Genomic DNA, 57,671 nt, shown 5'->3' on the forward strand with positions numbered 1-57,671 from the left:
TTCGTCCGAGATCGTCCGCGCAGTCGCGGCGCGATATGCCCTGAGGAACACCGACGCTCCCGGCGACGACCAGTGGTACAACACGGAAACGACTCCCAGTGACCTGGTCGGCTACTACGCCGGGCTGCTGAACGGCAGCGGCGGCCTGACCACCGCGTCGACCGACATCATCATCGGAATGCTGCGACGCTCGGCCCCCGTAGCTGCCGACGGCTACAAGCAACACTTCGGGATCGTCGACGGCTTACCTGGCGAGACCGTGCATGCAGTCAAGCAGGGCTGGATGTGCTGCGTGTCCGATCGGTGGGTCCATCTGTCGACGGGAACCATCGGCGCGGACAATCGCTACGTACTGGCCCTGTCGTCCCGTGAAGACATCTTCTACGCCGACGACATGGAAAGTTACCCGGACACGGCCGTCGTCGACGTGACCGACGACGCCAGCGCACTGCACGCACGGGACACCCTGACCGGCTTCGTGTCGATGTTGTTCCCCGACGGCAGAATCAGCTGAAAACGTCAGTCCGTCAGTAGATCCGGGCGTCGGTCCGCTGTTCTGCGCAGAGATTGTTCTCGACGCCAGGCGGCGATCTTCGCGTGGTCGCCGGACAACAGAATCTCGGGGACGTCGAGTTCTCGCCATTGGGCCGGCCGGGTGTAACTCGGACCTTCCAGCAGCCCATCGGAGAACGAATCCTCTTGGTGCGACTGCTGATTGCCGAGTACGCCCGGCATCAATCTGACGACGGCCTCGGCCATGACCAGTACTGCCGCCTCGCCGCCGATGAGAACGTAGTCTCCGATGCTGACTTCCTCGACCCGAACGCGGCGTGCGGCGTCGTCGAACACGCGTTGATCGATGCCTTCGTAGCGACCGCACGCGAACACGAGATGCTGTTCGGTGGACCATCTTTCGGCCGTACGTTGTGTGAACGGCACCCCTGCGGGAGTGGGGACGACGAGGAGCGACTCCTCGGTCAGCACGTGGTCGAGTGCGTCACCCCAGACGGTCGGCTTCATGACCATTCCCGGCCCGCCGCCGTACGGGGAATCGTCGACGGCCTTGTGCACGTCGTGGGTCCAGGAGCGCAGGTCGTGAACGTCCACCGATACCAGCCCGCGATCGATCGCCTTACCGAGCAGAGCAGTACGCAGTGGGGTGAGGTATTCCGGGAAGATGGTGACGACGTCGAGGCGCACGAACTACTCCGGATCCAGCAAGCCCTCGGGCGGATCGATCTCGATTGTCTTGTCTGCCAACGACACAGAGGTCACGATGGCCGAGACGAAAGGTACGAGTATCTCGGAACGACCGGATTCCTCGTCAGCACTCGGCGTGATGGACAGCAGTTCGCCTGCTGCCGAGTGCAGGACCTCGCGGACGGTACCGACGACCGAACCGTCGGTGAGTACCACGGTGAGGCCTTCGAGTTCGTGATCGTAGAACTCGTCCGGATCGTCGGACGGCGGGAGATCGGTGGATTCGACGACGAAGAGAATCCCGCGCAATTCGTCCGCTGCGGTCTTGTCGTCGATGCCGTTCAGACGCAGCAGAAGCCGCCCGGAGTGTTCCCGGACGGCGTCCACCGTGTGTGTCACGGGCTGTGCATTCGATCGTGGCTTGCGGCCACGCAGAACAGTGCCGACGGCGAATCTGTCGTCGGGGTCGTCGGTGCGAACCTCGACAACCACTTCACCTTTGATGCCGTGCGACTTGGCGACACGACCGATGACCAGCTCCATGATGGGTTACGTGACCTATTGGTCCGTGTCGACGACGTCGACTCGGATGCCGCGACCACCGATTCCGGAGACGAGAGTGCGCAGCGCCGTAGCGGTGCGACCACCGCGTCCGATGACCTTGCCCAGGTCGTCGGGGTGCACGTGAACTTCCACGGTGCGTCCACGACGGCCGGTGATCATCTCGACGCGAACGTCATCGGGATTGGCGACGATGCCGCGAACGAGATGTTCGACGGCATCGGCGACAACGGCACTCACTTCTCAGCAGCCTCGGCGGCCGGCGCGTCTGCCGTCTCGGTTGCTGCAGCGTCGGTGGTGTCCGCGGCAGCGGAATCGTCCGACTTCGGTGCCTTCTTCTTCTTGGCGGTGGTGGCCTCGCCCTGGGGCTCGGAATCCGCCTGCGCCAGCGCAGCGTTGAAGAGGTCGAGCTTGGACGGCTTGGGCTCGGCGACGCGGAGGGTGCCCTCGGTGCCGGGTAGGCCCTTGAACTTCTGCCAGTCGCCGGTGATCTTCAGCAGTGCCTCGACGGGCTCGGTCGGCTGCGCGCCGACGCCCAGCCAGTACTGCGCACGCTCGGAGTTGATCTCGATGACGCTGGGGTCCTGCTTGGGCTCGTACGTCCCGATGGTCTCGATTGCACGGCCGTTACGGCGGGTGCGGGCGTCGGAAATGACGACGCGGTAATGCGGGGTGCGGATCTTGCCGATACGCATGAGCTTGATCTTGACGGCCATGTTCTGGTGAAGCCTTTCGAGGAGTGGTCACTGCGCAATTCAGCGGTTCGCACGGCATGCGAACCCGGTTTTGCGTTGGAGTTGTCGTGACCGCCGCGCGGTACGTAACCGGAGACGGGCGAACAGCGGTCCATTCTGCCAGACGACCACCCGATACCCTCAATCGCCCGGTCAGGCCAGCAGAATCACCAAAGCCGGAAAGGTGTTGTTGACGGAGTGAGCCGTGGTCGACGCGACGATCGAGCCACTTCTCATTCTCGCGATGCCGATGGCGAGTCCTCCCCACAGCAGGACGACGAAGCGCCACCATTCTCGGTGCCAGATCGCGAACATCACCGCCGTGATCACCAGGACCACCCAGCGGTTGCCCAGCCACGCCATCGGCATGGGTCGAGTGCGCTTTTCGAGAGCTCCCCACAACATGCCGCGGAACATCGTTTCTTCGCAGATCGGTGCGCCGATCCAAATCCACACGGCGAAAACGACTTTCCACCCCACGGCGATGTCTGCCATACCGCCCAGCGGTGCCTGATCCTGAAAATCGATACGCGAGAGCAGCACGAGTGCGAGCAGCACTCCACCGACGAGGGCGACTCCGCCCCAGGCCAGACCCGATCGGATATGACCGACGAGTTCGTGAACGGATCTCGGTAGCCCGAAGTCGACGACGGGGCCGTTGCCCCTCGACATCGTCACCGCCACCGCCAGTCCTGCGGCGAGCAGGCTCGGGATCATGATCCCCACGACGAACAGCGGCGAGGACTCCGAGGACACGACCAGGCCGAGGAGCAGGAACCCGGCAAGATTGAGGCCGAGCACGAGGGCGGCCGCCGGCAGTCCCCACCGTTGGCCGGGTCTGCGCTCCTCGGCCGCTGCTTCGGCACGCCAGTAGGTCTCGGACAGTCCCGAGCCCTGCTGTTGCACGTGATTCATCGGTGCCATTCCCGCCCAGCTGGGCCGGTTCACGTCGAATTCCCCCGCGCCTCCTGGTGTGCGGCCGAACTGGTCGGCATCGAATCGGTCCGGGCCTTGCCGCGGATCAACCATCGACGTATCCCGATCCACTCGCGGCGCGTCCACGACGATCGGTCACGCGGCCGCGCAGAATCACCAGCTCGGGGTTGGACAACACGTCCGCTCCCCCGCGCGGGTCGTCGGAGTACACGACGAGATCGGCGGGCGCACCGTGCTCGAGCCCGCCTCGCCCCAGCCACGACCGGGCGTCCCAGCAAGCAGCACCGAGCGCGTCGGTCGGTGACAATCCGACGCGTCCCAGAGCGTCCACCTCGTCGGCGATGCGGCCGTGCGCGATGGATCCGCCGGCGTCGGTTCCGGCGAAGATCGGGATACCTGCGTCGTGGGCACGGCCGACGGTATCGCCGACTCGCGCATGCAACGCGCGCATGTGCCGGGCGTAGACCGGGTAGCGGGTGGCCGAGTCCGCGATGCCGGGAAAGGTCTCGATGTTGATCAACGTCGGCACCAACGCTGTCCCGTGCTCGACCATCATCTCGATGGTCTCGTCGGTTAGGCCGGTGCCGTGTTCGATGCAGTCGATGCCTGCCGCGATCAGTCCGGGGAGCGCGTCTTCCCCGAAGACGTGCGCGGTGACGCGTGCCCCTTCCGCATGGGCCGCGGCAATGGCGTCGACGAGGATCGCGTCGTTCCAGAGGGGCCGGAGGTCTCCCACCGAGCGGTCGATCCAGTCACCGACGAGCTTGACCCACCCGTCGCCGAATCGCGCTTGTTGCGCCACCGCCTCGGGAAGTTGTGATTCGTCCTCGATGTCGATCGCCAGGCCAGGGATGTATCGCTTCGGGGAGGCGATGTGCCGCCCCGCCCTGATGATGCGTGGCAGATCGTCGTGGTCGTCCAACGCCCGCGTGTCGACCGGAGATCCCGCGTCACGCAGCAGCAGAGCCCCGACGCCTCGTTCGGTCTCGGCCTGCGCGATCGACCCGGCCAGGTCGGTGTGTCCTCCGCCGTACTCGATGCCGACATGACAGTGCGCGTCGACGAGCCCGGGCAGTATCCACCCGCCGTCGTGGATGAAGTCGGCATCGGCGATGGGCTCCGTGGACAGGACGCCGCCGTCGATCCACAGGTCGATCGGGGACTCGTCCGGCAGCCCGCGTCCCCGCACCCGCAATGCCGACACCGCAGGCCCGCTTACTTCTTCGGCAGCTTCAGCTGCGAGAGATCGATTCCCTCGAGTCCCGGCGGCAATTGATCGAGGCCCTTGGGCATCGACGACAGGTCGGGCATTCCGGCAGGCATTCCACCCGGCATTCCGGGGAACCCGCCGCGGATCTTCGGCTGTGTGGGCCCGCGAGCACCCTTCTTGCCTTTCTTGCCCTTCTTGTTGTTGCGCACCTGCTTTCGCGCACCCGGCATGCCCATCCGACCGGCCATCGCCGACATCATCTTGCGTGCCTCGAAGAACCGATCGACCAATTGGTTGACGTCGGAGACCTTCACGCCCGAGCCGTTCGCGATCCGCAGTCGTCGGGAGGCATTGATGATCTTCGGGTCGGTGCGCTCCTGCGGCGTCATGCCGCGAATGATCGCCTGCACCCGGTCGAGCTGCTTCTCGTCGACATTGGCCAGTTCTTTCATCTGGCCCGCGCCGGGCAACATTCCCAACAGATTTCCGATGGGCCCCATCTTGCGGACGGCCATCATCTGCTCGAGGAAGTCGTCGAGCGTGAGCTGGCCGGAGCCGATCTTGTTGGCGGTGGCCTCGGCCTGCTCGGCGTCGAAGTGCTGCTCGGCCTGCTCGATGAGGCTGAGCACGTCGCCCATGCCGAGGATGCGACTGGCCATGCGGTCGGGGTGGAAGACGTCGAAATCTTCGAGCTTCTCGCCGGTCGACGCGAACATGATGGGCTGCCCGGTCACCTCGCGCACGCTCAGTGCTGCGCCGCCGCGGGCATCGCCGTCGAGCTTGGTCAGCACGACACCGGTGAAGCCGACTCCGTCGCGGAACGCCTCGGCGGTGCTGACGGCGTCCTGGCCGACCATGGCGTCGAGAACGAACAAGGTTTCGTCCGGCTCGACCGCGTCGCGAATCCCGGCGGCCTGGCTCATCAGCTCGGTGTCGATACCGAGACGGCCTGCGGTGTCGACGATGACCACGTCGTACTGCTTGCTGCGAGCCTCGGCCACTCCGGCGCGGGCCACCTCGACCGGGTCCGCGGCCGACACGCCGAGCGCGTTCTCGCCACCGCCGATGGACGTGCCCGGGTGCGGGGCGAAGACTGCCGCGCCTGCCCGTTCGCCAACGATCTGGAGCTGGCTGACGGCACCGGGACGTTGCAGGTCACAGGCGACGAGAAGCGGGGTGTGACCCTGCCCCTTCAGCCACTTGGCGAGCTTGCCCGCCAAGGTCGTCTTACCGGAACCCTGCAGGCCGGCCAGCATGATGACGGTGGGCGGGTTCTTGGCGAACACCAGTCTGCGTGTTTCGCCGCCGAGGATGCCGACCAGTTCCTCGTTGACGATCTTGACGACCTGCTGAGCCGGGTTGAGTGCGCCCGATACTTCGGCACCCTTGGCGCGGACCTTGATTCGGTTGATGAACTCCCGCACGACGGGCAACGCCACGTCCGCCTCGAGCAGGGCCAGTCGGATCTCGCGGGCTGTGGCGTCGATATCCGCACCGGACAGTCGACCTTTGCCACGCAGGTCCTTGAGAGTCCCGGTCAACCTGTCGGAAAGGGATTCGAACACCGATTGCACTCCTGAGCTAGCCGATCACCGAAAACGAGCCGAGTCCGGCACTGTCACCAGACCGAGTCCGGCGTTGTCACCAGACTAACGCCAGCCCACCTTATCCTCGCTCAGGGCGTCGGGCAGTGAGTCCGTTCGGTGCGGTGCGACCGGTCAGGCCTTGCTTGCCGAATCACTCCACGTCACAGCGACGCCGCGGGTGGAGAGCCACTGTGCGGGATCGACTTTGACGCCGGCGGGATCGTGCACCTCGAAATGCAGGTGCGGGCCGGTCGACTGACCGCGATTGCCCACAGTTGCGATCTGTTCTCCGGCTGTGACCCGCTGACCGGGCTGCACCGAGAAGTCGTTGACGTGTCCGTAGATGGTCTCGGTGCCGTCGTCGTGCAGAACCTTGACCCAGAGTCCGAACCCGGACGCCGGTCCCGCATCGGACACCGTGCCGTCGGCTGCAGCGTAGATGGGCGTGCCGATCGGGGCGGCGATGTCCAGTCCGCTGTGCTGAGTGCCCCACCGCGAACCGAAGTTCGACGTCAACACTCCGGCGACGGGCTGGACCGTCGCCTTCTTCAACGAACGCAAACTCTCGAGCGGCGACGCCGGCCCGGCACCCGTTCCACCGAGTCCGACGTCGTCGAGCCACTGCTGGGCCGCGGCGTCCACCTCGGGGCCGAGAGCGGCGAGCGGCCCCGGAGTCGGTGCCTGTGTCGCGGCGTCCGACGGGACTGCCGAAAGATCGGTCTGTGGGGCCGGAGCCAAGTCCGGTGCGGCCTGCGGCGGCGCACCGAAAGGCGCCGCGAACTGCGGCAACTCGAACTGCGGTGGCACGAACTGCGGTGGCACGAACTGGGGCGGCTCGAATCCGGCAGGCAGCAAACCCTCCGGGACGGCGAAGGGGAATCCGGCCGCGGGCGGTTCCGGGACGGGTGCCGCGCCTGCGGTGCCCGCGCCCATGGTGGTCGCGCCGACGACGATGGCACCGGTTGCGGCGACGATGGTGGCCGCACGCCTGCCGGTGTCCTGAACTTCCTCCGCGGCGCGATGCTTGCCACCGGGCGTACCCGATGCCGTCTCGGCCGGTACGTAGATGTTCGACCGTCGGTGTGATCCCACAGTGCGCGCCTCTCGAAATGTCAGAATTGGAGCCTGCAGGAACGACGAGACGTTCGAGCAGCGGAGCCGGCAGTTCGGCCCGAAGGGCCTGCTGCGTCAGGTGACGAACATAACAAATCGGTCTCGGGGGTAAACCCATCGGCCGGAAGTTCGTGAAATGTCACCACGGCATGTCGGTTTCCGACGAACTTCCGACCAACGGTCAAGTGCCCTCGGGCTTTTCCGGGGGTTTGGGCGGTTCCGGCGATGGCACGACGGCGAGGAGCGCGCGTTCGAGATCCTCGCGCACAGCCCGACTGTCCGCGCCGGCCAAGTCGATGCAGAAGGAATCGACCACAGAACTACCCAGCGTCGATACCCGCGCCCAGCGAATATCGAATCCCTGCTGCTCGATTGCGCTCGCCAATCGACACAGCAGGCCGAGGCGGTCCTCGGCTCGCAGTTCGAGCACGACCTGACCCGGTTCGTTGTCGTCGAACCACAACACCCGAGGCGGAGCCTGGGCGTACAGGACCGGCACAGCCGAATCCTCGCCGTCCTCGTCCGAGGTCTCGACTCGGGCGTCTCGTTCCTTCGCGTCGAGCACGGCGACGAGGTCGAGCTCGCCCGCCTGCGCACGGATGATCTCCTGCCGGATCAACCCCGCTTGCGGTGGAGCACCGAACAAGGGTGCGACATCGAACGAGTTGATCGCCGAACCGTCGTGACTGCCGAGCGAGGCCGACAGCACCCGCAAGGAATGCAGTGCCAGCACTCCGGCCGCGTCGGACAGCAGTCCCGGAGTATCGGGTGCAACCACGGTCACGACGAAGGTGTGCAGACCGTCGGTGGGCGTGATGTCGACGTGCACTCCCCCGCGCGAGGCCAACTCGATGTGCGCCGGGTCGAGCGGATCCGGCGACGGCAGAGTCTCTCCCGCCATCACCAGCCGACAACGACGAACGAGTTCACGGATCAGCGACGCCTTCCAGTCCCCCCACACCCCGGGTCCGGTCGCGAGAGAGTCCGCCTCGGCGAGTGCATGCAGAAGCTCCAGCAGAACGGTGTCCGCACCGAGCGCATCCACGACGGTCTGCACGGTTGCCGGGTCGTCCAGATCGCGCCGGGTGGCAGTCTCCGGCAGCAGGAGGTGATAGCGGACCATTGCCGTCAGCAGGGCCACGTCGGAGGGCCACAAGCCGAGCCGGTTACCGATCTGAACGGCGAGATCGGCACCGACGACGCTGTGGTCGCCGCCGCGTCCCTTTCCGATGTCGTGGACGAGCGCGCCGAGGACCAGCAGATCGGGACGAGCGACGCGTGTGGTCAATGCACTTGCGTACGCGGCAGTTTCGACCAGGTGTCGATCCACCGTCCAGGTGTGCACCGCATCCCGAGGCGGTAGATCTCGAACCGCACCCCATTCCGGAATCAGCCTGCCCCACAATCCGGTTCGATCGAGCGCCTCGATGGCCGCGATGGCCTTGCGGCCGGATCCCAGCAGCACCAACAGATCGTTGAGTGCTTCTTTGGGCCACGGCTCACGGAGTTCGGGGGCGCTGTCGGACAGACGGTTGAGCGTGGAGGCAGACATCGGCATGCCGGTCTGAGCCGACGCTGCCGCAACCCGCATTATCAAACCCGGATCCTTGTTCGGTCGTGCATCGCGTGCCAGCACCACCTCGCCCGCGTGCTCGACGACTCCCTCGTCCAGCGGACGGCGAACGGGTACGCGACGTAGACGCGAAAGACCGCGTCGTGGAAGCGAATTGCCGGCGGTACGCAAACCCACATCGACCGAGTAGCTGATGGTGCGTGCCGAATCGCTGAGCACACGAGCGAGATCGAACCGATCGCCGATGCGAAGCGCAGCACCGATCTCGTCGGCGTCCTGCGCACGCAGCTGATCTCGGGCACGACCGGCCACCCGGTGCAGTTCGGTTCGCACGTCGAGAAGTCGCCCGTGCGCGAATGCCAAACCGCCGCCGGGTGATTCGGGTCCCAACCCGGGCATGCCATCGGTCAACTGAGCAATCGAGAGGGCGTCGAGCAGTTGCACGTCGCGCAGCCCGCCGCGGCCGCTCTTGAGGTCGGGTTCGGCACGGTGTGCGATCTCGCCGCTTCGTGCCCAGCGCCCCTGAGTCTGGCCGATCAGCTCGTCGAAGCGACCGCGAATTCCGGTGCGCCACTGCCGACGTATGCCACCGATCAACAGGTTGCTCAATTCCACGTCACCGGCGATGTGTCGTGCTTCGAGCATGCCGAGTGCCGCGGTCATGTCCGCCGCGGCAACCTGCAGGGCCTGCGGCACGGTACGCACACTGTGATCGAGCTTGATGTGGGCGTCCCACAACGGATACCAGAGCTTGTCGGCGACGTCGGCCACGATGCGGGGGTCGAGATCGTCGTGCAACAGAATCAAGTCCAGGTCGGAGTACGGCAGCAGTTCGCGACGCGCCAGACCTCCTACTGCGACTATCGCGAAACCGGAATCCGGCTTCACGCCCAGTTCTGCGCCCTTGGTGGTCAGCCAGAACTCGTGAAGATCGACGAGCGCCTGCCTGAGCGAGGGCGCATCGAGTCGGCGGTTGCGGGTGCCGCCGTCGAGCAGTTGCTTTCTGGCCCGAGCGAGATCCGCAGCTGCATCGCTCGTGCCCTTCGATGCGGAGCCCGTAGAGACCGAAGGCCCCGGTTCTGGCGCGCGTGCGCCAGAACCGGGGCCCCCGGACCGAGACCCTGTGGGGTCAGAGCGCATCGGCGCCACGTTCTCCGGTACGGACTCGGATGACCGAATCCACCGGGGAAACCCACACTTTGCCGTCCCCGATCTTGCCGGTGCGGGCTGCTTCGACGATGACCTCGACGACCTTCTCCACGGCGGCGTCGTCGACGACTACCTCGACACGCACCTTCGGAACGAAATCGACCGAGTACTCCGCACCTCGGTAGACCTCGGTGTGGCCCTTCTGGCGGCCGTAGCCCTGAACCTCACTGACGGTCATTCCGAGCACGCCGGCCTGTTCCAGCCCCGTCTTGACGTCCTCCAGGGTGAACGGTTTGACGATTGCCGTGATCAGCTTCATTTTTGCTTCCCTTCACAAGACCTCGAGTGCCCGTTGTCGTACGGTGCAGCGTTCATCTCTATCTCTACCTTGTCAGGCGAAATCATATGCAGTCTCGGCGTGCTCGGCCTCGTCGATGCCGTTCGCCTCTTCCTCGTCCGTCACGCGCCAGCCCAGCGGCTTCAGAGCGAAGGCGATGACCGCGGTCACGATTGCCGTGAAGATCAATGCGAACAACGCGATGACGATCTGCACGACGAGCTGCTTGTAGTCACCACCGTAGAACAGGCCGGTCTCGGATCCGAGGAAGCCGATTCCGATGGTGCCCCACAGGCCTGCGACCAGGTGGACGCCGACGACGTCGAGCGAGTCGTCGTAGCCGAACTTGAACTTCAGTCCGACGGCGAGAGCCGACAGCACGCCGGCGATGACGCCGAGGATCATGGCTCCGACCGGGGTGAGCGCGCCGGCGGCCGGGGTGATGGCGACCAGACCTGCGACGATGCCCGATGCGGCACCGAGGCTGGTTGCGTGTCCGTCGCGGATGCGCTCGGTGATGAGCCAGCCTGCGATGGCCGCTGCGGTGGCCGCGGTGGTGTTGACCCAGGCCACGCCTGCGATGCCGTCGGCGGCGAATGCCGAACCGGCGTTGAATCCGAACCAGCCGAACCACAGCAGCGCTGCGCCGAGCATGACGAACGGAAGGTTGTGCGGACGGTAGGCGACCTTGCCGAATCCGGCTCGCTTGCCGATGATGATCGCCAGGATCAGGCCTGCGATACCGGCGTTGATGTGCACGACGGTTCCACCGGCGAAGTCGATCGGTGCGACGTTGGCGACGGTGTCACCGTCGTCGTTGACCATCGTTCCGAAAATCTTTGCGGCCAAGCCCTTCTCGGAGCCCGACAGCAGCCCACCACCCCAGACCATGTGTGCCAGCGGGAAGTACGCGAGGGTGACCCAGATTCCGGCGAAGGCGAGCCAGGTGCCGTACTTGACTCGACCGGCGATCGAGCCGCTGATCAGGGCGACCGTGATGATGGCGAACGTGACCTGGAACGCTACGTCGATGACGTTGGCGTAACCCCATGCGCCGGCGATGTAGTTGCCGTCCGCGTCGGTGATCGAATCCTTGAGTCCGAAGAACTCGAACGGGTTGGCGAAGATACCGCCGATGTCCTGGGTGCCGTAGGACATCGACCATCCCCACAGGAAGTAGATGATCGAGACGACGGCCATAGCTCCGAACGACATCATCATCATGTTCAACACGGACTTCGACTGCGACATACCGCCGTAGAAGAACGCCAAGCCCGGCGTCATCAGCAGTACCAGCGATGCTGCCATCAGCATCCACGCGGCGTTGCCGGAGTTGGCCAACATATCCTCGGGACTCACGTACACCCTCCATTCTCCTGCACACCGGTTGGCGCGCCGTTACGCAAGAAGAGTGGTTTCACGAAGTTTCATCCGTGACACTCGGGTGTTTCGGGCATGTGAACGCATGACCGAATTCTGTTGCTAAAAGGTTTCGTGCTGGCGTTTGTGCTTTTTACCCGGTTCGCGGAGCCCCGGCGAGGTCGATCAACCGAGCAGTGCGTCGACGAACGCCCCTGGCTCGAACGGAGCCAGATCGTCGGCACCTTCGCCGAGACCGACGAGCTTGACGGGTACCCCGAGTTCCCGCTGTACCTGAAAAACGATGCCGCCCTTCGCGGTTCCGTCGAGCTTGGTCAGCACGACACCGGTGATGTCCACGATCTCGGCGAAGACGCGCGCCTGAGTCAGTCCGTTCTGGCCGACCGTCGCATCCAGAACGAGCAGCACGTCGTCGACGTGGGCCCGCTTCTCGATGACGCGTTTGACCTTGCTCAGCTCGTCCATCAGACCGGACTTCGTGTGCAGGCGACCTGCGGTGTCGACCAGCACCACGTCGACTCCGTTCTCGATTCCCTTGCTCACCGCGTCGAAGGCAACGGCGGCCGGGTCGGCGGCTTCATTACCGCGCACCACTTCGGCACCGACTCGCTCGGCCCAGGTCTGCAGCTGATCCGCGGCAGCAGCGCGGAACGTGTCGGCCGCACCGAGGAGCACTCGCCGGCCGTCCGCGACCAGGACACGGGCGAGCTTGCCGGTGGTCGTGGTCTTGCCGGTGCCGTTGACTCCGACGACCAACAACACCGCAGGCGCGCCGTCGTGCGGAAGCGCGCGAATCGAACGATCGAACTCCGGATGCAGTTGCGCCACCAGAATTTCCCGCAGCAAGGCTCGCGCATCGGCTTCGGTACGAATACTGCGAGCTGCCATCTGCTCGCGCAGCGTGCGCATGATCTCCGTCGTCGTGGCCGAGCCGATGTCGGCGATCAACAGCGTGTCCTCGACCTCTTCCCAGGAGTCCTCGTCCAGGTCTCCGCCGCCGAGCAATCCGAGCAGGGACTTGCCCACCGCGGACTGGGAACGAGCCAGACGTCCACGAAGACGGTCCAACCGACCTTCGGTCGGATCGATGGTGTCCAGTCGACGAGCAGGTGCCTCGGCGTCCGGGGCGGGTTCCGGCACCGCAGGCGCGGTGGGCTCGGCCGGCTCGGCGGGCTCGACAACCGGCACCTGAGGCTCGACGACCGGAACCTCGGGGTCGAGGACCTCCGGCTCGTCCCGAGTGTGGGTGGGTGGCACCGGCGTCGGCTCGACCGGGAAGGTCTCGACAGGCTTCGGGGCAGGCGGGACGGGCTTCGGGGCAGGCGGGACGGGCTCGGCGGTCGCAGTGCCCTGACTGAACGAGAAACCGCTGCCCGCGGTGTAGCCACCGGATCTGTCCTTGGTGGCCGCGTCCTCGATTCGGGCGGCCTCGTCCGACTTGAGGGACACTCTCCGGCGACGGGACAGAACGAACCCGACGACGAGGACGACGAGCAGGACGGCAGCGATCGCCGCGACGATGATCCACGCTTGATTACTCACGTGACCATCCTCTCAGGTGGTCACGACCGAACGCATCGGTGGTGCATCGCCGAAATGGACTGTCCGCCGTCCGGGTCGTGTCGATAGCATCGTCGCCATGACGTGGACCACGGTGCGCGACGCCGACCAACTGACCGCCATGTTCGGCGAACCCAGCTTTCGGGCGGCCAACAAGGATCGCCGGACCCTGCATCCACTCGACGCGCAATGGCTCGCGGCCTCGCCTTTCTGCCTGATGGGAACCTCGGACGCGAGCGGGCGGTGCGACGTCTCCCCCAAGGGTGATCCGCCTGGCAGCCTGGTCCACGTCATCGACGAGGCCACGATCGCACTGGCCGAACGGCCCGGTAATCGTCGAATGGACGGCTACCGCAACATTCTCGAGAATCCGTTCGTCGGCCTGAACTTCTTCGTGCCGGGGCGCGGCGACACCCTGCGCATCAACGGTCGCGCGTCGCTGGTGACCGACGCACCGTTCTTCGACGAACTACAGGTCAAGGGCCACCGACCCATCATGTGCCTCGTCGTCGACATCGAGCAGGTGTTCCACCACTGCGCCAAGGCATTCATGCGGTCCAAGTTGTGGCAGCCGGACACGTGGGATGCGGACTCCATTCCCGATGTCGCGTCCTTGACGAAAGCGTTGATTCCGCAGGCACCCGAAACGGTGGAAGAACTCCGCGAGTACTACGGGCCCTCCTACGCCGAGCAGCTCTACCCCGAGAAGTAGCGCAACCTCACGTTGCGGTATCGGTGTCGCTGGGCACCGACACGTCCGGTTCGGCGGGTTCGACTGCGGTTTCGACTGCATCGACGGCGACACGCTCGCGATTGAGCCGCTGCGAGATGACGGTGGTGATGCCGTCGCCGCGCATACTGACGCCGTAGAGGGCGTCGGCCACTTCCATCGTCGGCTTCTGGTGCGTGATGACGATCAGTTGCGACTTCTCACGGAGTTGCTCGAACAATCCGATGAGTCGCCGCAGGTTGGTGTCGTCCAGCGCTGCTTCGACCTCGTCCATCACGTAGAACGGCGACGGTCGAGCACGGAAGATCGCCACGAGCATCGCAACGGCCGTCAGCGACTTCTCGCCGCCGGACAGCAGCGACAGCCGCTTGACCTTCTTGCCGGGCGGCCGTGCTTCCACTTCGATTCCGGTGGTGAGCATGTCCGACGGGTCGGTCAGAATCAGCCGTCCCTCGCCCCCGGGGAACAGTTTGGCGAAGACACCGGTGAATTCACGCTCGACGTCCAGCCAGGCCTCGGTGAACACCTGCAGGATGCGGTCGTCCACGTCGGCGACGACCCCGAGCAGGTCCTTGCGCGCGGACTTGACGTCCTCGAGCTGGGTGGACAGAAAGTTGTATCGCTCTTCCAGTGCCGCGAACTCTTCCAGAGCCAGCGGGTTCACCTTGCCGAGCGTGGCCAGATCCCGTTCGGCGCGTTTGACACGCGCCTGCTGAGTGGCGCGGTCGAACGGCATCGGGGCGGGTGCCACCACCTGCTCACCGCGTTCCTTGGCCGCCTCGTACTCGGCCATTTCGAGTTCGGTCGGAGGCAGCGGGACGTCGGGGCCGTATTCCGCCACCAGATCGTCGAGCCCGATCCCGTGCTGTTCGAGAATGGTCGTCTCGAGTTGCTCGATGCGCAGGGCGGCCTGGGCACGCGCCACCTCGTCGCGGTGCACCGCGTCGGTGATCGAGGCCAACTGTCCCTGCAGTGCCCGAACCTGCTCCTTGACCGTGTCGAGTTCGGCTGTGCGCGTTGTCCGTTCGGCCGAGAGCTCGTCGCGCCGTCGTGCGGCAGCAGCGACGACCGCCCCGAGACGAGTCGCGAGCTCTTCACCCGACTCCGCCACTGCGGCAGCGACCGCGGCAGCATGACGCCGAGCCGCGCTCTCCCTCTCGGCCCTGGCTCTGGCTTCCCGCTCGGCTCGCGCCGCCCGGCGTAGCGAATCTGCCCGTCCCCGGACCGACTGCGCACGCTCCTCCGCGGTGCGCACGTTCAGCCGAGCTTCGACTTCCACGGCGCGAACCTCGGTGAGTGCGGCCGCCGCCATTTCACGCTCCATCGTGGTAGCCGCGTCGCCGCTCTCACCGTCTCCCACGAACCCGGATTGTTCGTCCTCGGCAGATCGCAGGCTGTCTTCCAGCTCGGCCAGCCGAGCGACCGCTTCCTCGCGACTCGTCTCTGCCGAATCACGCTGCGTCGTCAACCGTGCCGACTCGGCATGAGCAGACCGCGCCAATTGACCGAGCCTGCCCAGCTGCTCGTACACAGCTGCCATTGCGGCATCGGATTCATTGAGGGCAGCCAGAGCCTGCTCCGCCGATTCACGTCGGTCGCGCTGTTCCGCGAGTGCACCGGAGAGCGCTGCATCGAGTTCCTCGGCCCGGCGCACGGCCGCAGCCAGCTCGACGGTCGAGGTGTCGATGGCGGATTGCACTTCGAGCGTGCTGGGCCGTCGGTCCGATCCTCCGGTCACCCACCCGGGTTCGACGACGTCGCCGTCCTTGGTCACCGCGCGCAGTCGGCCGTTGTCGGAGACGAGTCGGTGCGCGGTGTCGAGCGAGTCGACGGCAACCACGCCGTCGAGCAATGCCGTCATGGCACCGGCCAGGCGGTCCGGGTAGTCGATGAGATCGAGCACCCACCGCGCGCCATCAGGAAGTTCGGGACGTGAGAGTGGTTGCACTGCAACGGAACTGCTGTGCACTATGGCTGCGCGACCACCGTCCGCGGCGCGGAGCGCCAGGACTGCATCGCGGGCAGCGGCGAAGGACTCGGCGTGGGCAGCGTCGGCCGCCGGTCCCATCGCGACTGCGACCGCGATCTCGTATCCCGGCTCGACCGTCAGGTGCCCGGCCAGCAGTCCCGACAGTCCGTCCTGTTCGTTCTCCACCAACCAGCCGGCACCGTCTTTTCGTTCGAGGCCCATCGTCAGCGCCTCGATCCTTGCTTCGAAGGACGCCACCCGCTTACCCGCGGTCCGTTCCTCGGCCTGCAATTCCGAGACACGCGCATCGGCATGACGTAGCGCAGCCACTGCGCGCTCGTAGTGGGTGTCCAAGCTCAGTTCGCTGGCGTCGAGGGTACCGATCTGGTCCTGCACGCTCTCGAACTCGCGCTGGGCCGCCTCGCCCCGTTCACGGGCCTCGTCGATGGCCACCGACAGGCGTGCCACCTCGGCGTCGATAGATTCGACCTTGGTCCGGAAGGTATCGACCCGCCCGGACAAGCGTGCAAAGCCCTCCCTGCGATCGGCCACCGCACGCACGGCCGCCAGGTGCGCCCGTTCCGCAGCCGCAGCCGCCGACTCTCGTTCGGCCAACTGTTCGCGGGCCGCCTCGAGGGTTTCCCGCGCCATCTCCACGGCTTCGACGAGTTCCATCTCTTCTTCGGCAACCCGCTCGGCTTGTGCCTCCAGCTCGTCTGGGTCCTGCCCTCGACCGGCGCTCTGCACGGAGTCGAGGTGCCGGGCCCGCTCGTGCGCGATGCGAACAGTCGCGTTGACTCGTTCGGCCAGCGCGGAAAGTCGAAACCACGTCTGCCCGGCTGCTTCGGCGCTGGGCGTCAGGCGAGCGACGGCTTGCTCGTGTTCGGCGAGGGCTACGGTCCCCGCCTCGAGGGCGTCCTGCACCATCGCATACTGCTCGCGAGCCGCTTCCTCGTCCTGCGTCTGGTTGGCGAATTCTTCTCGCCTGGCCACCAAATCGTCTGCCGCCAGCCGGAGGCGAGCGTCGCGCAGGTCTGCCTGCACCGTCTGCGCTCGACGTGCGACCTCGGCCTGCCGACCCAACGGCTTGAGTTGCCGACGCAGTTCGGTCGTCAGATCGGTCAGTCGCGCGAGATTGGCCTGCATCGCGTCGAGTTTGCGGACCGCCTTTTCCTTGCGTTTGCGGTGCTTGAGAACGCCGGCAGCTTCCTCGATGAATGCTCGCCGGTCCTCCGGGCGGGATTCGAGAATCGCCGCCAGCCGGCCCTGCCCGACGATCACGTGCATCTCGCGCCCGATACCGGAGTCGCTCAGCAGCTCCTGGACGTCCATCAAACGGCAGGAGCTTCCGTTGATCTCGTACTCGCCGGCACCATCGCGAAACATGCGGCGGGTGATCGATACCTCGGAGTAGTCGATCTGCAGCGCTCCGTCGGAGTTGTCGATCGTCAGCGTCACCTCGGCCCGACCCAGCGGCGCTCGACCCGAGGTTCCCGCGAAGATGACGTCTTCCATCTTGCCGCCGCGCAGGGCTTTGGCACCCTGCTCGCCCATCACCCAGGTCAGAGCGTCCACGACATTCGATTTACCGGAGCCGTTCGGTCCGACCACGCAGGTGATACCGGGCTCGAATCGGAGAGTCGTCGCCGAAGCGAAGGACTTGAAGCCCTTGAGCGTCAGACTCTTCAGATACATAGCGTCCGTACTTTACCGGCCAGGTGCCCACCCGCGCGCCCAGCCTCCGGTAGTGCAGGTCAGCGCTCGACGAAACCGCTCAGATCACCGCGGGCCGACCCCCAACTCTCGACGACGAGCGTCACCGTGCCGGGGGTTCCACCGCCGCGTAGCAGTTCGAGAAGCGCGTCGAGACGATCGCGCGGTCCCTCGGCGATCACCAGCACCCGTCCGTCGGCGTGGTTGGTCGCATGACCGACGAGACCGAGTTCGAGAGCACGCGATCGAGTCCACCACCGAAACCCGACGCCCTGCACCAGGCCGTGCACCCACGCCGTCAGACGCTCGTCGTTCATGCCGGGCTCAACTCTCGGACGGATCCGTCGAAACTCGTTGCGTACAACGACGTCGGGTCGAATCCCACCCCGCCGAACGCGACCGCAGATGTCAGCGACACACCTGTCGCCACGACACACGACGACCCCGACGTCGGGTCGATGCGAATAACTCGTCCCGCGAGATTCTGTGCGAGATAGATCATTCCGTCGACACCCACGGTCAGGTCGTCCGACATGGTGAGTGGTCCGAATCCGTCGACGCGAACACGCGAGACCGAACCGGACGGATCCTGCTCGTCGAGGACGTAGACGACGGGCTCGACATCGAACGTGTTGCCCACGTAGATCTTTCCGCGCGCAATCGCAATCCCGTTGGCAGACCCCAGATCCGTACGTACCGTCGACACGGTGCGATCGGTCGCGATCCGGCTCAGGCCTGCAGCGACACCCAGATTACGGGTGGTGAAGAGATCACCCGTCTCCGATCTCGCCAGTCCGTTGGGCATCGTCAGACCCGACGCGTACGTCGAGCGACCGCCGGTATCGAGATCGAGCGCGTCGATCGTTCCGGAAGAGGAATCGAAAAGTCCTGCGGCCGCGCTGTTTCCGGTGGTGAAGTACAAGGTGTCTCCGTCCCGTACCAAGCCGCCGGGTGACTCGACGCCCGACACCAGAGTGCCCCGGTCTCCGTTCGGCGCAACGCTACGTAGAGCACCCGGTCCGATCGGCGACGTCTCGGAAACGATCATCGAACCGCGGCCGTCGAACTCGAGATTCTCGAGCATCCCGAATCCCGACGCCACAGTGCGGACAGACCACGGAGTGCACGCACTCGACGCCTGTGCGGCCGGGGCCGCGGCGATCGACGCGCCGCAGAGCAACGCCGCGGTGAGGATCGCCCGAGACTTCATCAGGCGTCCACGTCGATGTCCAGGTTGATCGTCGTTCCGGCCTTCAAGGTCCGCCCGACCGTGCACACCTTGTCGATGGCACGCTCGACGACGGTCAGCAGGCGTTGCTGCGCCTCGGGGTCCATCGCGCTGAGGTCGACTCGAAGGATCTCGTTCAACTCGGGATAGAGCTCGTTCTCGCGGTTGGCGGCCCCGGACACCTCGACGGTGGCGGAGTAGTCGTCACCGAGTCGACGAGAGAGCGGGACGTCGGAGCTCATGCCCGTGCACGCCGCGAGGGCGATCTTGAGCAGCTCCCCCGGAGTGAAAACACCCTCGACAGATTCGGACCCGATGAGCACCTCGGCTCCCCGCGAACTGCGACCGGTGTATCGACGTGTGCCTGTGCGCTCGACCCAGAGGTTGGTCGGCGTGCTCTGTTCTGCCATGACCGAAATACTAGGCGGGCGGTTCAGGAGTGGAGCCTGCGGAATGACCTTGTGCAGTCAGGTCCGGAGGTGTCGCGGCCGCGGCTGGCAGGTGGGGCAGCTGAACGAGGAGCGGTTCATGAATTTTTCGCGCCGGATCGGTGCGCCGCACCTCGAACAGGGCAGTCCTTCCTGCCCGTAGGCATCGAGCGACCTGTCGAAGTAGCCGGACTGCCCGTTGACGTTGACGTACAGCGCATCGAAGGACGTTCCGCCTTGAGCGAGGGCCTCCCCCATCACCGCGTGGACCCCGGTCAGCAGACGCCGCAGCGCGGGACGCGTCAGTGTTTCTGCGATTCGATTGCCGTGAATCTTCGCGCGCCACAACGCTTCGTCTGCGTATATGTTGCCGACACCGGACAGCACGGTCTGGTCGAGCAGTGCCCGCTTGATCTCGGTGTGCTTGCCGCGCAACACGTTCACCACCGATTCGGCATCGAACAGTGGGTCGATAGGATCGCGGGCGATGTGCGCGACCGGTTCGGGTACCTGGGTCCCGTTCACCGTCACGATCGGAGCGAGTGCCCAACCGCCGAAGGTCCGTTGGTCGACGAAGCGGAGGTCGCTACCGTCGTCCAGGCGAGCTCGAATTCTCAGGTGCTTCTCGTCCGGGGCAGTGGGAGGCTGCACGAGCATCTGCCCGCTCATACCCAGGTGGACGACGGTCGCGAAATCGCCGGGTGCCATCACCAGCCACAGATACTTGCCACGCCGCTGGGCCGAAGCGATGCGCTGGCCCCGCAATTGGCCGATCAGATCGAGGCCGCCGAGGTCGTGTCGCCGCACGGCGCGAGGATGTAGCACCTCCACCGAGCGCACCGTCTTGCCGACCACGTGGGATTCCAGGCCGAGCCGGACCACCTCGACCTCAGGCAGTTCGGGCATCAGGAAGAGTCGGATGGGGAGTCGGCAACGACAGGAGTCTCATTGTCCGACAACGAGTTCCACGCCGTGCTGGCAGCCTTCTGCTCGGCTTCCTTCTTCGACCGGCCCACCCCGACGCCGCGCGGGAATCCGCCGACGAGCACAGTGGCCGTGAATTCCTTGTCGTGGTCGGGTCCGGTGGACGAGATCTCGTACGCGGGGACACCCAGTGCACGTTCCGCAGTCAACTCCTGCAGGCTGGTCTTCCAATCCAGACCCGCACCGAGCTTGGGAGCCCGATCGAGCAAGCCGGCGAACAGTGTCAGAACCACGGTGCGGGCAACATCGATTCCGTGTTGCAAGTGGATGGCACCCAGCAAGGACTCCATACCGTCGGCCAAGATGCTGGGCTTGTCGCGCCCGCCGGTCTGCTCTTCGCCCTTACCCAGCAACAGATGACGACCGAGGCCGCCGTCACCGAGATCACGAGCCACCTCGGCGAGCGCATGCATGTTGACCACACTGGCTCTGATCTTGGCCAGCTGACCTTCGGACTTGGTGGGGTGCACCGCGTACAGGTGCTCGGTGACCGCCAAGCCGAGCACGGAGTCGCCCAAGAACTCGAGCCGTTCGTTGGTCGGCAGACCACCGTGCTCGTAGGCGAACGACCGGTGCGTCAGAGCGAGGGTCAACAAGGGTTCGGACAGAGAAACACCGATAGCGGCGAGGAGCGACTCTCGGTCGTCCCCGCCGCTGACGGCAGTGGAGCTATTGTTCTGTGGCCCGCCGTTGTGTCGGTCCACTACTTCGTTTGTCACCTGAGCGGGAATCAGACCGCTGCGACGACCTGGCGGCCCTTGTAGGTACCGCACGAAGGGCACGCGATGTGGGGCAGCGTCTTCTCGCCGCAACCACGGTTGGGGCACGTCACGAGGGTGGGCGCAGTGGTTTTCCACTGTGCACGACGCGACCTCGTGTTGGAACGCGACATTTTGCGCTTCGGGACAGCCACTTACTTCTCCTCGGCTTCGTTGTTCACAAGTTCTGTGCTCGGTTCTGGATCCACGCCAAATTTGGCTGCAAGTCCAGCCCAGCGAGGATCAATTGTATCGTGACTGTGGCCGGATTCAGCAATCGCCAGGCGAACGCCGCATTCTGGGCACAATCCCTCGCACTCGTCACTGCAGACGGGGTGGAGTGGAAGCTCCAGACCGACCGCGTCGACGATGACGGGTTCGAGGTCTATCAGGTCGTCGACGATACGGTGAATCTCGTCCGCATCCGTCGTCTCCTCGGTGATGCTGTTCGGGTAAGCGAACAGCTCGGTGAGGTAGACGTCGACATTGCCAGTGACCGGGTCGAGGCAGCGCGTGCACTCACCGGCCGTGGCAGCTCGCACGGAACCGGTGACGAGAACGCCCTCGGATACCGCCTGCAACTGCAGATCGAGCGAAACCGGTACACCGGCTTCGATGGCGATGGCATCGAGGCCGATTCGAGAAGGAGCCGGAACCGTCCGCTCGATGGTTTTCGTCGACCCGGGTCGACGACCGAGGTTGAGAATGTCCAGAACGAATCCTGCGTCCAGTTCGGGACGCGTCGTTCTCTTGGGCGGGGGCACGGCTGATCTTCCTTACTGTCGGTGTGCCTACTGTCGGTAAGCAACCACACAACGATACGCATCTGCGCATACGTGAGCAAATCGTGACGGGTCAGTGCCGACTACGACGTCCCTGGTCTGCACTTCCGTAGGAGGTGTCACCGTACGGTTCGTTGCCGTAGTCCGGGACGCCCGAGCCGGTGCGCAGCTGCTGCCGACCGCGACCCACCGACCGAATGGTGCCGCTGAGGAACTCCTCGAACTCTGCAAGCTTGGTGTCGACGTAGACGTCGCACTCGCTGCGCATCCGATCGGATTCGGCGTGCGCGCTGTCGATCACCCGAGCCGACTCGGCGTGGGCCGCCTGAACGACCTCCGTCTCCGAGACGAGCCGGTTCTGTTCGGCGGTGCCGTCTGCGACCGACCGCTCGTACGACGCCGTACCGGACTCGATCATCCGATCGGCCTCGGTGCGAGCGCGAACGGTCAGCGCCTCGTACTCACGCTGGCCTTCGAGAACCGTTCGCTCGGCCTCGGCTTCGGCATCGGCCACGAGCTGATCGGCATGCGCCGACGCTTCGGACACCATGCGATCGGCCTGGGCTTTGGCGTCGGCGAGAATGCGGTCCGCCGAGTCGCGTGCGTTCTCCACCGTGTCCTGAGCTTCGGCGTTCGCACTGGTGACGGTCTTCTCCGCCGTCGCCCGCGCGTCACCCACCAGCTTGTCGCGATGATCCAACACGTCCTGCGCATCGTCGAGCTCGCCGGGGATGGCGTCACGGACGTCGTCGAGCAGTTCCAGGACATCGCCGCGAGGGACGACGCACCCGGCAGTCATCGGAACGCCGCGCGCCTCCTCGACAATGGCGACGAGCTCGTCGAGCGCCTCGAATACGCGGTACACCGGTTACCCCAATCGTCGAATCTGCCACCGCGAACGCATCTGCTTCGCAGACGACACCCACAGTTCTTCGCTGTTCAGTCTGCCCGCCGATACGCCGGTCTGCGCTATACCCACCCGGTGTGTCGCCCTTTCGAACTACTGGGCCATCGAACTACTGGGCCATCGAACTACTGGGCCATCGAACTACTGGGCGGCACGCTCGGCGATACGCGACATCAACCGGTCCTGCACGAACGGCGGCAACATACCGGTGACGTCTCCCCCGAACGTGGCCACCTCCTTGACCAACGAGCTCGACAGAAAACTGTGCGCCGGATTCGCAGGGAGGAACACCGTGTCCACTCCGGTCAGCGTCCGGTTCATCTGCGCCATCTGCAACTCGTAATCGAAGTCGACAGCACTCCGAAGACCCTTCACGATCGCCGAAAAGCCCTCTTGCCGTGCGTAATCGACCAGCAGGCCGTACCACGAACCGACCCGAACGTTAGGCAGATGCTCGGTCGCGACCTCGAGCATCTCGATCCGCTCCTCGACGCTGAACATGCCCTTCTTGCTCTTGTTCACCATCACCGTCACCACCACCTCGTCGAAGGCGGCCGCCGCGCGCTCGAAGATATCCAGGTGACCGATGGTCACCGGGTCGAAGGATCCAGGACACAGTGCGCCAGTCATGCCCGCGAACCTATCAGCTCAGACAGCTCATTCCGCAGGCTCCACTCCTGACCCAACCCGGTCATTCCGCAGGCTCCACTCCTGACCACTTCGGTCATTCCGCTGGCTCCACTCCTGACCGGATTGCGATCTCGATTCGGCTCTCGCCGTACTTCTTCGACTTCTCCGGCACGAGCCCAGTCGGCCACACGGTCTCCGGCGAACGCGACGACCGTTCGAGCACGACCACCGCGTCGACCGAAAGCCATCCCCCGCTCACCAGCCGCTCGAGGAGGCCGGCCACGGCGGTGTCCGTGACGGCGTACGGCGGATCTGCCAACACCAGGTCGTAGGCCGCGTCGGCGGTGCCGGCCAGGACCGAGGCCACCGGCGCGCACTTGACCGAAGCTCCGGTCAGGCCGACCGATTCGATGTTCTTGCGCACTACCGCGGCCGCCCGTGCGTCGGATTCGACCAGCACCGCCGACGCGGCCCCACGTGAGAGTGCTTCGAGGCCGAGCGCACCCGACCCTGCGAACAGATCCAACACCGCGGCCCCGTCGAGCTCCATCCGACTGTCGAGCGCACTGAACAGTGCCTCTCTAACCCGCTCCGACGTGGGCCGGGTGCCTTGGCCGGGGACCGCCAATCGGCGACCCCCGGCAACGCCCGCGACGATCCGGGTCATTCGCTCCCGGCCTCTTCGCCCGTCGACCCCCCACCGATGACGACGAGCAGATCGCCGCCCTCCACCTGCTGAACGCCCGAGATCGCCAGACGAGTGACCGAGCCGCCCCGCGGTGCGGTGATCGCTGCCTCCATCTTCATCGCTTCGATCGTGGCAATGGTGTCGCCGGCCGAGATCTTCTGGCCCTCCTCGACCGCCAGGGTGACCACCCCGGCGAACGGAGCCGGAATGTGTCCGGAATTGGAGCGGTCTGCCTTCTCGACGGTGGGTGCTTCGCTCGCGATGGACCGATCGCGCACCGACACCGGACGTAGCTGCCCGTTCAGGATGCACATGACGGTGCGCATACCGCGTTCGTCCGGGTCGGAGATCGCTTCGAGTCCGATGAGCAGTTCGACGCCCTTCTCGAGCGTGACTCGATGCTCCTCGCCCTGACGCAGACCGTAGAAGAACTGGTTGGCCGACAATCGGGTCGTGTCGCCGTACTTCTCTCGATGAGCTTCGAGTTCCGCTGTCGGGCCGGGGAAGAGCAACCGATTGAGAGTGGTACGGCGTTGCGCCGACGTCCCGTCGAGGTTCTTCTCGTCCTCGTCGGTCAGCGGCGTCACCGGCTTGCCCGCACCACGGCCTTCGAGCGCCTTGGTGCGCAGCGGCTCCGGCCAGCCGCCGGCGGGTGTTCCGAGGTCGCCGCGTAGGAACCCGACAACGGAATCGGGGATGTCGTACCGGCTGGGGTCCTCGGCGAATTCCTCGGCGGACGCATTCGCACCCACGAGCGCAAGAGCCAGATCGCCGACGACCTTCGAGCTCGGCGTCACCTTGGTCAATCGACCCAACATGCGGTCGGCCGCAGCGTAATTGGCTTCGACCGTCTCGAAGCGGTCACCGAGACCGAGCGAAATAGCCTGTTGGCGTAGGTTCGACAGCTGGCCGCCCGGAATCTCGTGGGTGTACACGCGACCGGTCGGTGCAGGCAGCCCGGACTCGAAGGGCGCGTACACCTTTCGCACGGCCTCCCAGTACGGCTCGAGATCGCAGACGGCCTGCAGATCGAGGCCGGTGTCGCGCTCGGTGTGCGCGGCCGCGGCGACGATCGCCGACAGCGCGGGCTGACTGGTGGTTCCTGCCATGGCAGCACAGGCACCGTCGACCGCGTCGGCTCCGGCTTCCCAGGCCGCGAGATAGGTAGCGAGCTGTCCGCCGGGAGTGTCGTGGGTGTGCACGTGCACCGGCAGGTCGAAGTTGGACCGCAACGCCGTCACCAGCGTCTTGGCCGCGGGGGCACGCAACAGACCCGCCATGTCCTTGATGGCCAGCACGTGCGCGCCGGCATCGACGATCTGCTCGGCCAACTTCAGGTAGTAGTCGAGCGTGTACAGGTTCTCGTTCGGATTCGACAGGTCGCCGGTGTAACTCAGGGCCACTTCTGCGATGGCCGTACCGGTTTCGCGCACTGCATCGATCGCCGGACGCATCTGATCGACGTTGTTGAGCGCATCGAAGATACGGAAGATGTCGATTCCGGTGTCGGTGGCCTCGGCGACGAAGCTACGGGTGACCTTCTCCGGGTACGGGGTGTATCCGACGGTGTTCCTGCCGCGCAGCAACATCTGAATCGCGATGTTGGGCACGGCTTCTCGCAGGCTCGCCAACCGCTCCCACGGATCCTCGTGCAGGAAGCGCAACGCCACGTCGTACGTCGCCCCTCCCCAGGCCTCGATCGAGAGCAACTGCGGCGTCGTTCGCGCCACGTACGGCGCTACGCCGAGCAGACCACTGGTGCGCACACGCGTTGCCAACAACGACTGATGGGCATCACGGAACGTGGTGTCGGTGACACCGAGCGCCTTCTGATTGCGCAGATCGCGGGCGAACCCCTCCGGCCCGAGGGCCAGCAGCCGTTGCCGGGAGCCGTCGGGAATGGGAGCCGAGAAGTCGACCTCGGGCAGCTTGTCGTGCGGGTACACCGGTGAGGGACGTTCCCCGTGCGGCTTGTTGACCGTCACGTCGGCCAGGTAGGTCAGAATTTTGGTGCCACGGTCACCCGAGGAACGCGACGTCAGCAGTTCCGGACGTTCCTCGATGAAGGAGGTGGTGACGCGTCCTGCGGTGAAATCGGGGTCGACCAGAACCGCCTGCAGGAACGGGATGTTCGTCGCGACACCGCGAATTCTGAACTCCGCCACCGCACGTCGGGCACGCGCCACGGCAGTGTCGAAATCACGGCCGCGACAGGTGAGCTTGACGAGCATCGAGTCGAAGTAGGCACCGACCTCGGCACCCAACGTCGTGCCACCGTCGAGGCGCACGCCGGCACCGCCCGGGGTGCGGTAGGCAGTGATGCGGCCGACGTCGGGCCGGAATCCGTTGGCGGGATCCTCGGTGGTGATGCGGCATTGCAACGCTGCACCGCGCAACACGATGTTCTCCTGCTGCAATCCCAGGTCCGCCAACGTCTCACCGGAGGCGATACGCAACTGCGACTGCACCAGGTCCACATCGGTCACTTCTTCGGTGACTGTGTGCTCCACCTGAATTCGCGGATTCATCTCGATGAAGACGTGATTGCCGCGGGTATCGAGAAGGAACTCGACGGTACCGGCGCAGGAATAGCCGATCTGCTTGGCGAACGCCACGGCGTCGGCGCAGATCTTCTCGCGTAATTCCTGAGGAAGGTTGGGTGCCGGGGCCAGCTCGATCACCTTCTGGTGTCGACGCTGCACACTGCAATCGCGCTCGAAGAGATGGACGACGTTGCCTTGGCCGTCGGCAAGGATCTGTACCTCGATATGACGGGGGTCGATCACTGCCTGCTCGAGGAACACGGTCGCATCGCCGAACGCCGACTCCGCTTCGCGCGCAGCAGCTTCGATGGACTCGCGTAGTTGCTCGGGCTCGGCCACGCGGCGCATTCCGCGACCACCGCCACCTGCCACGGCCTTGACGAACAGCGGGAAAGTCATCGATTCCGATGCCGCGACCAATTCGTCGATATCGGACGACGGTTCCGAGGACGCCAACACCGGTAGTCCCGCGGCCTTCGCAGCGGCGATCGCACGCGCCTTGTTACCGGTCAGCTCGAGGACATCGGCGGAGGGCCCGACGAACGTGATGCCCGCCTCCACACACGCGGCGGCGAGATCCGGGTTCTCGGAAAGGAATCCGTAGCCGGGGTACACAGCATCGGCACCGCTGCGCTTGGCGGCGGCGACGATCTCGTCGACCGAGAGATACGCCCGAACGGGATGGCCCTTCTCCCCGATCTGATAAGCCTCGTCGGCCTTCGTTCGGTGCACCGAGTTTCGATCCTCGAACGGGAACACCGCCACCGTCGAGGCACCGAGTTCGTAGGACGCACGGAAGGCGCGGATAGCGATCTCGCCGCGGTTGGCAACCAAAACTTTGGAGAACATTGGCTCAACTTACCCGGCAGACAGAGCCCCGGAGGCGTACTGATCCCACGATGCGGGAACTTTTGTTCAATTTCGGCTACTGAAACGGTGCAGTGCGGACTGCGATGGGGTCAGGACTTGTCGAGGTAGTCGATTCTGTCGGATCGCCACGCCGAACGCATCATCGACGCGATGCCGGGATTGTCGGCCAGAGACGGGTCCCGCGCGAACAACGACCGGGCACAATCCTGGGCGTCGGAAATGATGTCCTCGTCGTCGATGAACGAGAGCAACCGAAGTCCGGTCACCGTGCCCGACTGTGCGGCTCCCAACACGTCACCTTCTCGGCGGGTCGCCAGGTCCAGTTTGGCGAGCTCGAACCCGTCGTTGGTGGCGGCCACAGCCTCGAGCCGAGCGAACGACCCACCGCCCGGGCTGAGCCAGCTGATCATGATGCACAGCCCCTGATGCCCGCCGCGGCCGATTCGGCCGCGCAACTGGTGGAGCTGGCTGACGCCGAAGCGGTCGGCATCCATGATCACCATGACCGTGGCATTGGGTACATCCACGCCCACCTCGACCACCGTCGTGCAGACGAGCACGTCGATCTCACCCGCGTGGAATTCCGACATGGTGATGTCCTTGTCATCACCGGACAGTCGCCCGTGCAGCAGCCCCACACGAAGATCGGCCATCGGACCGGCGGAGAGCGTCTCGTAGAGATCCACGGCAGCCGTCGTCTCCGGCCCGTCCTCCACTTTCGGCGCAGCCTTCTTCGCCGCTCCGCTCTTCTTGCCCGTGTCCGCATCATCGCCGTCACCGATACGAGAACAGACCACGTAGGCCTGTCGGCCGGCCGCGACCTCCTCGTGAATCCGTTGCCAGGCTCGATCCACCCATCCCGGTTTGGATCTGGCCGGGACGACGTTGCTGACGATCGGCGACCTGCCGCGCGGAAGCTCCGTCAGTACCGACGTCTCCAGGTCCCCCAGTGTCGACATCGCGATCGTGCGCGGAATCGGTGTCGCCGTCATCACGAGGAGATGCGGGCTGGTGTTTCCACGAGCCTTCGCGCGCAAGGCATCTCGCTGCTCCACACCGAATCTGTGCTGCTCGTCCACGACGACCATCGCGAGGTCGAGAAACTCGACCCGATCCTCGATGAGAGCGTGGGTGCCGATGACGATCCCGGCATCACCTGTCACGGCATCGAGCAGGGCCGATCGCTTTGCCGCAGTGGACATCGACCCCGTCAGCAGAGCCACCTTGGTGGCCAGCTCGTGCGATCCCAGCTCGCCACCGGCGGCCAGCGTGCCGAGCATCGATCGAATCGATCGCGCATGTTGGGAGGCAAGCACTTCCGTCGGTGCCAACAGTGCGCACTGGTGTCCGGCGTCGATCACCTGCAGCATGGCACGCAACGCGACGATGGTCTTACCCGAGCCGACCTCGCCCTGCAACAGACGCGACATCGGATGCGGACCCGACAGGTCGTTGGCGATCTCCGCAGCAACCTGGTGCTGACCGACCGTCAACTCGAACGGCAGCCGGCGATCGAACTCCGCCGCGATGCCGTCGGTGATCGGTGGGCACCGCGCGGCTACCCGGTCGGACGCGTCGCGTCGTCGGTCCGCGAGTACCAATTGAACAGCCAATGCCTCGTCGAACTTCAATCGTTCCCGGGCGGCGTCCTTGTCCGCCGCAGTATCGGGAAAGTGGACCGAACGCAGCGCGGCGTCTATGTCGATGAGGCCACGCTCGCGGCGCACCGATTCCGGGAGCGGATCGACCACGTCGTCCAGCTGGTCGAGTACCTGCCGGACGCAGCGCATGAATGTCCAGCTCTCGACATCTTTCGCCGCGGGATAGATAGGTACGAAGGCGCGGTCGAACACCGACATGTCGACGGCTCCGGACGAATCGACCGAGCCACGCGCCAGGCCGGCCAGCGTGCCACCGCCGACGATGCGACCCGCGGGGACGATGGCCCCGTCGTTGTCGTCACCCCCGAGGATCACGTAACTGGGGTGGGTGAGATTCCACCGCCGACCGAAATACTTGACCTTGCCCGAGAACATCCCCCGCCGCCCGGGCACGACCACGTGTTTGAGCTTGTGCGGGCTGAAGAACGTGGCTTCGATCCGCTGCCCGTCGGCCGAAAGGGTGACGGCAAGGAACTGACCGTTGCGGTTCTTCATCGAACGCAGGGTGGCCGATTCCACGGTGGCGACGATGGTGATGTGTTCCCCCTCGGGGGGTTCCTTCTCGCCGAGCTCGGAACCGTGCGTCATGTAGCGATGCGGGTAGTGCCGCAGCAGGTCTTCGACGGTATGGATGCCGAACACCTCGGCCAGCGGTGCCGCAGCCGCCGCTCCGAGGACATCGTCGAGCCGATCCACCAGCGTTGCCATTGTTCCGAGATTCCCTATTCCACTCCGAATTGCACGAGATCCCCGGGCTGCCCGCCCGGGTAGACCACCACGTCGACGCCGGGATGCGCACCCGCCACATAGTCGGCGAGCCGACCTCCGAGATCCGCGGGAGCCAGTGCCCCGAGCAACACCGTCACCATCTCACCGCCGGTGGCCAACAGCTGGTCCAGCAGTCTGCATCCGGCATCGAGCGGATGCTCGGCAACGATCACCACTTCCTGCCCGGCCAGACCGAGACAGTCACCCGGCTCGCACATGCCGACCCAGGTCAGCGAGCGTTGCTCGGCGATGCGCAACGAACCCCACCTCGTCCCCGCTGCAGCATCGGACATTGCGAACGCGTCGTCGACGGCTGCTCTGGCCGCGTCGTGCACTGCGAGCGCAGCCAACCCCTGCACCATCGCCGAGCACGGCAACATCGACACGTCCTTACCGTCGGCCCTGGCCGCAGCACCGACGGCAACGAGCTCCTGAGCGGACAGCGCCCCGTTCGGCAGCACCAGAACCTCGCGGTGCTTCATGCCCACGATGGCGCGATGCAACACCGACGAATCGATGGGCTCGTCGCATCGCACCACCGTCGCACCTTCCTGTACGTAGAGAGCCGCGGCACCGTCACCGGCGACCAGGGCCAAAATATCGCGACCCACCGACATAGCCTCGGGCTCGTGCTCACCGACGTTCGCGTCGACGGCGTACTCGGCCAGTCCGAAACACGAGATGCGCACTCCTCGAATATTTCCCGCCGCGATCCCGCACTCGACGGCACCGCCCGGGTCGGTGGTGTGCACATGAGCGGAGTACGCCCCGGAGCCGTCTCCGGCAACCACGACCGAATCGCCGAGGTCCGACAGCGCTGCACGCAGCGCTGCCGCGCGGGTGTCGTCGATGCCGGGGACGACGTAGAGAACCTCGTAGCCGAGCGGCCGGGACTGCGAACGAGCCGCCGCCCCGTCGGAGGCTCCGGGTGCGTTCGAAACACCGACTTCGATCACCCGTTCGTGGTCCTGAGGACGGCGATAGCGTCGCCTCGGCGGGGTGCGGCCCGTCACGACCTCGACCAACGCGTCGAAGATCACCGACAACCCCAGCGCCCCCGCATCCACGACGCCCGCCTCTCGCAACGGTGCGAGTTGGTCCGTCGTGCGATCGAGAGCGCGAGCGGTGGCCTCGGCGATATCGACCACCAGCGTGGCCAGATCGACGTTCGCGTCGTGGGCAGCGGCCTCGTGGGCAGCGGCTTCGAGCACCGTGAGCATGGTGCCCTCGGCGGGGACACTGACCGCGCCCGCCACCAGAACTCGTGCACGCCGCAACATGGCCTGGATCGACACGGTGTCCAGCGGACCGTCGGCTGCGGCCTCACCCACGGCGCGCAGGAGTTGCGAGACGATGACACCGGAATTTCCTCGCGCGCCCGATACGGCTCCCACCGCCAGAGCCCGTCCGATCGCACCCGCGCCTGCGGCCGGCCCGGCACTGCGCATGGACTCGACCGCAGCCCGGAACGTGAACATCAGGTTGGTGCCGGTATCGGAGTCCGGAATCGGGAAGACGTTCAGTGCGTCGATCTCGTCGCACCGAACAGTGAGGGAATCCACACAGCGATAGGCCCACCGGCGCAGGTCCGAGGCATCGATGGATTCGAGTACGTCGACCACCTCGAGCGCCTCCCCTGCGTTCCGTCCGTACCTGCGCCCGGGCCCGACGATGTCGGCCGCGGACAGTGCCCGAAGCTTAGTCGGGCAGAATCGTCAGCGCGGCGCGCGTGAGCCGGTACACCTCGTCTGCGGTGGCGGTTTGGTGATTGGGTGGGACGCCGCTATTCTTGCAGGGTTGCCTCGAGGCGATCTTCACGCATTGCAATCCTTGCATCTGCTCGTAGTTCGTTTCGATGTCTTCGACCACATGTAACGCTCAACATCTAACAAGGAGTTCGCGACTATGGCTGCCGTCTGCGACGTATGCGCCAAGGGGCCCGGCTTCGGTAAGTCGGTCTCGCACTCGCACCGACGGACCAACCGTCGTTGGAACCCGAACATTCAGACCGTTCACGCTCAGGTTGCGCCTGGCAACTCCAAGCGCATGAACGTGTGCACCTCCTGCTTGAAGGCAGGCAAGGTGGTTCGGGGCTGATTTCGGCCCCGCTCTTCGATTTCCTCCACGGCCTCGACCGCGTGCGAGAACTGTGCCCCGCATCCACTCGGATGCGGGGCACAGTTGTCTGTCGATGTTCCTGCGCATTCGGGCAAACAGTTGGACGTCCGATAGAGTGCCGAACGTGACTCATTCGGACAGCGAAAGCTCGAGCAAGGTCAGCATCGAAGACGGAGTGCTGCACATCGTCGTCGCCACCGAGGCGGGCGGTTCCTCTCTCGACCTGGACGGCATCACCTCGGGAACGCAGGCACTGCACGAGGTGAACACCGGTGCCACATCTGTAGGAAGCGTCCTGCTCATCGGCCGCGGGCCGAACTTCTGCGCCGGCGGCAACGTACGGGACTTCGCCGGTGCCGACGATCGCGGTGCCTTCGTCGGCTCGGTTGCAGATGCGTTCCACGCCTTCGTTCGCGAACTGGCAGCAGTGACGGTTCCCATCGTCGCTGGTGTACACGGCTGGGCGGCCGGCGCCGGCATGAGCCTGGTGTGTCTCACCGATATCGCCATCGGCGGACCGTCGACCAAGCTTCGACCGGCCTACCCCGCCATCGGGTTCACGCCGGACGGTGGCATGTCCTGGACCCTGCCCCGCATCGTCGGATCCGGCCACGCAATGGACATCCTGTTGAACGATTCGATTCTCAACGGTGAGGATGCGGTGCGTCTCGGAATCCTCAGCCGCCTCGTGGGCGACGACTTCGTCGACAGCGAGGCCGAACGACTGGCCCGAACCCTCGCCGTCGGCCCCACCTCGGCGTATCAGGGAATCAAGAAGCTGCTCGCGGCGTCCGACACCGCTACTCTGGCAGAGCAATTGGATGCCGAGGCCGCCTCGATCTCGGCGGCCGCAGTCTCACCTGCAGGAGTGGAAGGCGTCGACGCATTCGTCGAGAAGCGTCGCCCCGATTTTTCCTGAGCCGGTCACGGCAACGTCCAGTCGATCGGTTCGTCTCCGCCCTCGACCAACAATTCGTTGGCGCGACTGAAGGGCTTGGATCCGAAGAATCCCCGTGATGCGGACAGCGGTGACGGATGGGCCGACTCGATGTACGGCACCGAACCCAGCATGGGTTTGAGCGTCGCCGCGTCACGGCCCCAGAGAATCGCCACCAGGCCAGGAGCCCGGGGATCCTCGGCTCTGTCAACAAGAGCACGAATTGCCTGCTCCGTCACCGCTTCCCAGCCCTTCTTGCGGTGCGACGCCGCTGCGGACGGTTCGACCGTGAGCACTCGGTTGAGCAGCATCACACCCTGCTCCGCCCACGGCGTGAGATCACCGTTGCTGGGCGTCGGCAGACCGAGATCGTCCGAATATTCCTTGAAGATGTTGGCCAGACTGCGCGGAACGGGACGCACGTCGGGGGCGACCGAAAAGCTCAGCCCCACTGCATGACCCGGGGTCGGGTACGGGTCCTGGCCGACGATCAGCACCCGAACCCGGTCGAACGGGTACCGAAAAGCACGCAGAACGTTCTCGCCGGCAGGGAGGTAGTGCTTTCCGGCGGCGAGCTCGGCTCGCAGAAAGTCGCCCATCGCAGCAACATTCGTCTCGACCGGAGCCAAGGCACGGGCCCAACCCGGATCTACGCTCTCGGCGAGCGGGCGGGCCGTCACCGGTCGATCCGGCGCAGCGCGTCGCGGTAGTACGCGGCGTTCGCGGAGTACATCTGCACGTTGATGTCGACGTGCCCCTCCGGGACCTCGAAGCCCTCACGGATTTTCGCGGGAACACCGAGCGCCATGCTGCGTTCGGGAACGACGAACTTGAACGGCACCACCGCACCCGCACCCACGATGGAACCGGCCCCGATCCTCGAGCCGTTGAGCACCACGGAACCCGATGCAATGAGGCAGTTGTCGCCGATGGTCGCACCCTCGACATGCGCGTTGTGACCGAGAACGCAACCGGCACCGATCACGGTCGCGTCGATGGGGGTGCAGTGGATGACGGTCCCGTCCTGGATGTTGGTGCCCGCACCGACGGAGATCGTGCCGTAATCGGCTCGGAGCACGGCCGTCGGCCACACCGACGACCCCGCCGCCAAGGTCACCGCTCCGATGACGACTGCATCGGGATGGACATAGGCGTCCGGGTGAATATCGGGTTCGCGGTCGCCGAGCGCGTAGATAGCCATCCTTGCAACTTAGCCGACTCCATCGACCCGGTCGGAGCTCACTCTCGGTCGAAGCTCGACCAACCGGATCTGCCCACGCGGTGGTGCCCGGCGACAGTGACGCCACCGTCGGTTGCATTCGACGCCGGCTCGACGCGGCCGATCACGATCCAGCCCGTCGGAACGGTAGCGAGGCCGGGGAACGTGCCGACGAGAGCATGATCCTCGCCGCCGGTGAGTACCCACTCGAGGGGGTCTACCCCCAACAGCTCTGCAGCCGAACGGACTTCGTCGGCGATCGGAAGACGCTCGGGTTCCAGAACCATCGATACGCCGGATGCGTCGGCGATATGCCCCAGGTCGGCCGACAACCCGTCGGACACATCGGTGAGTGATGTCGCGCCTGCTTCGGCGGCCTCGATACCGGCACGGTACGGCGGGGCGGGCACGCGGTGTGCATCGAGAACCGCGTCGTGCCCGGAGCGATCGCCGCCCGCGAGCAACAGAGCGAGTCCGGCCGCGGACCACCCGAGCCGCCCCGCGAACGCGATCACATCACCGACCTGCGCACCCGATCGCAGTACGGGAGCCCTGCCCTGTAGGTCACCGAGCGCAGTGATCGAGATCACCAGCTGATCCGACTGCACCACATCACCGCCGATGATCGCCGAACCCGCAACCGACGCCTCGCGCCACATGCCCTCGTTCAGACCGTCCGTCACGCTCACCGGTGTATCCGCCGGGCAGCCGAGAGCAACCAGGAATGCCGAGCACTGCCCACCCATCGCGGCGATGTCTGCCCCGTTCTGCGCGATCGCCTTCCGGCCGATCTCTACCGGAGTCGACCAATCGAGCCGAAAGTGCCTGCCGTGCACCAACATATCGGTCGTGGCGGCCACCCTGCCGTCGGATGCACTGACGACGGCAGCGTCGTCGCCGGGGCCGACGATGGTCGACGTCGGTTGCACTCGATCGGCGACGGCCCGGGCGATGACGTCGAACTCGCCGATCTGGGCCACCGTCGGTTCGGCGGCGGTGGTCCCCGAAGGGCCGGTGTCGTCGATGATGTTCCTCCCTCAGAGCGCAATTCGGACGTCGGTCTCCCGCGAAACCGGCACCGCGCCTGCGGTACCTTTAGCGGTGCCCGGGCCCGGTCCGGCGCAGCCGGTTTCGTGCTGTGAGTACGCAACCGACTCAACGTACAGTCGACTCAACTTACAGTCGATCGTCCCAGCAAGGAAAGGGACCACCGATGGTGCAAGCCTTCGTTCTCGTTCAGACCGAAGTCGGCCGTGCCACGACCGTTGCGCGGCAGATCGAGTCGGTCGACGGCGTCGTATCCGCAGAAGCTGTGGTCGGACCCTACGACGTCATCGTCAGGGCCGACGGCGCATCCGACACCGAGATCGCGGACATCGTCTCCCGAATTCAGAAGGTCGATGCCATCACGCGCACCCTCACCTGTCCCGTCGCCCCGCAGTCGACCTCGACGGTTCGGTAGCGCATGAATTCTGCCGACCAGGACCACGACCACGACCACAACCACGACAAAGACAACGGCGACGACGCCGGCACCCGGTCCGAGAATGCAGCAGCGGCCGACGAGACCCGCGAGCAGCGCCACCCTGCGGTCATAGCCACCGCGATCGCCCTGCCGGTCGCGTTGGTGGTGGGAGTTCTCGTGGCCGCGATAGCGGTGAACAGCTCCCCCGCCCACGATCCGGTAGCGCTGGGGCCGGTCGACGCACCCGACGCCGCGAGCGCACAGTGCTCGACCCTCCTCGATGCGCTGCCCGACGAGCTGGGCGACTACAGCCGCGCCGACCTGGCCGACCCGGCACCTGTCGGAGTCCGAGCCTGGGTATCGGCCGAGGAGAACGCCGAGCCGGTCGTGCTTCGCTGCGGGCTGCCTCGCCCTATCGGATTCGATGTGGCTGCACCACTTCAGGTGATCGACGGCGTCCAGTGGTTCGAGGTGTCCGGCGAGAACGACGGCATCGACGCCAGCACGTGGTTCGTCGTCGATCGGGGCACGTACATCGCTCTCACCATTCCCGGCGACTCCGGCCCGACACCTCTGCAGGATGCCTCGTCAGCAGTGTCGGCAGCACTACCCCAGCAGCCCCTCGACCCGGCACCGTTGCAGTAGCGCCGGGTCAGCGCAGGCCGGTACCGCGTGCGAGAGCGGTGTCGATCAGGGTGCTGATCAGGGTCGAGTAGTCGATTCCGCTCTCGGCCCACATCTTGGGGTACATCGAGATCGACGTGAATCCGGGCATCGTGTTGATCTCGTTGATCACCGCGCCTTGCTCGGTGACGAAGAAGTCGACCCGCGCTAATCCTTGGCAGTCCAGTGCGCGGAAGGCCGAGACTGCGAGTTCGCGAATACGATCGCTGATGTCGTCGTCGAGTGCGGCAGGAATGTCGAATTCGCTGACATCGTCGAGGTACTTGGTGTCGAAGTCGTAGAAGGCGTGATCGTCGCTGTCCGCGTCGGGGAGCCGGATCTCGGCGATCGCGCTGGCGCGCACGCTGCCGTCGGGGAATTCGAGTACGCCGCATTCGACCTCGCGGCCGTGGATCATTCCTTCGACGATCACCTTGGGGTCGTGCTCGCGGGCAACGCCGATCGCCGACTGCAGGTGATCCCACGAGGTGATGCGCGAGATTCCGATCGACGATCCGCCTCGCGCGGGCTTGACGAAGGCAGGGAGACCGATGTGGTCGCGTTCGGCTTCGGTCAGGTCATCGGTGCCGCGTCGCAGCACGACCTGCCTGCCGATCGGTAGTCCGTCGGCTCCCAGAAGCTTCTTGGTGAACTCCTTGTCCATGCCTGCGGCACTGGCCAACACTCCGGGACCCACGTACGGGACACCGGCGAGTTCGAGCATTCCCTGCAGGGTGCCGTCCTCGCCGTACGGCCCGTGCAGCACCGGAAACACGACGTCGACCGCAGCCAGGACCTGTCCGGCGTCGCCCTCACCGAGAGCGATCAGCGCGCCTGCGCGTCCCGGATCGGTGCTCAGCGCGAGTGCGGCACCGGACTTGTCCACCGTCGGCAGTACTCGATCCCGAATCGTCAGCGCATCCGGATCACTGGAGCCGAGCACCCAGGCACCGTCGGGGGTGATCCCCACCGGGACAACCTCGTAGGTATCGGGGTCCAGATTCGCGAGCACGCTACCCGCCGAGACACAGGACACCGCGTGCTCACTGCTGCGGCCACCGAAGACGACGGCAACTTTGATTCGGGGAGTACTCACGGTGACAAACCGTACCGCCGTCTCCCCGCGAACGCGGATTCGCCCTGTTCGTGCACACGTCGCGAACGTGACCTCACTCGGGCTTGATTCGACGCCCCAGCAGGTGGCCCACCGCGTCCGGAACCGACATTCCCCCGTGACACACACGGTGCACGGCATCGGTCAACGGCATCTCGACGTCGTAGCTCTCGGCGAGCGCGCGCACCGACGTACAGGACTTCACGCCCTCGGCCACCTGCCCGTGCGCTGCTTCCTGCGCGCTCTCGAGGGAGCCGCCCGAACCGAGCCGCTCACCGAACGTACGGTTGCGCGAGAGCGGCGACGAGCAGGTGGCGACCAGATCTCCTACACCGGCGAGCCCGGACAGCGTCGACGGTGTGGCCCCGAGCGCGACTCCGAGCCGGATGATCTCGGCCAGGCCTCGGGTCATGATCGACGCGAGGGTGTTCTCGCCGTAGCCGACTCCGCTGGCCATTCCACAGGCGAGGGCGATGACGTTCTTGCACGCGCCACCGATCTCGGCACCGATGACGTCGGAGTTGGTGTACGGCCTGAAATATCCTGTGGCGCAAGCTTTTTGAATCTCAAGGGCTCGTTGCGAGTCGGAACACGCGATGACCGTCGCGGCCGGCTGCCCCTCGGCGATCGGGCGCGCCAGATTCGGCCCGGACAGGCAGGCCACCCGGCTGGGATCGGCCCCGGTCACCTGTGAAATCACCTGACTCATGCGCATGAGCGTTCCGGTCTCTATGCCCTTGGCCAGAGACAGCAGTGTCGCGTGCGGTGCGATCGCATCCGTCCACTCCCCCAGATTCGCGCGCAGACTCTGCGACGGCACCGCGAGCACCACGATGTCCGCGCCGTCGAGGGCGGTCGCCGGATCGCTCGTGGCGCGGATCGACGACGGCAGTTCGATTCCGGGGAGGTAGTCCGCGTTCTCGTGCCGTTCGCTGATCGAGGCAGCGAGTTCCTCTCGGCGCGCCCACATGGTGACATCGGTTCCGGCATCGGCCAACACTTTGGCGAATGCGGTACCCCACGACCCGGACCCCAGTACCGCTGCTCTGCTCATGCCGCCAACCTCTCACCTGCTCGCCGATGCCCTGCCTACGCGCGCATCACCCTAACGCGCAGACCTGCCCGGGCGGTCGGAGTCGGCAGACATCGGTGACGCTGGCAGGATCGAACACCATGGGCGCAATTCGAAGCAGCGACGACGACCGCGAGAGTCGGCCGTCCGATGCGCTGCGCCGCGCGGTCGGAGTCGTCATCGCGGTCAAGGACCTGACAGCGGCGAAGTCCCGTCTGGCGTCCGAGTTCTCCGGGGCCGACCGGACCCGATTGGTGCTCGCCATGTTCGTCGACACGGTCACCGCGGCCGGTTCGGTGTCGGTGGTCGATTCGGTCACCGTCGTCACACCCGATCCGGTCGTCGCCGACACCGCGCGACAAATCGGTGCCCGGGTGCTGGACGAACCGTCGGCTTCCGGCGCACGAGATCCCGAAGCCCGTCTCAATGCCGCATTCTCCGCTGCTGCGGCCGCACTGCGAGTCGATCACGCACCACGCGATCGCCACGGGAACCCCGGCGCGGCCCCGGCCGATCGGGTCGACATCGTTGCGCTGCAAGCGGATCTGCCTGCGCTGCGTCCCGCCGAACTCGCGCAGGCGTATGCGACGGCAATCTCCGGCGGCAGGTCGGTCGTGGTCGACCATCACGGCACCGGAACCGCAGCGCTGATCCTGAAGAATTCTGCCGACGAGCTCGCGCCGCTGTTCGGATCGGATTCCGCACGCCGCCACACCTTGTCGGGAGCGCGACCACTGGACGGCACGTGGCCGGGACTTCGACTCGACGTCGACACCGTCGACGACGTACGTCGGGCTCATCGACTCGGGGTCGGGCCGGAGACGACAGCCGTACTCCGCTCACTCGGTTGGAGCGACGAGGAATCCGCAACCACCGCGTGATTCGGTGAACGTGCGAACAAGTTCGGTCATCGGAGTTTCACCGACGGCGGGTATGGGGGATGATCGTGCTGTGAGCACAGACGACGCGCAGCCAGCGACCGAAGATCCGGCGATCGAGACCGCGGAGAGCAACGGTGCGGACAGCAACGGTGCGGAGCCGGTGTGGAGTGCCCCGGTGACCGCAACGATGCCGAGCATTCCCTCCGCCCTTCCTGCCGCCACTCCGAAATCGGTGGATGCTGCCATGGTGCTTCCCGAAAATCGGTACCTGAACCGGGAATTGAGCTGGCTGGATTTCAACTCCCGCGTTCTCGCGCTCGCAGAGGACTCGTCCCTGCCGCTACTCGAGCGTGCCAAGTTCCTGGCCATCTACGCGTCCAATCTGGACGAGTTCTACATGGTTCGTGTCGCAGGGCTCAAACGCCGCGACGAGACCGGACTGTCGGTTCGATCGGCCGATGGCATGACCCCGCGTGAGCAGCTCGCGGTCATCGGGCAGCGCACTCAGGAGCTCGCTCTCAAACACGCCCGAGTACTGCTCGATTCGATCCTGCCCGAGCTCACGGCCGAGGGCATCGCAATCATCCGGTGGTCCGATCTCGACAGCGACGAGCGTGCGCGTCTGTCCGACTATTTCACCGAACAGGTCTTCCCGGTTCTCACCCCGCTGGCAGTGGACCCGGCGCACCCCTTCCCGTACATCAGCGGCCTGAGCCTGAATCTCGCTGTGACGGTGAAGGATTACTCCACGACCGGCGAGCACTTCGCCCGCGTGAAGGTACCCGACAACGTCGACCGATTCGTGCGCGTCAAGCGCGGTGAGGGGAGCCATCGCATCGACGCCTTCCTGTCGATGGAGGAATTGATCTCGGCGCACCTCGACGTGTTGTTCCCCGGCATGGAGGTGGTCGAGAGCCACGCGTTCCGCATTACTCGCAACGCCGATTTCGAGGTCGAAGAGGACCGCGACGAGGATCTCCTGCAGGCACTCGAACGAGAGCTGGCGCGTAGGCGTTTCGGTTCTCCCGTCCGCCTCGAGATCGCCGACGACATGACCGAGCACATGCTCGAACTGTTGCTACGCGAACTCGACGTCGATCCGGGCGACGTCATTCAGGTTCCCGGTCTGCTCGATCTGTCGTGCCTGTGGCAGGTCTACAGCGTCGACCGCCCCAATCTCAAGGACGCTCCCTTCGTCCCGGCAACACATCCCGCGTTCGGTGAGCGCGAAACCCCGAAGAGCGTGTTCTCGACGCTGCGCGACGGCGACGTTCTGGTGCATCACCCGTACGACTCGTTCTCCACCAGCGTGCAGCGCTTCATCGAACAAGCTGCGGCCGACCCGCAGGTCCTCGCGATCAAGCAAACTCTGTACCGCACCTCGGGTGACTCACCGATCGTCAACGCACTCGTCGACGCTGCCGGGGCCGGCAAGCAGGTGGTAGCCCTCGTCGAGATCAAGGCACGATTCGACGAGCAGGCGAACATCGAGTGGGCACGCAAGCTCGAAAAGGCCGGGGTGCACGTGGTCTACGGCCTCGTCGGGTTGAAGACTCACTGCAAGACCTGCCTCGTCGTCCGCCGAGAAGGTTCGGTCATCCGCCGGTACTGCCATATCGGCACGGGCAACTACAACCCGAAGACGGCGCGTATCTACGAGGACGTCGGGTTGCTCACGTCGTCGCCCGAAATCGGTGCGGACCTCACCGACCTGTTCAACTCGCTCACCGGATACTCGCGAAAGTCCAAGTACCGCAATCTCCTCGTGGCCCCGTACGGCGTGCGACGCGGCATCGTCGAGCGCATCGAAGCGGAAGTCGAGCACCTCAAGGCGGGCCGCGCAGCCGGAATCCGCCTCAAGGCCAACGCTCTTGTCGACGAGCAGGTGATCGACGCTCTGTACCGCGCATCGGTCGCCGGGGTCCCCGTCAAGGTGGTCGTACGCGGGATCTGCGCGCTCAAGCCGGGCGTACCGGGCCTGTCGGAGAACATCGAAGTTCGGTCCATACTCGGCAGATTCCTCGAACACTCACGGGTTCTGCACTTCCAAGGTGCGGACGAATTCTGGATCGGCAGCGCCGACATGATGCACCGAAACCTCGACCGGCGAGTGGAAGTGATGGCCCAGGTCAAGGATCCGAAGCTGACCAAGCAACTCGGTGACATCTTCGACTCGGCCCTCGACCCCACCACCCGCTGCTGGGAACTGGGGCCGGACGGTGGCTGGGTCGCGTCGCCTGCGCAAGGCGAAAGTGTCCGAGAACACCAGGTGGAATTGATGCGCAGCCGGAGGAATCAGGCGTCCTGATGGGCACTTCCGATGGCTCCCCCCGCGCCAACATCTTCGCGGCCGGATCGATTCTGTGGCGACGATCGCCGGAGAAAGACTCGGTGGTGGAAGTAGCTCTGGTACACAGGCCGAAGTACGACGACTGGTCTTTTCCCAAGGGAAAGCTCGATCCCGGGGAGACAGCGGTCGACGCGGCTGTCCGAGAAGTCAAGGAGGAGACGGGCTTCGACTCGACTCTCGGACGGTCGCTGTCCTACGTCACCTACCCGATTCCCGGCCACCGTCGCATGAAGAAGGTGCTCTACTGGGCTGCCGAGGCAACCGGCGGAGAATTCGTCCCGAACGACGAAGTGGACGAACTCCGCTGGATCGCAACCGACAAGATCGGCGGCGAACTCTCGTATCCCATGGACCACAAGATTCTTCGACGATTCGTCGCCAAGCCGGCCGCTACGTCCACCGTGCTGCTGGTCCGGCACGGCAGTGCCGGCTCGCGGTCGCGATACAAGGGCAACGACGCCGATCGCCCCCTCGACAAGACCGGTAGACGTCAGGCCGAGGCACTCGTCTCACTGCTGGGCGCGTTCGGCGGTGACTCGGTGTATGCGGCCGACCGCGTCCGGTGCGAACAGACGGTCGCGCCGTTTGCCGAATCACTGGGCGTGCAGGTCGAACCGGAGCATCTGCTGTCCGAGGAGGGGTACGCCGAGGACCCCCGAAAGGGCCGCCACCGGGCTCGCGACATCGCCGAGTCCATGAGCACACCGGTGATCTGCAGCCAAGGCAAGGTGATCCCCGATCTCATGCGATGGTGGGCCGACAAGGACGGCATCACGTTGCCTGCCAACAGAAATCGAAAAGGGAGCGTGTGGGTGCTCTCGCGCCACGACGGTCGGCTCGTCGCGGCCGACCACATCGCCAGCCCGCTACCGAACCTGGTCGCCGACGACTGAGTCGCATCCGAGGATCCTCGGATCACGAACACGGCAGAAGGCCCCGACCGAAATTTCGGTCGGGGCCTTCTGTGGAGTGCGAGAACGGCCCGGTCCTGGATGACCGGTGCCGGTCGAGCGCTACTTCTTTGCAGCGCGCTTCGCGGGTGCCTTCTTGGCCGGAGCCTTCTTGGCGGGGGCCTTCTTGGCGACGGTCTTCTTGGCCGCTGTCTTGGCCGGAGCCTTCTTGGCAGGGGCCGTAGTGGTTGCGGCCTTGCGTGCGGTCGTCTTGGCCGGAGCCTTCTTGGCAGCAGCCGTCGTGGTCTTGCGTGCGGTTGTCTTTGCGGGAGCTGCCTTCTTGGCGGCGGTCTTTGCGGGAGCTGCCTTCTTGGCGGCAGTCTTCGCCGGAGCCGCCTTCTTGGCTGCCGCGGTGGTGGCCTTGCGGGCGGTAGTCTTCACCGCTGCCTTCTTGGCGGCCGTCTTCTTCGCTGCCGCAGTCTTCTTGGCCGGAGCTGCTGCCGAACCGCGCTTGACGGCAGGTCCGGTTGCGGGCAGCTTCTGTCCACCGGCGATGACGGCCTTGAACTGCGCGCCCGGACGGAATGCCGGTACGTTGGTCGGCTTGACGCGAACGGTCTCACCGGTGCGGGGGTTACGGGCGACACGCGCCGCGCGACGACGCTGCTCGAACACGCCGAAGCCCGTGATCGTGACACTTTCGCCGCGGTGGACCGCGCGCACGATGGTGTCGACGATGTTCTCGACAGCCTCTGTGGCGCTCCGCCTGTCAGACCCCAACTTCTCGGTCAGGGCGTCAATCAGCTCTGCCTTGTTCATGGATTTCCTCCGCTATATTGTGGCCCATCGTCGGACCGACTACTACAACGGTAAACCCCAAGTCGTCAAGAGTCTATGCGCCACGCCAATTTTCATTTCGGTGTCGCGGAATGCTTCACGGCCGCAAAGCGTGTCGGACCCCCCGTCCGTCAGCTTTTCGAAGGCTCTTCGATCCTTGCCGGAAGGGTGAGGGGTTTGTATGAAGGCCTTGACTTTTCGTACTCCGTAATGGCCTCTACCTGGCGTAATGTCAGTCCGATGTCGTCCAGACCCTCCAGCAGACGCCACCGCGTGTAGTCGTCAATCGCGAAGCGCACCACCAAGGTTCCAGCCGTGACCGTCTTGTCGACGAGGTCCACGACGAGCTCCAGACCGGGCTGTTCTTCTAAGGCTTTCCACAGCAATTCGACGTCCGATTGCTCCACCTCGGCCGCCACCAACCCGGCCTTGCCCATGTTTCCGCGGAAGATATCGGCGAATCTGGATGCGATGACGACCCTGAAACCGAAGTCCGACAGCGCCCAGACAGCGTGCTCGCGTGACGATCCCGTGCCGAAGTCCGGCCCGGCCACGAGAACCGATCCGCGGTCGTAGGGCGCGAGGTTCAAGATGAAGTTCGGATCGGACCGCCAACCGGCGAACAATCCGTCCTCGAATCCGGTGCGAGTCACGCGCTTGAGATAGACCGCCGGAATGATCTGGTCGGTGTCGACATTGGACCGCCGGAGCGGAACGCCGATGCCTTTGTGTCGAGTGAAAGCTTCCATCGAAATTTCTCCTGTGAGTTCGATCGATCCGGTCGGAGGGCTCGCTGCTACGCGAGATCCGCCGGAGAGGACAGGGTTCCGCGAACTGCAGTGGCCGCCGCAACCAGAGGCGACACGAGGTGAGTGCGACCACCCTTGCCCTGACGCCCCTCGAAATTGCGGTTGGACGTGGATGCCGAACGCTCTCCCGAGGTGAGCTGATCGGGGTTCATTCCCAGACACATCGAGCAGCCGGCCTGCCGCCACTCGGCCCCTGCTGCGGTGAAGATCTCACCGAGTCCTTCCTCTTCGGCCTGCGCGCGCACCCGCATCGACCCGGGTACCACCAGCATTCGCACGCCGTCTGCGACGCGGCGGCCCTCGAGGACGGACGCCACCGCACGCAGATCCTCGATGCGGCCGTTGGTGCAGGAGCCGACGAACACGGTGTCGACGGAGATCTCGCGGATCGGTGTACCGGCTTCGAGACCCATGTACTGCAAGGCCTTCTGGGCCGATACGCGCTCGCCTTCGTCGAGCATTGCCTCGGGATCGGGCACGGCATCTCCCAACGGAGCACCTTGACCCGGGTTCGTTCCCCAGGTGACGAACGGCGTCAGAGTGCTCGCATCGATGTGTACCTCGTTGTCGAACACCGCATCCGGGTCGGTTGCCAGTTCGTTCCAGGCGGCCACCGCCGCATCCCACTCCGCCCCCTGGGGCGCATGCGGCCGTCCCTTCAGGTATTCGTACGTGATCTCGTCGGGTGCGATCATGCCCGCGCGCGCCCCGGCCTCGATCGACATGTTGCAGATGGTCATTCGGGCTTCCATCGACAACTTGCGGATGGCCTCACCGCGATATTCGAGCACGTATCCCTGACCGCCGCCGGTGCCGATCTTGGCGATCACCGCGAGAATCAGATCCTTGCTCGTCACACCGGGAGCCAGTTCTCCGTCGACGGTGATGGCCATGGTCTTGAACGGTCGCAGAGACAGAGTCTGGGTGGCCATCACATGCTCGACCTCGCTGGTGCCGATTCCCATTGCGATCGAACCGAATGCACCGTGCGTCGAGGTGTGGCTGTCTCCGCACACGATGGTCATACCCGGCTGGGTCAGACCGAGCTGCGGGCCGATGATGTGGACGATGCCCTGATCGAGATCTCCCATCGGGTACAACCGAACTCCGAATTCCTCGCAGTTGCGGCGCAGAGTATCGACCTGGGTGCGTGAGACGAGATCGGCGATCGGCGCGAAGATGTCGGCCGTCGGGACGTTGTGGTCCTCCGTTGCGATCGTCAGGTCCGGGCGACGAAGCTCGCGGCCGGCCAAACGCAGACCGTCGAATGCCTGGGGGCTGGTGACCTCGTGTACGAGGTGCAGATCGACGTAGATCAGATCCGGCTCACGTGCACCGCCTTCTCCCCCACCGGGGACGACCACATGTTGGTCCCACACCTTCTCCGCCAGCGTCTTCGGCGCTTGTGCTACGGACGCATCGGATTTCGTCGTTTCGGACATCGCTGTCGCAGACCTCGTCTTCCCTGTCGTCGCGCCGGCGGACGGGCTGGTCCACCTCGCGTGATCGTCTCGACATCGTCCCCCGCGGCACGCTGGACTTCTCACGGTTGTGCAATCTCAGCATTCGGGAGGCTAATATCGTTCTATGAGACAGCATAGCCTGAGCGGCGCCGTCGACAAATCGAGCGGTATCGGTGTCCTCGACAAGGCCATGGCCGTGTTGCATGCAGTGGCCGAGACACCCTGCACTCTCAACGACCTGTGTGCCCGCACAGCGCTCCCCCGCGCCACTGCGCATCGGCTCGCGGTCGGACTCGAAACCCACCGCCTCCTCGTGCGCGATTCCGACGGATTGTGGCGCACCGGTCCGGGGCTGGGGGAATTGGCGGCGAGCGCGTCGGATGCGCTGCTCGACGCCGCAGCATCGGTACTGCCTCGGCTTCGCGAAATCACCGGAGAGAGCGTGCAGATCTACCGCCGCGAGGGGACCGTTCGCGTCTGTGTCGCATCCATGGAGCCCCCGACCGGTCTCCGAGATACCGTGCTCGTCGGGGCCCGGCTACCCATGACAGCCGGCTCCGGTGCGAAAGTTCTTCTGGCGTGGGCAGATTCGCAGACTCAACGCACAGTGCTGCCGGACGCCGAATTCGGCGAACGGGTGCTGCTGGAGATCCGCAGGCGAGGGTGGGCGCAGAGCGCAGGTGAACGTGAGCCGGGGGTCGCGAGCGTCTCGGCTCCCGTTCGCGACAGCAACGACACTGTCGTGGCGGCGATCTCGGTGTCCGGCCCGATCGACCGCATCGGACGCAAGCCGGGCGCACGCTGGGCGGCAGACCTGCTCGCCGCCGCCGACGCGCTGCACAAGCGCCTCTGAGCGCCGAACCGAGGCCGATCGAGCGGCACCCCACCAAAAACCGGCTGAAGAGGCCGCAGAAGTGGAGTACGTTCGTCTCGAACGGCCCACCCGGCCGGTCGCCGACTGCAAGGAGTGCCCCATGTCAGAATCCGGCAGCGAAGAGTTGAAGAAGAAGTTCCGCGAGGTTCTCGAACAGAAGAACAGCAAGTCGCACAATTCCGTCGACCACAAGGACGGTGGCCCCAAGGTGAACAATGTCCACGGTCCGGCCGATCACCAGAAGATGTTCCGCCGCAAGAGCGTCTGACGCGAAGCGACACCACCGCACGACAGCAACGACGGTCACACCGAAACGACAGAACCCCCTCGATCCGGAGATCGAGGGGGTTCTGTCTTCGTAGCCCCGACGGGATTCGAACCCGCGCTACCGCCTTGAGAGGGCGGCGTCCTAGGCCGCTAGACGACGGGGCCAGGAACTTCACCTGCATTGTTGACGCTGTATCGAACACGTGATGCTGAGGTAGCTTAACTGCCTCGGCATCGGCGGCAAAATCGCCGCTCACCTGCTCGCTGGGGTACCAGGACTCGAACCTAGAATGGCGGTACCAGAAACCGCTGTGTTGCCAATTACACCATACCCCAATGGACTTGAATCGAAGTACGCATCCGATCGATGTGCACTGCGTTTCGAGCCGGGATAGAGACTATCAAAGGTCACTACCCATTCTCCAAATCGGCTGCTCAGAGCCCTGATAACCGCCCTCGACCGCCCGCGCGGCCCGCTCGGACACCATCGCGTGAACGCAGAACCCGCGCATCGTCGGCCGCAGAGCATGCAGCAGACTCCTGTTTCGTGAGCGTTCTCGAACTTCGCAGACGCCGATGAAGGTGCTGCTCGTTCCCCAGGGCAACCGGGCCGTGCTGATCCGCCTCGACGAGGACGGCTCCCCGTCCGGCGGCAGTTCCCCTGCCGAGGAGGTGACCGACGATCTGGTGGGCTCCGTGGCCGCTGTCGAGCGAGAGCACGCTCCCCGCTGGGTGTGGGAGGACACGAGCCGCATCTACCCGCGACTGCTCGACGCAGGGGTGCGGGTCCGGCGCTGCCACGATCTCGCCCTCGTCGGTGCCATTCTGGCGATGCGAACGGGGCGCACCACGACACCGTCCACACCCGCAGACCTGCGACCCGGATTGTTCGACGCCGACCCGCATGCCGATCCGGTGGCAGTGCTCGCCCACTACCGCCGTCAGATCGAGGAGATCGGTGACGATCGGGGGCTGCAGCTGTTGGCGGCCGCCGAGTCGGCCGGAGGTCTGGCCGCGGCGGAGATGACCTTCGACGGATTGCCGTTCTCGGCCGCTGCGCATCGGCGGCACCTCGACGCGACCCTCGGTGCGAGGCCGGTCGACGGATCGACTCCTCCTGCGTTGGTGAAGCTCGAGAACGAGATCTCGTCGGTGTTCGGGCGCCGCGTGAACCCCGGTTCACCCGCAGAGGTGGTCGCCGCGTTCGCGCGCGCCGGTATCGAGCTCACATCCACTCGAGCACACGTGATCCGAGACATCGACCATCCTGCGGTGCCGCTGTTGCTTAGCCACCGAGATCTGTCGAAACTGCACAGCACCAACGGGTGGACGTGGCTGGACGCGTGGGTTCGCGGAGATCGTTTCCGGCCGGTCTACGTGCCGGGGGCCGTCGTCTCCGGCCGCTGGGCGAGCCGGGGCGGTGGGGGTCTGCAGATCCCGAAACCGCTGCGCGCCAGCGTGATCGCCGACTCGGGGTACACCTTCGTCGCCGCCGACGCCGGCCAGCTCGAGCCCCGCATTCTCGCCGCGATGTCGGGTGACCCTCGCATGGTCGCCGCTGCGGGAACAGCGGATCTCTACGCCCCCGTCGCCGCCGAGTCGTTCGACGGTGATCGTGCGCACGCCAAGGTCGCTGTTCTCGGAGTGCTGTACGGCGCGACGTCGGGTGAGGCTCGTGCGTTGCTGACCCGCCTACGCGCCAGATTCCCCGACGCGGTGGCGGTCGTGGAAGAGGCGGCGCGGGCCGGTGAGCGGGGCGAGGTGGTCCGGTCGTGGCTGGGCCGAGCGTGCCCTCCCCCTACGCCGCAATGGTGGTCCACCGGTGACGCCCACGCGCGTGGCCGATTCACGCGCAACTTCGTGGTGCAGGCGACCGCAGCCGAGTGGGCGCTGTGCCTGTTGGCAGATCTGCGCGGGCGATTGCGGTCGAGCAGAAGTGAGTTGGTGTTCTTTCAGCACGACGAAGTAGTCGTGCATTGTCCACTCGGAGACGCACCGTGGGTGTCCGAGGCCGTTGCGGCGGCGGCAGAGTCGGCTACGCGTCTGATGTTCGGCGACACGGCAGTGCTCTTCCCGATGGAGACCAGGATCGACCGCTTCTACGGTGCCCCGGCTGCCGAGCCGGAGTTCGGGCCGGAGTCCGACTGAGCGCTCGGTGGGTCCTCGAACGTCACGTCTATTTCCTCGAACGCAGTACTGCGCTGCGCTTCTGCCTGTCCGGTGTAGGTGAGTTTGTCACCTTCGGTCAGGTCGACGTCGTCGGTGAACGGGGCCAGAAGGGCCCGCGGGAACAGCCTGTCGACACGAACCACGTTGATCTCGATGCAGATCACGATCGATACCGAGGTCACGTACAGAAAGGCCAACAGCCCGAGCACGACCGCAAAGACACCGTTCGTCACCGTCGCACTTGCAGCGACGTACTTCACGTACACACCGCCGAAGGTCTGCAGCAGCTGCCACGTCAGACCGGCCGCTATGGCTCCCGGGAGTACCTGTCCGATCGACACCGCCCGCACTGTGGCGAGCCGAAACGCAACGACGAACACCCCGACGTACAGCAGCGTTCCGATCACGAACACGACGAGACCGGATTCCGGGCCGAAATATCCTGCAGCACTAAGCACATTGAGTGCGGTGATCGCCAGTACCGCCAGACCCACGGTGCTCAGCAAACCCAATCCCCGCACTCGGGCTCGAATGGGATCGGGCCGAAGATTCTTCGGTACGGCCCATGCGGTGTTCATCGCGTTCTGCAACGCAACGGACACGCCGAGTCCGCCGTACAGCGACCCGAGGATACCCACCGTCAGACCGACCGTGCCGCCACCTATCCGTTCGGGACGCCCCAGTTCTTCCCCGATCGCCGGGATCTGACCGAGTGCAGAGTTCAGGATCTGTTGTTGCAGCTCCGGGTTGCCCATCAACACGATGCCCAGAATCACGGAGAAGAGCAGCAGCGCAGGAAAGAGCGAGACGAATGCGTAGTACGTGATCAGCGCGGCCAGGTAACCACCCTGATCGTCGACGAACTTGTAGACCACCGCAATCGGAAATCCGAGAACCGGACGCCTGCGCTGCAGTCGATCCAGTCGGTCGGCGACGCTCATGTGCGAAAGTCTCCGACCGACCTCGACGGCCGACGTCGCACCGCCGTCACGCGATAAGGGTACGTGCGGCGGTCAGACGAGCGAGGGTCCTCTCGCGGCCGAGAAGTTCCATGGACTCGTACAGCGGCGGGCTGATGTGGGAGCCGGTGACTCCCACCCGAACCGGCGCGAAGGCCTTGCGGGGCTTGAGTTCCATCTTCTCGATGAGCGCGTCCTTGAGGGCGACTTCCAGCTCGGCCGTCGACCAATCCGTCACTGCGGTCAGTGCTTCGATGGCGGCGTCGAGTACCGGTGCCGCGTCTGCGCCGAGATTCTTGGCCGCCGCTGCAGGATCGATCTCGAACTCCGCGTCGTCGACGAAGAGGAACTTCAGCAGGCCCCACGCATCCGACAGCACGACGATGCGCGTCTGCACCAGATCCGCTGCGACAGCGAACATCTTCTCGTCGACCGGCTCGGTGAGATGCCCTCGAGCAACGAGGAATTCGCGTAACCGTGCCGCGAAGTCGTCTGCAGCCAACATCCTGATGTGCTCGGCGTTGATCGCGTCGGCCTTCTTCTGGTCGAAGCGCGCAGGGTTGGAATTGACCGACGAGATCTCGAACGCCGCCACCATCTCGTCGAGCGAGAACACGTCGTGATCGTCGGAGATGCCCCACCCGAGAAGCGCCAGGTAGTTCAGCAGCCCCTCCGGGACGAAGCCTCGGTCGCGGTGGATGAACAGGTTCGATTCGGGGTCACGCTTGGACAGCTTCTTGTTGCCCTGGCCCATCACGAACGGCAGATGTCCGAACTCCGGGGTGCGGTCGGCCACACCGATTCGGATCAGGGCCTCGTACAGTGCGAGCTGTCGAGGCGTCGACGACAACAGGTCCTCGCCGCGCAGCACGTGCGTGATCTTCATCAGTGCGTCGTCGACCGGATTGACCAACGTGTACAGCGGAACTCCGTTGCCGCGAGTCAAGGCGAAGTCCGGTACGGTCCCCGCCTTGAACGTGGTCTCGCCGCGTACGAGGTCGTTCCACGTCAGATCGTGATCGGGCATGCGCAGCCGCACGACGGCCCCACGTCCCTCGTCGAGGAATCCCTGCCGCTGCTCCGGCGTCAGGTCGCGGTCGAAGTTGTCGTAGCCGAGCTTGGGGTCACGCCCGGCGGCCTTGTGCCTCGCTTCGACTTCCTCGGGCGTCGAGAACGACTCGTAGGCTTCGCCGGCATCGAGCAGTTGCTGTACGACAGCCACATGCTGGTCGCGTCGCTGCGACTGGCGGTAGGGCTCGTAGGGACCGCCCACCTCGGGGCCCTCGTCCCAATCCAGACCGAGCCATCGCAGCGCGTCGAGCAACGCTGCGTAGGACTCCTCGGAATCGCGAGCGGCGTCGGTGTCCTCGATCCGAAAGACGAAGGTGCCGCCGTGATGTCGCGCGAACGCCCAGTTGAACAGGGCGGTGCGGACCAGACCGACGTGCGGTGTGCCGGTGGGCGACGGGCAGAACCGAACGCGGACATCTGCTGCTGTGGTCATCGTTGTCCTACTTCTTCGCTGCGACTGGGTTGGTCAAGGTACCGATTCCCTCGACGGTGATCGACACACTGTCTCCGTCGGTGATGGGGCCGACACCCTCGGGCGTTCCGGTCAGAATGACGTCTCCGGGCAGCAGGGTCATCACTGCGGACACCCACTCGATGATCTTCGGAATATCGTGCAGTAGAAGCGAAGTACGACTCTGCTGCTTGACGACGCCGTCGACCTCGGTCTTGATCTCGAGGTCCGAAGGATCGAGGGACGTCTCGATCCACGGCCCGAGGGGGCAGAACGTGTCGTGCCCCTTCGCCCGGGTCCACTGCCCGTCGTGCTTCTGATGGTCGCGTGCCGAGACGTCGTTGGCGACGGTGTATCCGAGCACCACGTCGTACGCCTTGGAGGCGGGCACTTCCTTGCACGGACGACCGATCACGATGGCGAGTTCGCCTTCGTAGTGCACCTCGTTCGACGACGGAGGCAGCACGATGGCCGCACCCGGACCGACGATGGAGGTGTTCGGCTTGATGAAAATGACGGGAGTCTCCGGCGCTTCACCACCCATCTCGGCGGCGTGCGCGGCGTAGTTCTTACCGATGGCGATCACCTTGCTGGCGAGGATCGGTGCGAGCAGTCGCACGTCGGCCAGTGGCCACGATCGACCCGTGAACGTCGGTGTGCCGAAAGGATGTTCGGCAATTTCCTTCGCCGTCCGGGCATCCCCCTCACCTTCGATACTCACGAATGCCACACCATCAGGACTTGCAATTCGACCGAGACGCATGTCGAAAGTCTATCGACCGCCGTTCTCCGCACGCCGATGCCGTCCTGTCCGTCGATCTTTCGCCGGTGTAATGTTTCGATCTGTATCCAGATAGCAAGATTATGGGTTCACATAGTGAGACGAGAGGCCGGAATGAGCGCCACGAAGCAGCTGTCCAGTATCGGCGAGACGCGACGGTGGTTCATGCTCGTGCTCGGGATGCTCGCGCAGACTGCCGGTGCCGTCTTCATCAACGGTGCTGCATTTCTCATTCCCGCCCTGCACGACGACCGGGGACTCGGACTTGCGACCGCAGGATTCGTGGTTGCGATGCCGACCGTGGGCATCATGCTGACCCTCATCGCATGGGGCGTGCTCGTCGACCGCATCGGCGAACGTCTCGTTCTCGTGATCGGGCTCGGGCTCACCGCTGCCGCGAGCCTGGCTGCGGTGGTCAGCACGTCCATTCCGGCGCTCGCCGCCCTGCTGTTGATCGGCGGTATGTCTGCGGCCAGCGCGAACAGCGCGAGCGGACGCGTCGTGGTGGGCTGGTTTCCGCCGCACCGTCGTGGGCTGGCCATGGGCATCAGACAGATGTCGGTTCCCCTCGGCGTGGCCGTCGCGGCACTGACCATCCCGCCTGTCGCGCGTGACCACGGCGTCGGCGCGGCCCTGCTCGTGCCTGCTGCCGTCTGCGCTGCGAGCGCTCTGCTGTGCCTGGCCGTGGTCGACCCTCCCCGTCCGAACCGCACCGATGCGGCGGCGCAGGGTCTGCTCGACAATCCGTACCGCAACAGCAGCCAACTGTGGCGCATTCACGCCACGTCCATCCTGTTGGTGGTGCCGCAGTACGTTGTGTGGACGTATGCGCTCGTGTGGCTGATGACCGACCGAGGCTGGACGGCCGCGGCCGCGGGTGTCCTCGTCACGCTGACCCAGATTCTCGGCGCACTGGGTCGGATGAGCGTGGGCGCGCTGTCCGATCGTGTCGGTAGCCGCATGCGGCCTTTGCGGTGGGTGGCCGTGACAGCCGCTGCCAGCATGCTCGGGCTCGGCATCGCCGACTGGTTCGACTCCCCCGCCGCCATCGTCCTGCTCGTCGTCGCGTCCGTCGCCACCGTTGCCCCGAACGGCCTCGCGTTCACTGCTGTCGCGGAAATCTCGGGACCGTATTGGAGCGGACGCGCTCTCGGGGTACAGAACACGAGCCAGTACGTGTTCGCCTCGGCTGTACCGCCGGTGTTCGGGGCGATCGCGGCCATCAGCTTCCCCGTGGCGTTCCTGGTCTCGGCGGTCTTTCCCGCGCTCTCCGTACCGATCGTGCCCGACGATCCGGCACCCGAGCCCACGGACGAGACGTCCGACACCGGTGCAGACCGCGCCCGCTGACGTGCCCAAGGGGTGACCTGCCCGTGATACACGACATGCCACGGTGGGCTGTCGGCCCACCGTGGCATGTCGTGGCGTGAGAGTTACAGGCGAGCGGCGATCCGAGCGCCGATCTCTTTCGTCGACGCGGTCGTGGTTCCCCGCTCGGCGAGATCCGCTGCGACAGCGGCTTCTACTCGCGCGGCCCCCGCCGCGTCGCCGAGATGATCGAGTAGCAAGGACACCGACAGGATGGCAGCGGTCGGATCGGCCTTCTGCTGTCCCGCGATGTCGGGCGCGCTACCGTGCACCGGCTCGAACATGCTGGGGTTGGTACCGGTGGCGTCGATGTTTCCACTTGCGGCCAAACCGATTCCGCCGGTGACGGCAGCCGAGAGGTCGGTCACGATGTCGCCGAACAGATTGTCGGTGACGATCACGTCGAACCGGCCGGGATCGGTGACGAGGTGGATCATCGCGGCATCGATGTGCTGATACGCGACCTCGACGTCCGGGAAGTCCGCCGAGACTGCCTCGACCGTGCGGGCCCACAGGCTACCGGCGAACGTGAGCACGTTGGTCTTGTGCAACAGCGTCAGGTGCTTCCTGCGGGTCAGCGCCCGCTCGAAACCGTTGCGCACCACCCGCTCCACGCCGTAACGAGTGTTGACGCTGACCTCGGTGGCCACCTCGTGCGGTGTACCGACGCGCAGTGCACCACCGTTGCCGGTGTACGGCCCCTCGGTACCCTCCCGAACGACGACGACATCGATCTGCTTGTCCCCGGCCAGCGGACCGACCACGCCCGGGTACAACTTGGCCGGCCGCAGATTGATGTGGTGATCGAGCTCGAATCGCGCCCGCAGCAACAGCCCACGCTCGAGCACACCGCTGGGCACCGACGGATCGCCGATCGCTCCCAACAGAATTGCGTCGTGCTCACGCAGTTCTGCCAACACCGAATCCGGCAGCAACTCTCCGGTGGCGTTGTAACGCCGCGCCCCGAGGTCGTACTCGGTCTTCTCGGCTCCGGGTGCGACCACGTCGAGAACGGCAAGCGCTTCGGCGACGACCTCCGGTCCGATTCCGTCCCCGGCGATGACGGCCAGCTTCATTTCACTCCTCGTAGTTCGTGTCGGTCCGATCGGCTGCGAGCGATCAGGACAGGTCGACCAGCTCGATGGTGGAGGCACCCACAGCGGTGGCAATGCTCGCACTGAGCTCGGCCGGAACGTCCTTGTCGACGCGCAGCAGAATCGTTGCGCCGTCACCCTCGGAGTCCTGGCTCAGTGCTGCGGCCTGGATGTCGATTCCGGCGTCGCCGAGCAGAGTGCCGATTCGACCCAGGCTGCCGGGCTGATCCGCGTAGTTGACGATGAGGTTCTTGCCCTCGGCGCGGAGGTCGAAGTTGCGGCCGTTGATGTTGACGATCTTCTCGACCTGCGAGGTACCCGTCAGAGTGCCGGCAACGTTGAGGACCGATCCGTCACCGTAGACGGCGCGAATGTCGACGACACTGCGGTGATTCTCGCTCTCGGGAGCGGTGGTCACTTCTGCTGTGACACCGCGCTCCTCGGCGAGCGACGGAGCGTTGACGAACGTGACCGAATCCTCGATGACGGCCGAGAACAGTCCGCGCAGCGCGGACAGTTTCAGGATCTGCACGTCCTCGCTCGCGAGTTCGCCGCGAACGTCCACCGACAACGAGGTGGGAAGTTCGTCGGACAGGGCTCCGAGCAGCACACCCTGCTTACGCACGATTTCGAGCCACGGCGATACCTCTTCGCCGACGGCCCCACCCTTGACGTTGACCGCGTCGGGTACGAATTCGCCTGCGAGAGCCAGCAATACGGACTTGGCCACATCAGTGCCCGCTCGGTCCTGCGCTTCGGTGGTCGATGCCCCGAGGTGGGGAGTGACGACGACCTGCGGCAGCTCGAACAACGGGCTGTCGGTGCACGGCTCGGAGGCGTAGACGTCGATGCCCGCGGCGAACACGTGACCGGAGGTGATGGCGTCGGCCAGTGCCTGCTCGTCGACCAGTCCACCGCGTGCGGCGTTGACGACGATGACCCCGGGCTTGGTCTTGGCGAGGGCTTCCTTGCCGATGATGCCCTTGGTCTCCGGCGTCTTCGGCAGGTGCACCGAGAACATGTCGGCCCGCTCGAGCAGCTCGTCCAGGCTCACCAGTTCGATACCGAGCTGCGCCGCGCGCGCTGCCGAGACGTAGGGGTCGTACGCGATGATGTGGGTCTCGAACGCGGCCAGACGCTGTGCGAACAGCTGGCCGATACGGCCGAGTCCGACGACGCCGACGGTCTTGCCGAAGATCTCGACACCGTTGAACTTGCTGCGCTTCCACTCGTGCTGACGCAGAGTGGCGTCGGCAGCGGGGATCTGGCGCGCGGCCGCGAGAAGCAACGTCACCGCATGCTCGGCGGCCGTGTGGATGTTGGAGGTCGGTGCGTTGACGACGAGGACGCCGCGCTCGGTGGCTGCGGGTACGTCGACGTTGTCCAGGCCGACACCGGCGCGGGCGACGATCTTGAGGTTGGTCCCGGCAGCGAGCACCTCGGCGTCGACCGTGGTCGCGGACCGCACGAGAATGGCGTCGGCCTCGGGAACTGCAGCGAGCAACGCGGGGCGATCCGGACCGTCGACCCAGCGAACCTCGACGCCGTCGCCCAGTGCCTCGACGGTGGACGGCGCAAGTTTGTCGGCGATCAGAACGACAGGACGGCCTGGCTGGCTCACGTGAAAAACTCCCTATATCGGTTCGAGACGTGGTCGGAAAAATTCGGCGGGCTGTGCAGCACGAACAGTTTAGAGGTCCGAGACGTCACACGGTGACGCCACCGGACTCACGCACCGAAGGGCACCCCCGGCAATCCAGGGGTGCCCTTCGATCAGATTGCGTGACAACGCGATTCGATGAGAATCAGGCCGTCTCGGTGATCGGGCGGTCGACCCAGCTCATGAGGTCGCGCAGCTTCTTGCCGGTGACCTCGATGGGGTGCTCGGCGTTGGCCTTGCGCAGGCCTTCGAGCTCGGTGTTGCCGTTCTCGACGTTGGCGACGAGGCGACGGGTGAATTCGCCCGACTGGATGTCGGCCAGGATGGCCTTCATGCGCTCCTTGGTGCCTGCGTCGATGACGCGCGGTCCGGAGAGGTACCCACCGAACTCCGCGGTGTCGGACACCGAGTAGTTCATGCGGGCGATGCCGCCCTCGTACATGAGGTCGACGATGAGCTTGAGCTCGTGCAGCACCTCGAAGTACGCCATCTCGGGTGCGTAGCCGGCCTCGACCATGACCTCGAAGCCCGTCTTGACGAGTTCTTCGGTGCCGCCGCACAGCACGGCCTGCTCACCGAACAGGTCGGTCTCGGTCTCTTCCTTGAACGTGGTCTTGATGACGCCTGCGCGGGTGCCGCCGATGCCCTTGGCCCACGACAGCGCGAGGGCCTGACCCTCACCCTTCGGGTCCTGATCGATGGCGATGAGCGCGGGAACACCCTTACCGTCGACGAACTGACGACGCACGAGGTGGCCGGGGCCCTTGGGGGCAACCATGCCGACGGTCACGAACTCCGGAGCCTTGATCAGGTCGAAGTGAATGTTGAGGCCGTGGCCGAAGAACAGCGCGTCGCCGTCCTTCAGGTTGGGCTCGATCTCCTCGGAGAAGATCTTGGCCTGAGCGGTATCGGGTGCGAGCACCATGATCACGTCGGCCCACTCGGACACCTCTGCGGGAGTTCCGACCTTCAGGCCCTGCTCCTCCGCCTTGGCACGGGACTTCGAGCCTGCCGCCAGGCCGATGCGAACATCGACGCCGGAGTCGCGCAGGCTGAGCGAGTGCGCGTGGCCCTGGCTTCCGTAGCCGATCACAGCGACCTTGCGGCCCTGGATGATCGACAGATCAGCATCGTCGTCGTAGAACATCTCGACTGCCACTG

Annotated in this window: 53 protein-coding genes and 2 tRNA genes (1 of these 55 cut by a window edge); 13 read left to right on the forward strand and 42 right to left on the reverse strand. The window is 65.4% G+C overall.

Annotated elements, in window-relative coordinates; all coding sequences use genetic code 11:
• Positions 1–514 carry the 3' portion of a serine hydrolase gene (locus VF34_RS18445; protein WP_052718693.1) on the forward strand. The gene continues 443 nt to the left of window position 1, outside the view, so 514 of the gene's 957 nt are visible here — the last part of the coding sequence; its start codon lies beyond the left edge, outside the window; it ends in the stop codon at positions 512–514.
• 5 nt (positions 515–519) lie between these two features.
• Here VF34_RS18445 and trmD read toward each other — a convergent pair whose 3' ends face one another.
• From trmD to ftsY, 12 genes are all read right to left on the reverse strand, one after another.
• On the reverse strand, positions 520–1,200 hold the full coding sequence (gene trmD / locus VF34_RS18450) for a tRNA (guanosine(37)-N1)-methyltransferase TrmD (protein ID WP_045841857.1): 681 nt from the start codon (positions 1,198–1,200) through the stop codon (positions 520–522).
• 3 nt (positions 1,201–1,203) lie between these two features.
• A complete protein-coding gene (gene rimM, locus VF34_RS18455; protein WP_027496688.1) occupies positions 1,204–1,743 on the reverse strand; it encodes a ribosome maturation factor RimM in 540 nt (179 codons plus the stop codon).
• A gap of 15 nt (positions 1,744–1,758) precedes the next feature.
• Entirely contained in the window at positions 1,759–2,001 is a 243-nt protein-coding gene (locus VF34_RS18460) for an RNA-binding protein (protein WP_027496687.1), read from the reverse strand.
• Complete coding sequence (gene rpsP, locus VF34_RS18465) at positions 1,998–2,477, reverse strand: 30S ribosomal protein S16 (protein WP_027496686.1); 480 nt, start codon at positions 2,475–2,477, stop codon at positions 1,998–2,000. The genes VF34_RS18460 and rpsP overlap by 4 nt, the downstream gene beginning before the upstream one ends.
• Positions 2,478–2,648: 171 nt before the next feature.
• Complete coding sequence (locus VF34_RS18470) at positions 2,649–3,524, reverse strand: CPBP family intramembrane glutamic endopeptidase (protein WP_080731228.1); 876 nt, start codon at positions 3,522–3,524, stop codon at positions 2,649–2,651.
• Positions 3,517–4,635, reverse strand: coding sequence for an amidohydrolase family protein (locus VF34_RS18475; protein ID WP_027496684.1), 1,119 nt, complete (start codon positions 4,633–4,635; stop codon positions 3,517–3,519). Before VF34_RS18475 ends, VF34_RS18470 begins: the two co-directional genes overlap by 8 nt.
• 11 nt (positions 4,636–4,646) lie before the next feature.
• Positions 4,647–6,206 (reverse strand): signal recognition particle protein, encoded by a 1,560-nt coding sequence (gene ffh, locus VF34_RS18480; RefSeq protein ID WP_032366589.1) that lies wholly within the window; start codon positions 6,204–6,206, stop codon positions 4,647–4,649.
• A 153-nt stretch (positions 6,207–6,359) separates the two neighbouring features.
• Entirely contained in the window at positions 6,360–7,319 is a 960-nt protein-coding gene (locus VF34_RS18485) for a M23 family metallopeptidase (protein WP_045841858.1), read from the reverse strand.
• A 202-nt stretch (positions 7,320–7,521) separates the two neighbouring features.
• Positions 7,522–10,053 (reverse strand): [protein-PII] uridylyltransferase, encoded by a 2,532-nt coding sequence (locus VF34_RS18490; RefSeq protein ID WP_027496681.1) that lies wholly within the window; start codon positions 10,051–10,053, stop codon positions 7,522–7,524.
• A complete protein-coding gene (locus VF34_RS18495) occupies positions 10,043–10,381 on the reverse strand; it encodes a P-II family nitrogen regulator (protein WP_019664269.1) in 339 nt (112 codons plus the stop codon). The genes VF34_RS18490 and VF34_RS18495 overlap by 11 nt, the downstream gene beginning before the upstream one ends.
• 72 nt (positions 10,382–10,453) lie before the next feature.
• Positions 10,454–11,758, reverse strand: coding sequence for an ammonium transporter (locus VF34_RS18500; RefSeq protein WP_371832919.1), 1,305 nt, complete (start codon positions 11,756–11,758; stop codon positions 10,454–10,456).
• 186 nt (positions 11,759–11,944) lie between these two features.
• Positions 11,945–13,321, reverse strand: a complete 1,377-nt coding sequence (gene ftsY, locus VF34_RS18505; protein ID WP_045841859.1) for a signal recognition particle-docking protein FtsY — start codon at positions 13,319–13,321, stop codon at positions 11,945–11,947.
• 97 nt (positions 13,322–13,418) lie between these two features.
• Between ftsY and VF34_RS18510 the strand changes: the two genes are divergently transcribed.
• Positions 13,419–14,051, forward strand: coding sequence for an MSMEG_1061 family FMN-dependent PPOX-type flavoprotein (locus tag VF34_RS18510; protein ID WP_045841949.1), 633 nt, complete (start codon positions 13,419–13,421; stop codon positions 14,049–14,051).
• A 7-nt stretch (positions 14,052–14,058) separates the two neighbouring features.
• Here the strand turns inward: VF34_RS18510 and smc are convergent, their stop codons facing one another.
• The 14 genes from smc to VF34_RS18575 all read right to left on the reverse strand — a co-directional run bounded on the left by smc (position 14,059) and on the right by VF34_RS18575 (position 31,620).
• A complete protein-coding gene (gene smc / locus VF34_RS18515; RefSeq protein WP_045841860.1) occupies positions 14,059–17,733 on the reverse strand; it encodes a chromosome segregation protein SMC in 3,675 nt (1,224 codons plus the stop codon).
• A 59-nt stretch (positions 17,734–17,792) separates the two neighbouring features.
• Positions 17,793–18,068 (reverse strand): acylphosphatase, encoded by a 276-nt coding sequence (locus tag VF34_RS18520; protein WP_027496676.1) that lies wholly within the window; start codon positions 18,066–18,068, stop codon positions 17,793–17,795.
• Complete coding sequence (locus VF34_RS18525; RefSeq protein WP_045841861.1) at positions 18,065–18,961, reverse strand: SMP-30/gluconolactonase/LRE family protein; 897 nt, start codon at positions 18,959–18,961, stop codon at positions 18,065–18,067. The genes VF34_RS18520 and VF34_RS18525 overlap by 4 nt, the downstream gene beginning before the upstream one ends.
• On the reverse strand, positions 18,961–19,389 hold the full coding sequence (locus tag VF34_RS18530) for an OsmC family protein (RefSeq protein ID WP_045841862.1): 429 nt from the start codon (positions 19,387–19,389) through the stop codon (positions 18,961–18,963). Before VF34_RS18530 ends, VF34_RS18525 begins: the two co-directional genes overlap by 1 nt.
• A gap of 57 nt (positions 19,390–19,446) precedes the next feature.
• A complete protein-coding gene (mutM, locus tag VF34_RS18535; RefSeq protein ID WP_045841863.1) occupies positions 19,447–20,313 on the reverse strand; it encodes a bifunctional DNA-formamidopyrimidine glycosylase/DNA-(apurinic or apyrimidinic site) lyase in 867 nt (288 codons plus the stop codon).
• The gene (gene rnc / locus VF34_RS18540; RefSeq protein WP_045841864.1) at positions 20,313–21,095 is read right to left on the reverse strand and encodes a ribonuclease III; all 783 of its coding nucleotides are present in this window, start codon (positions 21,093–21,095) and stop codon (positions 20,313–20,315) included. Before rnc ends, mutM begins: the two co-directional genes overlap by 1 nt.
• 26 nt (positions 21,096–21,121) lie before the next feature.
• On the reverse strand, positions 21,122–21,304 hold the full coding sequence (gene rpmF, locus VF34_RS24745) for a 50S ribosomal protein L32 (RefSeq protein ID WP_032397784.1): 183 nt from the start codon (positions 21,302–21,304) through the stop codon (positions 21,122–21,124).
• Positions 21,305–21,913, reverse strand: a complete 609-nt coding sequence (locus VF34_RS18545; RefSeq protein ID WP_027496671.1) for a YceD family protein — start codon at positions 21,911–21,913, stop codon at positions 21,305–21,307.
• Between the two features lie 91 nt (positions 21,914–22,004).
• A complete protein-coding gene (locus VF34_RS18550) occupies positions 22,005–22,796 on the reverse strand; it encodes a DivIVA domain-containing protein (protein WP_045841865.1) in 792 nt (263 codons plus the stop codon).
• Between the two features lie 183 nt (positions 22,797–22,979).
• Positions 22,980–23,468 carry a pantetheine-phosphate adenylyltransferase gene (coaD, locus tag VF34_RS18555; protein ID WP_027496670.1) on the reverse strand — a complete coding sequence of 163 codons (489 nt, stop codon included), beginning with the start codon at positions 23,466–23,468 and terminating at the stop codon, positions 22,980–22,982.
• Between the two features lie 94 nt (positions 23,469–23,562).
• Positions 23,563–24,135, reverse strand: coding sequence for a 16S rRNA (guanine(966)-N(2))-methyltransferase RsmD (gene rsmD, locus VF34_RS18560; protein WP_045841866.1), 573 nt, complete (start codon positions 24,133–24,135; stop codon positions 23,563–23,565).
• On the reverse strand, positions 24,132–27,548 hold the full coding sequence (locus tag VF34_RS18565) for a pyruvate carboxylase (RefSeq protein ID WP_032383422.1): 3,417 nt from the start codon (positions 27,546–27,548) through the stop codon (positions 24,132–24,134). The genes rsmD and VF34_RS18565 overlap by 4 nt, the downstream gene beginning before the upstream one ends.
• Before the next feature lie 110 nt (positions 27,549–27,658).
• A complete protein-coding gene (recG, locus tag VF34_RS18570) occupies positions 27,659–29,938 on the reverse strand; it encodes an ATP-dependent DNA helicase RecG (protein WP_045841867.1) in 2,280 nt (759 codons plus the stop codon).
• A gap of 14 nt (positions 29,939–29,952) precedes the next feature.
• Positions 29,953–31,620: a DAK2 domain-containing protein gene (locus VF34_RS18575; RefSeq protein ID WP_082079223.1), complete on the reverse strand. Its 1,668-nt coding sequence runs from the start codon at positions 31,618–31,620 to the stop codon at positions 29,953–29,955.
• Between the two features lie 283 nt (positions 31,621–31,903).
• On the opposite strand from VF34_RS18575, the gene rpmB reads away from it, so the two are divergent.
• Complete coding sequence (gene rpmB / locus VF34_RS24750) at positions 31,904–32,095, forward strand: 50S ribosomal protein L28 (RefSeq protein WP_008717389.1); 192 nt, start codon at positions 31,904–31,906, stop codon at positions 32,093–32,095.
• Positions 32,096–32,240: 145 nt separating this feature from the next.
• Positions 32,241–33,035 carry an enoyl-CoA hydratase/isomerase family protein gene (locus tag VF34_RS18580; RefSeq protein ID WP_032366585.1) on the forward strand — a complete coding sequence of 265 codons (795 nt, stop codon included), beginning with the start codon at positions 32,241–32,243 and terminating at the stop codon, positions 33,033–33,035.
• 5 nt (positions 33,036–33,040) lie between these two features.
• On the opposite strand, the gene VF34_RS18585 is transcribed toward VF34_RS18580, so the two are convergent.
• The 3 genes from VF34_RS18585 to VF34_RS18595 are packed head-to-tail and all read right to left on the reverse strand — an operon-like array spanning position 33,041 to position 35,252.
• Positions 33,041–33,733, reverse strand: a complete 693-nt coding sequence (locus VF34_RS18585; RefSeq protein WP_045841868.1) for a uracil-DNA glycosylase — start codon at positions 33,731–33,733, stop codon at positions 33,041–33,043.
• Entirely contained in the window at positions 33,730–34,254 is a 525-nt protein-coding gene (locus tag VF34_RS18590; RefSeq protein WP_032366386.1) for a gamma carbonic anhydrase family protein, read from the reverse strand. Before VF34_RS18590 ends, VF34_RS18585 begins: the two co-directional genes overlap by 4 nt.
• A gap of 38 nt (positions 34,255–34,292) precedes the next feature.
• Positions 34,293–35,252, reverse strand: a complete 960-nt coding sequence (locus VF34_RS18595; RefSeq protein WP_442970680.1) for a thiamine-phosphate kinase — start codon at positions 35,250–35,252, stop codon at positions 34,293–34,295.
• A gap of 233 nt (positions 35,253–35,485) precedes the next feature.
• Here VF34_RS18595 and VF34_RS18600 point away from each other — a divergent pair, with 233 nt between their 5' ends.
• Positions 35,486–35,734 carry an Lrp/AsnC ligand binding domain-containing protein gene (locus VF34_RS18600; RefSeq protein ID WP_032366384.1) on the forward strand — a complete coding sequence of 83 codons (249 nt, stop codon included), beginning with the start codon at positions 35,486–35,488 and terminating at the stop codon, positions 35,732–35,734.
• Positions 35,735–35,737: 3 nt separating this feature from the next.
• Positions 35,738–36,382 (forward strand): DUF3515 domain-containing protein, encoded by a 645-nt coding sequence (locus tag VF34_RS18605; RefSeq protein ID WP_045841870.1) that lies wholly within the window; start codon positions 35,738–35,740, stop codon positions 36,380–36,382.
• 7 nt (positions 36,383–36,389) lie between these two features.
• Here VF34_RS18605 and VF34_RS18610 read toward each other — a convergent pair whose 3' ends face one another.
• Both VF34_RS18610 and VF34_RS18615 read right to left on the reverse strand, forming a co-directional pair.
• Positions 36,390–37,496, reverse strand: a complete 1,107-nt coding sequence (locus VF34_RS18610) for a D-alanine--D-alanine ligase family protein (RefSeq protein WP_027496660.1) — start codon at positions 37,494–37,496, stop codon at positions 36,390–36,392.
• Between the two features lie 73 nt (positions 37,497–37,569).
• Complete coding sequence (locus VF34_RS18615; RefSeq protein ID WP_027496659.1) at positions 37,570–38,568, reverse strand: NAD(P)H-dependent glycerol-3-phosphate dehydrogenase; 999 nt, start codon at positions 38,566–38,568, stop codon at positions 37,570–37,572.
• Between the two features lie 119 nt (positions 38,569–38,687).
• Here VF34_RS18615 and cofC point away from each other — a divergent pair, with 119 nt between their 5' ends.
• From cofC to VF34_RS18630, 3 genes are all read left to right on the forward strand, one after another.
• Positions 38,688–39,467, forward strand: a complete 780-nt coding sequence (gene cofC, locus VF34_RS18620; protein WP_082079224.1) for a 2-phospho-L-lactate guanylyltransferase — start codon at positions 38,688–38,690, stop codon at positions 39,465–39,467.
• 187 nt (positions 39,468–39,654) lie between these two features.
• Positions 39,655–41,775: an RNA degradosome polyphosphate kinase gene (locus tag VF34_RS18625; RefSeq protein ID WP_231578254.1), complete on the forward strand. Its 2,121-nt coding sequence runs from the start codon at positions 39,655–39,657 to the stop codon at positions 41,773–41,775.
• Positions 41,775–42,710, forward strand: a complete 936-nt coding sequence (locus VF34_RS18630; protein WP_045841871.1) for an NUDIX hydrolase — start codon at positions 41,775–41,777, stop codon at positions 42,708–42,710. The genes VF34_RS18625 and VF34_RS18630 overlap by 1 nt, the downstream gene beginning before the upstream one ends.
• A gap of 120 nt (positions 42,711–42,830) precedes the next feature.
• Here the strand turns inward: VF34_RS18630 and VF34_RS18635 are convergent, their stop codons facing one another.
• The 3 genes from VF34_RS18635 to leuC all read right to left on the reverse strand — a co-directional run bounded on the left by VF34_RS18635 (position 42,831) and on the right by leuC (position 45,795).
• Positions 42,831–43,526, reverse strand: a complete 696-nt coding sequence (locus VF34_RS18635) for an HU family DNA-binding protein (RefSeq protein WP_027496655.1) — start codon at positions 43,524–43,526, stop codon at positions 42,831–42,833.
• A 149-nt stretch (positions 43,527–43,675) separates the two neighbouring features.
• Positions 43,676–44,293, reverse strand: a complete 618-nt coding sequence (gene leuD / locus VF34_RS18640) for a 3-isopropylmalate dehydratase small subunit (RefSeq protein WP_032366380.1) — start codon at positions 44,291–44,293, stop codon at positions 43,676–43,678.
• Between the two features lie 47 nt (positions 44,294–44,340).
• Positions 44,341–45,795 (reverse strand): 3-isopropylmalate dehydratase large subunit, encoded by a 1,455-nt coding sequence (gene leuC, locus VF34_RS18645; RefSeq protein ID WP_045841872.1) that lies wholly within the window; start codon positions 45,793–45,795, stop codon positions 44,341–44,343.
• A gap of 145 nt (positions 45,796–45,940) precedes the next feature.
• Here leuC and VF34_RS18650 point away from each other — a divergent pair, with 145 nt between their 5' ends.
• On the forward strand, positions 45,941–46,669 hold the full coding sequence (locus VF34_RS18650; RefSeq protein WP_032366378.1) for an IclR family transcriptional regulator: 729 nt from the start codon (positions 45,941–45,943) through the stop codon (positions 46,667–46,669).
• A gap of 121 nt (positions 46,670–46,790) precedes the next feature.
• Positions 46,791–46,958 carry a DUF5302 domain-containing protein gene (locus tag VF34_RS25355; protein WP_157889886.1) on the forward strand — a complete coding sequence of 56 codons (168 nt, stop codon included), beginning with the start codon at positions 46,791–46,793 and terminating at the stop codon, positions 46,956–46,958.
• A 91-nt stretch (positions 46,959–47,049) separates the two neighbouring features.
• On the opposite strand, the gene VF34_RS18660 is transcribed toward VF34_RS25355, so the two are convergent.
• Together VF34_RS18660 and VF34_RS18665 are read right to left on the reverse strand one after the other, a co-directional pair.
• Positions 47,050–47,122: transfer RNA gene (locus VF34_RS18660), tRNA-Glu, on the reverse strand.
• Positions 47,123–47,221: 99 nt separating this feature from the next.
• Positions 47,222–47,293 (reverse strand) — tRNA-Gln (locus tag VF34_RS18665).
• 240 nt (positions 47,294–47,533) lie between these two features.
• On the opposite strand from VF34_RS18665, the gene VF34_RS18670 reads away from it, so the two are divergent.
• The gene (locus VF34_RS18670) at positions 47,534–49,105 is read left to right on the forward strand and encodes a bifunctional 3'-5' exonuclease/DNA polymerase (protein ID WP_032372643.1); all 1,572 of its coding nucleotides are present in this window, start codon (positions 47,534–47,536) and stop codon (positions 49,103–49,105) included.
• Here VF34_RS18670 and VF34_RS18675 read toward each other — a convergent pair.
• From VF34_RS18675 to VF34_RS18685, 3 genes are read right to left on the reverse strand one after another with little or no spacing between them, the layout of a single operon-like run.
• On the reverse strand, positions 49,057–50,067 hold the full coding sequence (locus tag VF34_RS18675; protein ID WP_032366375.1) for a YihY/virulence factor BrkB family protein: 1,011 nt from the start codon (positions 50,065–50,067) through the stop codon (positions 49,057–49,059). The genes VF34_RS18670 and VF34_RS18675 overlap by 49 nt on opposite strands.
• A 46-nt stretch (positions 50,068–50,113) precedes the next feature.
• Positions 50,114–51,589, reverse strand: a complete 1,476-nt coding sequence (gltX, locus tag VF34_RS18680) for a glutamate--tRNA ligase (RefSeq protein WP_032372644.1) — start codon at positions 51,587–51,589, stop codon at positions 50,114–50,116.
• Between the two features lie 7 nt (positions 51,590–51,596).
• Entirely contained in the window at positions 51,597–52,370 is a 774-nt protein-coding gene (locus VF34_RS18685) for a fumarylacetoacetate hydrolase family protein (protein ID WP_045841873.1), read from the reverse strand.
• Positions 52,371–52,502: 132 nt separating this feature from the next.
• On the opposite strand from VF34_RS18685, the gene VF34_RS18690 reads away from it, so the two are divergent.
• On the forward strand, positions 52,503–53,738 hold the full coding sequence (locus VF34_RS18690) for an MFS transporter (RefSeq protein ID WP_032372854.1): 1,236 nt from the start codon (positions 52,503–52,505) through the stop codon (positions 53,736–53,738).
• A gap of 83 nt (positions 53,739–53,821) precedes the next feature.
• On the opposite strand, the gene VF34_RS18695 is transcribed toward VF34_RS18690, so the two are convergent.
• The 3 genes from VF34_RS18695 to ilvC all read right to left on the reverse strand — a co-directional run bounded on the left by VF34_RS18695 (position 53,822) and on the right by ilvC (position 57,657).
• A complete protein-coding gene (locus tag VF34_RS18695; RefSeq protein WP_032370768.1) occupies positions 53,822–54,832 on the reverse strand; it encodes a 3-isopropylmalate dehydrogenase in 1,011 nt (336 codons plus the stop codon).
• A 43-nt stretch (positions 54,833–54,875) separates the two neighbouring features.
• Entirely contained in the window at positions 54,876–56,471 is a 1,596-nt protein-coding gene (serA, locus tag VF34_RS18700; RefSeq protein ID WP_027496645.1) for a phosphoglycerate dehydrogenase, read from the reverse strand.
• Between the two features lie 184 nt (positions 56,472–56,655).
• Complete coding sequence (ilvC, locus tag VF34_RS18705; protein WP_170944858.1) at positions 56,656–57,657, reverse strand: ketol-acid reductoisomerase; 1,002 nt, start codon at positions 57,655–57,657, stop codon at positions 56,656–56,658.
• Positions 57,658–57,671 lie beyond the last annotated feature (14 nt).

Origin of the sequence: Rhodococcus sp. PML026 (assembly GCF_000963615.1) — a bacterium.
Classification (GTDB): Bacteria; Actinomycetota; Actinomycetes; order Mycobacteriales; family Mycobacteriaceae; genus Rhodococcoides; species Rhodococcoides fascians.

Excerpts from the sequence above, each read along its gene's own strand:
- VF34_RS18630 (WP_045841871.1), top strand. The coding sequence starts at position 41,775 with ATGGGCACTTCCGATGGCTCCCCCCGCGCCAACATCTTCGCGGCCGGA.
- VF34_RS18690 (WP_032372854.1), top strand. The coding sequence starts at position 52,503 with ATGAGCGCCACGAAGCAGCTGTCCAGTATCGGCGAGACGCGACGGTGG.
- VF34_RS18695 (WP_032370768.1), bottom strand. The coding sequence starts at position 54,832 with ATGAAGCTGGCCGTCATCGCCGGGGACGGAATCGGACCGGAGGTCGTC.
- VF34_RS18600 (WP_032366384.1), top strand. The coding sequence starts at position 35,486 with ATGGTGCAAGCCTTCGTTCTCGTTCAGACCGAAGTCGGCCGTGCCACG.
- recG (WP_045841867.1), bottom strand. The coding sequence starts at position 29,938 with ATGGCAACGCTGGTGGATCGGCTCGACGATGTCCTCGGAGCGGCGGCT.
- cofC (WP_082079224.1), top strand. The coding sequence starts at position 38,688 with ATGGGCGCAATTCGAAGCAGCGACGACGACCGCGAGAGTCGGCCGTCC.
- VF34_RS18470 (WP_080731228.1), bottom strand. The coding sequence starts at position 3,524 with ATGGTTGATCCGCGGCAAGGCCCGGACCGATTCGATGCCGACCAGTTC.
- rpsP (WP_027496686.1), bottom strand. The coding sequence starts at position 2,477 with ATGGCCGTCAAGATCAAGCTCATGCGTATCGGCAAGATCCGCACCCCG.
- rsmD (WP_045841866.1), bottom strand. The coding sequence starts at position 24,135 with ATGACCCGGATCGTCGCGGGCGTTGCCGGGGGTCGCCGATTGGCGGTC.
- rpmB (WP_008717389.1), top strand. The coding sequence starts at position 31,904 with ATGGCTGCCGTCTGCGACGTATGCGCCAAGGGGCCCGGCTTCGGTAAG.
- mutM (WP_045841863.1), bottom strand. The coding sequence starts at position 20,313 with ATGCCCGAACTGCCTGAGGTCGAGGTGGTCCGGCTCGGCCTGGAATCC.
- coaD (WP_027496670.1), bottom strand. The coding sequence starts at position 23,468 with ATGACTGGCGCACTGTGTCCTGGATCCTTCGACCCGGTGACCATCGGT.
- VF34_RS18625 (WP_231578254.1), top strand. The coding sequence starts at position 39,655 with ATGCCGAGCATTCCCTCCGCCCTTCCTGCCGCCACTCCGAAATCGGTG.
- VF34_RS18590 (WP_032366386.1), bottom strand. The coding sequence starts at position 34,254 with ATGGCTATCTACGCGCTCGGCGACCGCGAACCCGATATTCACCCGGAC.
- VF34_RS25355 (WP_157889886.1), top strand. The coding sequence starts at position 46,791 with ATGTCAGAATCCGGCAGCGAAGAGTTGAAGAAGAAGTTCCGCGAGGTT.
- ilvC (WP_170944858.1), bottom strand. The coding sequence starts at position 57,657 with ATGTTCTACGACGACGATGCTGATCTGTCGATCATCCAGGGCCGCAAG.
- VF34_RS18530 (WP_045841862.1), bottom strand. The coding sequence starts at position 19,389 with ATGGCAGAACAGAGCACGCCGACCAACCTCTGGGTCGAGCGCACAGGC.
- leuD (WP_032366380.1), bottom strand. The coding sequence starts at position 44,293 with ATGGAAGCTTTCACTCGACACAAAGGCATCGGCGTTCCGCTCCGGCGG.
- VF34_RS18495 (WP_019664269.1), bottom strand. The coding sequence starts at position 10,381 with ATGAAGCTGATCACGGCAATCGTCAAACCGTTCACCCTGGAGGACGTC.
- rimM (WP_027496688.1), bottom strand. The coding sequence starts at position 1,743 with ATGGAGCTGGTCATCGGTCGTGTCGCCAAGTCGCACGGCATCAAAGGT.
- VF34_RS18685 (WP_045841873.1), bottom strand. The coding sequence starts at position 52,370 with ATGCGTCTCGGTCGAATTGCAAGTCCTGATGGTGTGGCATTCGTGAGT.
- gltX (WP_032372644.1), bottom strand. The coding sequence starts at position 51,589 with ATGACCACAGCAGCAGATGTCCGCGTTCGGTTCTGCCCGTCGCCCACC.
- VF34_RS18565 (WP_032383422.1), bottom strand. The coding sequence starts at position 27,548 with ATGTTCTCCAAAGTTTTGGTTGCCAACCGCGGCGAGATCGCTATCCGC.
- VF34_RS18525 (WP_045841861.1), bottom strand. The coding sequence starts at position 18,961 with ATGAAGTCTCGGGCGATCCTCACCGCGGCGTTGCTCTGCGGCGCGTCG.
- VF34_RS18520 (WP_027496676.1), bottom strand. The coding sequence starts at position 18,068 with ATGAACGACGAGCGTCTGACGGCGTGGGTGCACGGCCTGGTGCAGGGC.
- VF34_RS18510 (WP_045841949.1), top strand. The coding sequence starts at position 13,419 with ATGACGTGGACCACGGTGCGCGACGCCGACCAACTGACCGCCATGTTC.
- smc (WP_045841860.1), bottom strand. The coding sequence starts at position 17,733 with ATGTATCTGAAGAGTCTGACGCTCAAGGGCTTCAAGTCCTTCGCTTCG.
- VF34_RS18605 (WP_045841870.1), top strand. The coding sequence starts at position 35,738 with ATGAATTCTGCCGACCAGGACCACGACCACGACCACAACCACGACAAA.
- VF34_RS18675 (WP_032366375.1), bottom strand. The coding sequence starts at position 50,067 with ATGAGCGTCGCCGACCGACTGGATCGACTGCAGCGCAGGCGTCCGGTT.
- leuC (WP_045841872.1), bottom strand. The coding sequence starts at position 45,795 with ATGTCCGAAACGACGAAATCCGATGCGTCCGTAGCACAAGCGCCGAAG.
- VF34_RS18650 (WP_032366378.1), top strand. The coding sequence starts at position 45,941 with ATGAGACAGCATAGCCTGAGCGGCGCCGTCGACAAATCGAGCGGTATC.
- VF34_RS18635 (WP_027496655.1), bottom strand. The coding sequence starts at position 43,526 with ATGAACAAGGCAGAGCTGATTGACGCCCTGACCGAGAAGTTGGGGTCT.
- VF34_RS18490 (WP_027496681.1), bottom strand. The coding sequence starts at position 10,053 with ATGCGCTCTGACCCCACAGGGTCTCGGTCCGGGGGCCCCGGTTCTGGC.
- VF34_RS18615 (WP_027496659.1), bottom strand. The coding sequence starts at position 38,568 with ATGAGCAGAGCAGCGGTACTGGGGTCCGGGTCGTGGGGTACCGCATTC.
- VF34_RS18670 (WP_032372643.1), top strand. The coding sequence starts at position 47,534 with ATGAAGGTGCTGCTCGTTCCCCAGGGCAACCGGGCCGTGCTGATCCGC.